Source organism: Spirosoma migulaei (assembly GCF_054776855.1).
This window is the reverse complement of the sequence record NZ_BAAHBG010000013.1, coordinates 436,125-493,795: the sequence shown is the minus strand read 5'-3', so window position 1 is coordinate 493,795 and position 57,671 is coordinate 436,125. Positions and strand designations below refer to the sequence as shown.

Below are 57,671 nucleotides of genomic sequence, written 5' to 3'. Positions count from 1 at the left end.
GTCGCGAAGAAATTCTTGAACGGGGTATCGTTCCGGAAAGCGAGTATGTTCAGTTGGAGAAGTACGCGCTGGCCCTATTTGCACGAGGCACCGAAATGGCTGCGAAACAAGGCCTGATTCTTGTAGATACGAAATATGAATTCGGCAACCTGGATGGCAAGGTCTATTTGATTGACGAGGTCCATACGCCTGACTCGTCGCGTTATTTCTACGCAGACACGTATGAGCAAAACCAACAGGCCGGTCAGCCACAAAAACAATTATCGAAGGAATTCGTTAGAGAATGGCTTATTGCCAACGGCTTTCAGGGTAAAACCGGCCAGACAGTACCCGTTATGTCTGACGAATGGGTAAATCAAATTTCGAAGCGTTATATTGAACTGTTTGAGACCGTTACGGGTCAGCCTTTTCAACCCGATGAGGCAACGGATCCGCTTACTCGGATCGAAATGAATATACTAAGAGCAATAAATTAATAATGTAAAATGCATAGTGAATAATGTAAAATGAGTTCAACCAAACTACATCAGAATTTGATCATTATTCAGTACACATTAAGCAGTCTATGAATTATACCATCGAGAAAAACGAACAGTACGCCCTTATCCGATTAGCCGAGAACACGTTTGGAGAGGAGGTGCCCGCCAATTTCGAAACCCTTAGCCGCGGTTTATTCCGCGAGGGATACAGTAATATTATTGTGGATATGGCACCCGTTCAACTGGTTGATCCGGCTGGCGTAATGGTTCTTCGGAAAGTCAGTCGGCAATGCACGAATGAAGAAGGGCTATTGGTTGCCGTTACCAAGAATGATGATCTGATTGAACTTTTGGACAGGTCTAACCTCACCGATCTAACGATTATGCCAACGGTGGAAGAAGCGGTAGACGCTGTGTTTATGAATGAGCTTGAAAATGATTTTCGGAGCGAAGAAGATGATGAGTACGATGTCGGAGGGAGTGTCGAAGCCTGACCTGGCCGGACCTAATGTGGCCACAATGACCCAACACGAATCGGAACATCATCGCCCTACTCATTTACCCTTCGCCCTCACAATTCTGGGGGCAGGCTCTGCTACACCCACACTTAGGCTCCACCAAACGGCCCAGTTGCTGGCGGTTGGGAATGACTATGTACTTATTGACTGTGGAGAAGGTACTCAGTTCCGGTTAATCGAACAACGCATTCGGCCGGGGCGACTACGGTATATTTTCATCAGTCACCTGCATGGTGATCATTACTTTGGCCTGGCTCCTCTCCTGTCGTCGCTGAATATGGCTGGCCGTACAGAAGATTTGTACCTGTTTGGCCCTCGCGGTCTGGATGAGGTTCTGACCACTATTTTTCGAGTGTCCGACTCTCGTTTAGGCTACAAACTGCATTTTCAGATCGTTGAGCCAGACCAACCGGCCTTCTTACTCGATCATCCGCTCATGACGGTACAGTCGATTCCGCTCCAGCACCGGATCGACTGTACAGGTTATCTTTTCCGGGAAAAACCAGCTAAACCTCATCTATTGCGGGAGAAGCTCCCTGCCGATGTCCCAATTGCGTATTTAAAACGGTTGAAAGAGGGGCTGGATATTCTGGACGCGGAGGGTCAACTCCTCTACGCAGCCGCCGAATACACCGAGCCAGGTCCTGCTCCCCGTTCCTACGCGTTCTGCTCCGACACTCGCTACGTGGAGGAGTTAATTCCGCAACTTCAGGGCGTCAATTTGCTCTACCATGAAGCAACGTTTTTGCGGGACAATAGCCAACGAGCTGCCGAAGTTTTTCATTCTACTGCCGAGCAAGCAGCTACCATTGCGGCCAAAGCCGGTGTTGGTCGTTTGTTAATTGGCCATTTCTCATCGCGATACAAACAGTTTGAGCCTTTTTTAGACGAAGCCCGGGCAGTTTTTCCGGAAACCTACCTCGCCATCGAAGGCCAAACGATTGAAATTTGAGAAATAAAAAATTAACCACAGAGGTTTAAATTGATAATTTTAATTTTTTAGACCTCTGTGTTCTCTACGGTCCGCCGTTGCGGTGCCTCTGTGGTTAAATAATATAACTTATCAATACCTAAACCCCAATGCGCCCCCTGATTGATATTGCAAATCAAGTGCACGCCCTCGAGAAAAAGGCAGAAAAAGACAAGCAAGCGGGTAGCGGGTATAATCGCCCTCTTCAACGGATTCGGCAGGCGCTCCTTGAGTTAGGGGTGAGTTATCATAGCCCCGATGGGGAACGTTATTCCGAAACCCGTACCGACGTTGAAGCCAGTGTAGCCGGGGAGTCAACGGATAATCTGACTATTACCCAGGTCATCAAACCCATCGTCACTATAAACGGACAAATCGTTCAGGCAGGCATCGTCATTGTCGAGAGCGTGTAAATTAACTCGTCATGCAAACGATCAATTTCGGGATAGATTTAGGAACAACGAATTCGCTTATTGCCCGTTTTATGGGGGCTCAGGTAGAGGTGTTCAAAAACCCAATTGGGTTGAAAGAGACGCTACCGAGTTGCGTTGCCTTTCGTAAAGAGCGCGTATTTGTGGGCGATAAAGCCCGTGAGTGGCTATTGAAGGACCCGCTCAACGTGTTTTCGAGTTTCAAACGTAAAATGGGCACGAGCGAGACCTATCAGATTCAATCGCGTGGCGAATCCATTAACCCCATTGACCTGTCCGCACTTGTCCTGAAAGAACTTAAGAATTTCATTCATTCGGGCGAAATCCCCCAAAGTATAGTCGTTACCATTCCCGCTAGTTTCGATACCGTTCAGAGCAACGCCACCAAACAGGCTGGTTTAGCAGCCGGTTTCCAGGAGGTGGTTTTGCTTCAGGAGCCCATTGCGGCATCCCTGGCCTATTTCAACAAGTACACGACCGAAAAGGAACGTGGGAAATGGCTGGTGTATGACCTGGGGGGTGGCACGTTCGATGTAGCCCTGATCGGTATAGAAGACAATGAAATGCGCGTTCTTGATCATCAGGGCGACAATTACCTTGGCGGCATGGACTTCGATCATAGTCTGGTAGTAGACATCCTGATACCGGAAATTAGTCGGCAAACTGGCCTGACCGACCTCGCCAGTCAGTTTCTCACGCGCGATGCCCGCTACGAAAAACTATACCACATACTTCTCCTTAAAGCGGAGGAAGCTAAGAAAGAGCTCAGCACCCGGCTGACAACGGAAATTGAAGTGACGTTCGATATGGACGACGGAGAGGAAGTCGATCTACTGATCACCCTAGGGCGGGAGCAATTTAATGCCCTTATCCGCGACCGTATCGACGCGACTATCGAGATGCTGGAAACGATTATGGTCCGCAATAATGTAAGCACCGACGCCCTCGCTGAAATCATCCTGATTGGTGGTAGCACCTATATTCCCTACGTTAGAACAACACTTGCCGAACGAACGGGGCTACCGATCAATACCGAAGCCGATCCCACTACGGCGGTGGCGGTTGGGGCAGCTTATTTTGCGGGTAATACACCCATCCGGCAACTGGTCAAGCCCACGACTCAGGCTGCCGAAGGAGTCAATTCAATACGCATTCAGACGGGTTACAGCAAAACGACAAAAGATCTGGAAGAATACATTTCGGCAAATGTGATCAATTTCCAGGAGGGTCTCTCCTATCGAATTACACGTAATGACGGTGGTTTCGATACAGCACTACGGCCGCTTACTGCCCGTTTCGGCGAGTTCGTTGGGCTGCTTCCGAACCGGGTCAATACGTTTACAATCAGCCTTTTCGATTCCTATAACAACCCAATAGCTGTTCAGGTCGATCCCGTTGACATTACCCACGGCTTGTTTAGTTTGTATGGCCAGCCATTACCCGAAGACATTTGTCTGGAAGTTGACGATCTGCACAACAATGCAACCCGTTGCGAACTGGTATTCAGCCGGAACAGTGTATTGCCGCTTACCAAAACAATTTACCGGGAAATTAGCCGAACGATTCGAAAAGGCTCCGACGAAAGTCTGATCATTAATCTGCTTGAAGGTGATGCAACCCAACATCCCAGCACGAATAAGAATATAGGGGTTATTGAGGTTCGGGCCGCAGATCTGCCCACGGATCTGGTGAAAGGGTCGGATGTGGAGATTAAACTAGACATGAGTGAATCCCGGGATGTGTCGGTTAGTATCCATCTGGGTATGACCGACCAGCAATTCGATGAGGTGTTTAGTCCTACCCAACGGTATGTGAGTCTAACCAAATTACGCGACGAGTTAACTGAATTACGCAGTCAGCTTGAACTGGATTTAGAGAAGGCGCTACAAACGGAAGACTACGAAGCAGCCACCCGAATTCAGGATTTGACCGATCGGGCCAGAACGTTACAGCATCAGGCGAAAACACTGCAACCGGCCGCCTTCACCGACGAGAAATATCAACTCGATGAAGCCAAACGAAAACTGGCTCGTCAGCTATACACGAATGGCCCCGTCAGCAATCGGGTTCTGCGTACAAAGGAGCGTTACTATACCCTCATGGAATCGCTACAGTATTGGGCAGATACACTCCAGGAACTCTCCCCAAAGGTACGCGCTGAAATTCAGCAGTTAAAAGCAGATGAACCCGAAGCCATGCGGGGGAATACGTACTTTCGGGTGGAGGCTCATCTGGCTAAATGCCGTCGGATCTACAACGACGCAGTCCTCTATACCCCCACGATATTGGTCCATTTCTTCCATTCATACGCCAGTCAGTCGCCAGATGACTATACGGACTACCAGCGGGCACAGGCTGAAATCAAACGGGGCGAAAAAGCCCTTGATCGTCAGAATTATGACGAGCTGCGGGGCGTTTTGCTCAATCTGCTCGGTCTGACTAAAAACAGTGACGTCATTGAAACTAAAATTAAAGGTACTGGACTCGGTTAATCGCTATTTTATACAATGCCCTACCAATCACCTTTACACTTGTTAGATAGCCTGCAAATCGAGCCCAGCCAGCTCAATCCAGCAGGCCTGGTTCAGGTGCGTAAAAAAATACTGGCCGAGTTTAACTTAACACCCGACATTACCATTGCCGTAGGAAACAAACAGTACACAAAAGATGAAGCGCTGAAAGCTATTGACCAGTTGAAAGAGCTGCAGCACCTGAACGATCACGCTGCCATTTTTCAGGATAAACCTTTACTGGCCTGGCTCGAAAATCCGACAGGTGCTGAGTTTCCCATACAGTCAATCAGCGATCAGCACTGGAGCGGCCAGCAGAGCCCTTTTTTTGATGAAATTCTGGCCGATGGACTTCAAGCGTATTGCTCTTATCTTCTGAAGCGCCGGCAATTTTCAACGATTATAGACCCGTTGGCCCTTGCTTTCTCATTACCCGATCCCTTACCGTATACGCTTCAGGAAACTATTTACGAATTTATACAAGACATCACAGCTCAACTGGAGGAAGCCCAGAAAGTACCGAACCATAGACGGGATCCAACAACCTTTGGCTATATTGTATACGATGACTGGGCTGATTTCTTAAACAGCCTCCCCAAAAGCGCTTTTTGGCATGTGGTTAATGACTACTGCGTAGCTGCGGTGAATTATACGGTGGCCGTTCAGCATTATCTGCGTGATTTTGTTTATGAAATCACCCACCAACTCGTTCGAACCAATTGTGATTCAGGACTTAAAACGACAATTCAAAGCAATTACCAGATCTACCGAGAAAACTATCATCATAAACCCGGCGCTACTGAAACCAAGTCCAGGAGCTATGGCTGGGTTATCTGGCTAGTCGTTATTCTTATTAAGCTAGTCATCGCCTGTAGTGGCTAATGCAATAGCGTGGGTAAACCAGTAAGTTCTGTTTATCTTTAGCCCCGAAACATTCTTCACGTATTCATGCTGGCATTTCGCCTGGGATTTTTAGACATAGGCTGGCTAGACCTGCTCGATATCGGGCTGGTGGCTATTCTGATTTATCAAATTTACAACCTCGTTCGGGGAAGCGTAGCCAGCCGGGTATTTGTGGGCTATCTGTTGGTCTATCTGGCCTACCTGCTTGTAAAAGCACTTGGCTTAAACCTGATGACGACCATTCTGGAGTATTTCATCAGTGTGGGTGCCCTGGCGTTGATTATTATTTTTCAGCATGAAATACGGCGTTTTTTACTGCTCATAGGTAAGTCAACGAACCTAACGAATAGTCGCCTGTTTCGTCGCTGGTTACTGCGAGATACCGACAACGTAGAAACGCAGACACCTCTGAAGCCTGTTCTGGATACCTGTAAAGCATTGAGTGGCGAATTTTCGGGCGGATTGCTCGTGCTTCAGAAAAACGATGATCTGGAGAAATTTGCGCAATCGGGCGAGGTTATCGACGCCGACATATCGAAACCACTACTACTCGCCATTTTCAGCCAATATAGCCCATTACACGACGGGGCTGTTATTATCAGTGAGGGACGGATACGAGCGGCCCGATGCATTCTGCCGGTTTCGGAAGATGATGAGTTACCGCCTTCTCTAGGGTTTCGCCACCGGGCCGCGCTGGGTATGAGCGAAGCCACAGATGCTGCCGTAATTGCGGTTTCGGAAGAGAGTGGGCGTTTGTCTCTGGCATTAAATGGCGAGCTATTCACCAACCTGAGCCAAACTGAGTTAGAAAGCCGTTTAGAAAATTATCTGCGGGAGCCAGGTGTGAAAGCCTAACTTTTAGCCTAAAAAAAGGGGGCGTATGTAACACCCCCTTTCTTAGTATTCCAGCATCCTGGGCAGGTTTTTTGCCTGCTCTACAAAATCACCAATTTGTTCTACCGAAGGCGGGCGTTGGGTAAACTGCCGAACACTGTTAATTTGAATCAGTTTTGCGTGCAGATTTTCAGCTGACCGTTGAGCAAGTTCTTTTACAGTATCAACACCAGCTTCTTCCATAAGGTCGCTATAGACCCGCCCAATGCCTTTGATACGGGCTAAGTCGGCCCGATTGGCCAGTTCCAGAATAGTGGTTCCGTCAACACCACTCATAGCAGCCAGATCTTTACGATCTTTAGGCGTTTTGGTTGCTTCCAGAAGTGAATCACCATCGCTAATGCCTTGTGCCTTCAGGGCATTCAGAACGGCATCTGTGATGCCACGTAGTTCTCCTAATGTAAGGCTCATGCAGAAAAAGTAGAGGATTAGAATAAAAAGGCAGTCTGACCTTCAGACCGCTTAATACACGTTCAACGAGCAAGGTACTTCCTTCGGGTATCATTCAAAAGAAATTTCTTTTGAGCGGTAAAGCTTTCCGGATGCATGTGACCGAACTCACGCTTCCATTCACTAAATCGCGCAAATTCGCCTTGCTGGAATAAATTCGCGTCGATTTTCTTTTGACTCAGATATTCTTCAAAGGTCATACGTTAGTGCTGCCATTTTAACCGAAATTGATACAAATAAAGGCATCTTTTAGCTTTCAACGAACTCACAGCGCCTTAAAAATGACAAAATGACTGATAAACAATTGGTTTACCAATAAAAGATTATGGTGGAACAGATCGTGATGTTTAATTCAGCCTAACTGAATCAACTTTACGAATGAACACGCATTTTGTAACATTTTCCGATACGGTTTCGCAGGCTGGCGAGCCATCTAATCAGGATGCAGCGCTGTTAGACGCCTATTCAACTACAGTAGTAAATGTAGCTAAAAAAGTGAGCCAGTCGGTCGTTCAAATTAAGGTCAGCGGCCGATCAACAACTGCAACTCCTGCCCAACGGCGCGCTCCCAATCGGGGTGATGCGGACGGTGGCTCGGGTTCTGGATTCATCATCTCAACCGATGGGTATATCATCACCAATAACCACGTTGTAGCCGGAGCCACGACGATTATGGTTTCGCTTCCCGACTCCCGAGATTATGAAGCAACACTCATTGGTCGGGATCCGGCTACGGATATTGCGGTGATAAAAATCTATGCAGATGGCCTTAAAGCCATTCGGTTTGCCGATTCGAAACAAGTACAGGTTGGGCAAATTGCCATTGCGGTAGGCAATCCGTACGGCTTCCAATACTCGCTAACAGCAGGTGTTGTAAGCGCCCTCGGCCGGACACTACGTTCAGAATCGGGCCGCTTGATTGACGACGTCATTCAGACCGATGCCTCATTGAATCCGGGCAACTCAGGGGGGCCATTAGTTAACTCGGCTGGTGATGTTATTGGCGTAAATACCGCCGTCATTCTGCCTGCCCAGGGAATTTGTTTCGCGGTATCCTCAAACCTAACCGCCTTAGTGGCCGGAAAACTTATTATGCACGGTCGTGTACGACGAGGCTACCTTGGCATTGCCGGTCAACTCATTAATCTTACAGAACGCATTAAACAGTATAACCAGCTTACAGCAAAAACGGGCGTAATGGTGGCCAGCGTAGAGCCAGACGGGGTTGCAGGCAATGGCGAATTGCTTCAGGGCGACATTATTGTTGGCTTCAATGGGCAACCTGTCACCAGTGTCGATGATCTGCACCTGCTATTAACCGATGATACCATTGGTCGCCAAATCCCGGTAAGTATACTTCGCCAAAACCGACTGAAAAGCATTGTGGTAACGCCAGGTGAAATAAAATAAAGCATGAGTATACCAATATAAAAAATAAAGTGACTAAATTAGATTGATTCGTCTAACTAACGTACGGTTCAAGTTGATTCGTACAGGACCATTTATTCACTTTTTATTATTTATGAGAGGTTATCTTTTTTCTTTATGCATGCTGGTAGCTCTGTCGGCAACCGCCCAGGAGTTTAAACCGTTTAAAGTAAACATGTCACTTGGATATGCTAAACCGTTATCTTCGGGTGTATCCGGTGGAGTATTATTCGCCATTGAACCTAAGTATGGTATCAGTGACAACCTTGATCTGGGTCTTCGCTTAGAATGGGCAGTGGTTGCCCGTGCTATAGTAAGCAATGGCAATTCCGTTTCGGGTGATATTGGTGCGTTTGGTTCTTATCTGATTACGGGCAATTATTTGTTCGGAACAGGCAATACCCGTCCATTTTTGGGAGCTGGCTTAGGACTATACAGCATTGCATCTGGAGGCACGGTTAAGGTAGTAGATGGCCAATCTACCCAACAGGTATCCCTGGTAGCCGATACTAAGTTTGGAGGTATGATCCGGGCGGGTCTTAAGACAGGGCATTTTGTAATTGGTGTTGAATACAACGCTGTACCCACAACTTCGAATAAGCTTTCAAGCACCACAATCGACAGCAAAAATGCCTATTTAGGCATTAAACTAGGCTTCGATATCGGCGGAGGACGCCAATAGTTTTCAAGTAAACACAGAGCCAGGGAGAACACAGAGTTAATTATTAACTCTGTGTTCTCCCTGGCTCTGTGTTTACTCTATTATTCTTTTGGTAAAATAAGTGGGTGAAATCGTACCCCTTTTACTCGATTGAACTCCAGAGACGGAGCCGGGATTTTGAAGAACTGCGCTGTGCCAATGAACCGCTGTAAGGATGGAGAGAACGTACCGATACGTGATAGATCAGCATCGGGCGAGATAAAGAACTGCCGGTAACGGGTAAATTTCACCTCGTTCCCATTCGTATCAAACGTTACGGGATTTTCGTGTCCACCAATCATACCACTGCCACTATAGCCCAGGTCCAGATTAAGCCAACGCGGAAAACCTGGCCCAACCGGCAACACCGACGCCAGGTTCACGGATAGCCAATATTGTTGTCCATTATAATCTTTGAGCATCTGTTGCCCTGTCGTTTTTCCCAGCAGATTCGGTCGATAGGGCGGAAATATTGTTTTCCGAAACCCATATTTCATACTCACCACTTGCTGTCCGGGTCCAAACTGCTGGCCCATAAAGAGAGCTGTTCCGGCAACATTGGCAAACATATCGCCCTTCGAAAAACCCCAGCCTTCGGCGTGTCCATCGTAGACTTCAAGAGTTGTCTGAAACAGCAAGGCCAGTAACCCACCTGTCAGGATACTGGCTCGCTCATCGACACCACTCCAACGCATTAGCTCATAGCCCCCCCGACTCATGCAGTAAGCCGTTGCGGCATGTCCCACCTTATCCATCTGGAGCCATTCGCCATTGTCATTAAAGGTATGAAAGGGTACTTTTTTCTTATACCACTGTTTACGTAGCATGAGCAGCGTAATGGTGTAAAAAGCGGCCGTACCAACCAGCACACCAATAAATCGCCCCTGATTAATACCTGACGGATCAGACATAGCGGGTGCGATGGGTACTGATTGTGCCTGAATGGACTGGCTGAGCAATAGGATACACAAGCAAAGCAATCCTATACGCCGAATCGGGTCTTTCATTCGTCAAAAGTACCCAACCTGTTTTATTTTTTGTCAGGCTTTACGGGATGAACAGGATTTTTAACGACAGGCAATCCTATTCATCCCATGTCGGCCCAGCTGTAATCCTGTCAAAAAGCCTTTTCCGCGTAACTTGCCATTAAATTACTGACAATCCCTATTCATGAATCTCGTCCCTTCTCCTCCCCTCACCCGCGCTCAGGAGTCGCGCGTTGCCATTGAACGATTATACATAACCATGCGGCATTTGTTCAACCGGGGATTTTACAAACCATCGGGCGTATCGGGTGAAGAAATTCGCCGTGCCCTGCTTACGCTTCAACCCGAAATTTATGGGCTGGTTGGCGACCCGCAACGCGTTGAACTGGATGGTCTCGTTTATGTAATGGACCGGCTTCCGAAAGGTATCGAAGCATGTCGGGTTATTTCGCTGGCCTCTCGCGAAGGCTTCGAGCATTCTCATTTCCCGGTTCTGGTACCGGCCAAACGCCGTCGAAACTGTTACCGTATCGACAGTGAACAGATGGTGATCGAGGTAACGAATGGCCGAAGTGAAATCTATGACATCCTAACGCACCTGACGTTTATGTTCATGGAGGCCGATAAAATTCGTCGAAATGCCTTTCAGGAGCGGGGCAGCCGAACGCGGGAATGGGAGAAACTGGAAGCCATCGTACAATCTGGGGGAACCGTCAATGACGACGAGCGCGAATTGGCACTTATGTACCTAAGTTCTATTCTAGGCCGAACCTTTGAAGAAACTCAGCAGGCCTATCGTCGGTTTGAGGAAACCGCGGGGACCAACAACGGACTATTTCAGATTGTATACGGCTTAGGCAGCGTGTCGATTAAGGAAATTGGTGAGCCAAAACTAGGCCGTGAAATCAATTTTACGCCGATGCTCCGTGAGCGCATTGGCCAGCACCTATATGGCGAACGCTGGGCCACACGCCTGAAGCAATACATCTGGGAACATAACTTACAGGATCGGCCGATTCATATTATCAGTGCTAACCCGCACAGTGTAATGAATTGCCTGTACGCACCTGCGGCCTTAGTAGACACCACCACCTGGGATAACCTCTACGACCTGGCCTTAAAACTAAGTCAACCTGCCCAACGGGAACTACGCCAACGGGTCACGGAGTACGCAACAGAACACGGCTTGCACGTACTGGAAGATCTGGCCGGCACCAGTCTGCTGGTACAATTGATTGACACCGCTCGCCTGGATACGACCCAGTTATCGGCCGAGATTGCTCATGACCCAGCCCATATTCAGGCGACTCAACCTCTGTTGCTGGTCATGGATTACGCCTTTGGCGAGCAGGCGTTTGAAACAATGGACGAGTTGCTGAAACCCTTCGAATACAATGAGCAAACGGTTCCACTGAACGTAGCGTCGATTTCAGTGATCGGGAAAGCAGGCATCCTGACTGGCGAGAAAGGCGACCTGATGATTCCAACAGCACACATCTTTGAAGGCACAGCCGACAATTATCCGCTCGACAACGATTTTACCAAAGCGGACTTTGAAGGACATGGCATTGATGTGTACGAAGGCGCTATGATTACGGTACTGGGCACCTCGCTGCAAAACAAAGATGTTCTTAACTACTTCTGTAAATCGTCCTGGAAAGCCATTGGCCTGGAAATGGAAGGCGCTCATTATCAGAAAGCAATTCAGGCACAGTCGAAAATACGGGGGAGTGTTCCGGCCAGTATTAAGGTTCGGTATGCTTATTATGCCTCTGACAACCCACTGCTTACGGGGGCTACGCTGGCATCGGGCAGCCTGGGCACATTGGGCGTAAAACCCACGTATTTGATCACTGTAAAATGTCTGGAAAAGATCTTTCAGGCAGATTAATTGTCATTAAATGGTCGTGCTTGATGTGTATTTCTCGATGTAGTCGATTACGCTAACGACAATAAATGCCTATAAATGGCAACCAAATGACAACGAATGACGTTTTTGATAGCTATATACGAATACATACCTGCCTATTTATATCATGGCGAAACGAAAAAAATCTACTGAAAAAGGCCCCGATGTCATCTTAATTGGCGCCGGTATTATGAGTGCAACGTTGGGCGTATTGCTGAAAGAACTGCAACCCGACCTGACAATTGAAATTTATGAACGGCTGGACAGCGCAGCCGCTGAGAGCTCTGATGCCTGGAACAATGCGGGTACTGGGCACTCGGCTTTCTGCGAACTCAACTACACGCCCGAAAAAGAGGATGGCTCTATCGACCCTTCGAAAGCGATTAAAATTGCGGAGTCATTCGAACAGTCAAAGCAATTCTGGGCCTATCTGATTCAACAGGGGTTTCTGCATGATGCCCCTAATTTCATTCGGTCTATTCCGCATATGAGTTTTGTGTGGGGTACTGACAATGTGGACTATCTCCGCAAACGGTACGACGCCCTCCAGCAAAATTACCTCTTCCACGGCATGCAGTATTCCGAAGATCCGGCCCAACTAGCCGATTGGATGCCGCTGGTGATGGAAGACCGCGATCCTGCACAACCTGTAGCCGCAACGCGTATGGATATTGGCACCGATGTGAACTTTGGTGCACTAACCCGCGCTATGTTCCGCCGGTTGTCTGACATGCCAGGCGTGCGTTTGTATTTCGCTCATGAAGTTCGCGATTTATGGCGATCAAAAAGCCTGGGTGGCTGGAAGCTAAGAGTTGAGAATGTAACAACAAATCAGGAGCGTGAAATCCAAACGGATTTTCTGTTTATTGGCGCAGGTGGAGGTTCACTCCGTTTACTCGAGAAGTCCGACATTCCCGAAAGTCGGGGATTTGGCGGGTTCCCGGTAAGCGGACAATGGCTCAAGTGCGTCAATCGGGAGGTTGTTGAACGGCATCAGGCAAAAGTGTATGGCAAAGCCTCTGTTGGTGCACCGCCCATGTCGGTACCGCACCTGGACACCCGTATGATTGATGGCAAACGCGAATTGCTGTTTGGCCCTTACGCTGGTTTTTCAACCAAATTCCTGAAAAGTGGGTCGTATATGGACTTGCCCAAGTCCATTCAGTTGAGCAACATGGCTCCCATGTTGATGGCGGGCTTGCACAACGTTCCGTTAACGCGTTACCTTATTCAGCAGGTTATGCAGTCGCCGGAAGATCGGTTGAATGCGTTGCGGGAATATTACCCTGATGCCAAGCTGGAAGACTGGGAATTGGAGATAGCCGGTCAGCGGGTTCAGGTCATCAAAAAAGATGAGCAGGAAGGGGGCGTGCTGGAATTTGGCACCGAAGTCGTAAGTGCGGCCGATGGTAGTATAGCGGCATTGTTGGGTGCATCGCCCGGTGCCTCAACCGCCGTTTCGATTATGCTTGACTTACTAAAACGTTGCTACCCGGAGAAACTGGAAACCGAAGCCTGGCAGCAAAAGCTCAAAGAAATGATTCCATCTTATGGGCAGGTATTAGCCAATTACCCTGAGCTTGGGCAGGAACTTAGAAAACAAACAAGTGAGGTGTTAGGACTGGGTTCCTATGAATTCACGCCCGCCGAAAACCACTAGGCTTATTAATAAAATGGACAATGAATAATGGGTAATGAATAATTCGCAATTACGTGGATAGTTATTCATTATTCATTATTCATTATTCATTATTCATTATTCATTATTCATTATTCATTATTCATTATTCATTATTCATTAATTTAATCAACGACTACTCTCCGGCAAATTGCTCCGCTACGTATCGCTTGTATACTTTCCCGATCCGTAACTCTTTAGTGCCAATCCAGATGGCATCTGCATCCTTCCGATCAATATGGGTTCTATTTATGATCGCTGATCGACTAATTCGAATAAACTGACGCTTTGGTAATCGTTCCTCTGCTTCTTTCAGGGTCAATCGGGTAATGTAGACTTTCTGATTTGTAAAAATCTTCAGGTAGTTTTCCAGGCTTTCTACGTACAGAATGTCCGCACAGGCAATTGTCTGGCGGGCACCATCAATCATACAGGAAAAATAGCCTGTCTCCTCAGGTATCGTAGGCGCAGAGGGAGGTAGACTTTGGCTGATCATAGTAGGTGCATTCAGGTAGCGATACGTGATATACACGCCCAACCCCGTTACGGTATACACCCAGAAATTGACAATAAAGGGTAGCGAACGGGTAATGTCGAATTGGGTATGCAACACAAAATTCATGTTGAATGACCCCAGCACCATTAGTACCAATAACCAGCCGAAGTAAACGGCTTTTTTGTCGTGCAGAAACAACCGCTCAAACAGAATCCGGTTATGAAATACGATCCAGCCATAGAGCAACAGCAGGTATAAATAAGGCGATACTTTTGAAAAGCCAGGGCGATAGTCAATGGCATTCCAGTCCGTAATGAAATGAACAGCCAGTAGCGCACCCAGCCCTACCAGGTTTCGAATAATGAAATGATCCAGAAGCCGTGGACGTTGCATACGGCAAGTTACGACCTGGAATTAGTACCACCATCCAGTACGTGACGAAAGGCGTTTGTCACAGCCAATAGGATCTGGTCACGTTTATCGGATCAGCATAAATTTCCCTACCCAATTTTGGAGACGCACCGGTCAGCACTAAAATCCGGGCGTTCTTCCCCATGCATACGCTTCATTCGGTTAACGTTGTTCTTCATGTACTTTTCGGGACTATTGGGCTAATCCTGGGCGTATTTGTCCTGTTTTATCAAAACCGCCCTCGTCAACATACGCGTTACGGGCGCTATTTTATGTATTGCCTGATCGTTGTTGTTGCCACGGCTTTTCTCGGTATTCTCTTCTTTCGGTCAAATCCATTCTTACTCATTTTAACGCTATTAGGCGGCTACGTAGGTTATTCCGGTTACCGCGCTGTCCGGCTCCGCGAACAACGAACGTCCAATTTCGACATGCTGCTAGCCATAAGTGTGCTCATGGCGGGTGGTCTGTATCTACGATCCATGCAGTTGGCAGGAGGTAACTGGTCGCCAGCGGTTGTTTATCCAACTCTATCGGCACTTGTTCTGGTAGCGGGGTATGACCTTCTCAAACATGTCTGGCTCTACCATCGACTCAGAACTTGGTGGCTTTACGAACACATTTATAAGATGATGTCGGCTTACAGCGCCCTTGCTTCAGCCTTTTCAGGTACTGTATTATCCCAGTTTAAACCCTATAGCCAGATTCTGCCGAGCGTTGTTTGCGTAAGCGCAATTGTGTATTTCATCTGGCGGCAAGCGCGAAAAAGAGCTTTTCTAACCGCAAAGGTCGCAAAGACATTCGCAAAGAACGCGGATAGTATCACCTAGCGCCTTTGCGTCTTACCCTTTGCGCTCTTTGCGGTTAGAAAATTTATGAGCATTTCGTTAACTTGTGCCACGGTGTAACAACTGTGGCACAACCATTTAGAACTTCATACAACCTCTTCATGAAAAAGCTCTTCCTCCTCCCCTGCCTTCTCACAAGCTTGCTCTCGCCAACATTTGCCCAGGATCGGCTAATGGGTAAATCTTTTGCAAACCGGTCTGTTGTGATGGCCCAACACGGCATGGCCTGCACCTCGCACCCTCTGTCGACGCAGGCAGCTATTGACGTGCTGCGCTCAGGTGGCAATGCCATCGATGCCGCTATTGCGGCCAATGCCATGGAAGGACTGGTGGAACCTCATGTAAACGGTATTGGGGGCGATCTGTTTGCCATTGTCTGGGATGCTAAAACAAAAAAGCTCTACGGCCTGAATGCATCCGGCCGCTCTCCCTACAGCCTCACGCTGGCCGAATTCAAAAAACGCGGTCTGACACATATTCCGGCTGACGGCCCGTTGCCCGTTTCGACGCCGGGCTGCGTAGATGGCTGGTTTGAGTTACACAAACGGTTTGGCAAAACACCCATGCCCAAAATCCTATCGCATGCCATTCGCTACGCACGGGAAGGATATCCGGTTCACGACGAAGCGTCTTTTTACTGGACATCTATGGTTAGCCGATTTGGCAAGTATCCAAATGTAAAAGAAACCTACGCACCCAATGGGGCAGCACCGAAACGGGGGGAAATCTTTAAAAATCCAGCCCTGGCCAATACACTGGAAAAAATTGCGAAGGGTGGGCGCGATGCGTTTTATAAAGGCGAGATTGCCCAAACCATCGATGCCTTCATGAAAAAAGTAGGTGGCTACCTCAGCGCAAAAGATTTAGCGGATCATACCTCCGAATGGGTTGAACCCGTATCAACCAACTACCGGGGATACGACGTTTGGGAATTGCCGCCCAACAGCCAGGGAATTGCTACGTTACAAATACTGAATCTGCTGGAACCCTACGATTTCTCGAAAGTAGCCTGGGGCAGCCCTGAACATATCCATCAATTTGTTGAAGCCAAAAAACTGGCGTTTGAAGATCGGGCCAAATATTACGCCGATCCAGCGTTTGCCAAAATCCCCGTCAATGAGCTAATCAGCAAATCCTATGCAGCCGAACGGCGCAAACTCATCGATGCCAATCGGGCAGCCAGCCGTGTGGAAGCAGGCAATCCGGCCCTCCGGCAGGGCGACACCATTTACCTAACCGTAGCCGATGAAGAAGGCAACATGGTTTCGCTGATTCAAAGCAACTATCGCGGTTTTGGCTCCGGTATGGTGGCTGATGGCCTCGGCTTTATGTTTCAGGATCGGGGTGAACTCTATAGCCTGATCGAAGGGCAAAATAATACCTATGAGCCGCATAAACGCCCGTTTCAGACAATCATCCCCGCTTTTGTGACAAAGGATGGCCAACCCTTTATGAGTTTCGGGGTCATGGGTGGAAGTTTTCAGCCGCTGGGCCACGTTCAGATCATCATGAATATGATCGACTTCGGCATGAACCCCCAGGAAGCGGGCGACGCTCCCCGAATTGACCATCAGGGTTCTTCGGAGCCAACGGGCGAGAAAATGGTCGACGCTGGACAAATTACACTGGAGTCGGGTTACCCCTACGAAACCATCCGGGACCTGATGCGCAAAGGGCATAAAATAGGCTACGGACTGGGGGGCTATGGCGGCTATCAGGCTATTATGTACGACGCCAAAAACAAAGTCTACCACGGCGCTACCGAATCCCGGAAAGATGGGCAGGCTGCCGGATTTTAATCTTTGTTTTTCTGTAATTCCCATGTCGATGTGTTGGCGGTTACTTCTAATATAGGTTTTGAGAAACCTATCATGTCAGCTTCTTAAAGCTGACATCACAAAGACGCTATAATGCTTTTCGCAACGAAGATTTTCGCACCATTAAGCTGGTTTTCAATACATTACTAATTGGTGCCGAGTAATTTCCTGGATTTTTGATCAGATTGATCAATAACTCCGCGGCTGATCGTCCCATCTCGAAGGCAGGTTGCGCTACTGAACTTAAGGGTGGATTTAACAAAGCGGAGATCGGCAGGTCCGAAAAACCGATTAGCGCAATGTCGTCTGGCATCGACAAGCCTGCTTCAATGATTGCTGCATGACAGCCAATGGCAATATTATCACTGGAGGCAAAAATACCATCGGGCAGTTCAGGATTTGCCAATAACCTACGGGTAACCTCCAGCGAACTAGTCCCGTTATAGACTGATGAAACGACCCACTCATCTTTAATAGGTCTGCCATAATCCAGCAAGGCGGCACGATAACCATGTAAACGTCGACGGCTAATCAGCAGATGTTCGGGGCCCGATACGTGCGCAATTCGTTCACAACCTTGCTTGATAAGGTGCTCAGTAGCGGTATAGGCACCTTCAAAATCATCGACTAAGACCTTGTGCGTGTCGATCTCTTCACAAATCCGATCAAAAAACACAATGGGAAATCCTCGATCATGCAGGTTTCTGAAATGCGAATAGTCGGTTGTTGACGTGGCAATTGATACTAAAAGCCCATCTTTCCGACGGTTGGCTATGTGTTTTACGTTTAAGACTTCCCGTTCGTAATCTTCGTGACTTTGATAGATGACAACATGGTAACCCTGTGCAAAGGCTACATCTTCAATTCCGGCAATCACAATCGCGAAAAATGGGTTAGCAATTTCCGGCACGATAACGCCAATGTCGTGACTCAGACTGCTCAGTAAGCTGAGCGCTACCGGATTTGGATTATAATCAAGCTGCTGAGCCAGGTCGAGCACACGCTTTTTCGTGTCAACCCCAATCTCTGAACTATCTCGTAAGGCTCTCGATACTGTAGATGTCGAGAGATTCAATTCGCGCGCAAGATCTTTTATAGTAATCGTCTTCATAAGCCAGAAATAGCAAAATAATTATATTTTAACCAGTACTTATCTATTGAATTATAACTACTCAAATTCATGGTCATTAGCCTTACACTTATATTTTCCATAGAAAAATATAAAATTTTGCCAGTTTACGCAAAGGTTCCCGAAAGCGATTGCGTAAACTTTCTCTAATTTTCCCGAGAAAAATGTTGGAATCCCGAATGGATGAGGCTAAACTTAGTCAATCATTACCGTAGCAGCGACAATATGGTAAAGGGCTATATCTTGATTTTTTACTATAAAGGATAAAGCCGAACACATTACAATAGAAGCCTTTCCCCTTAACCAACTTAACCTACTGTATCTTATGAATTTTAGTAGACCATCGTTTACTTTTACGCTCCTTGCCCTAGTGCTATTGCGTACTGCCACAAGTGTGCTTGCCCAGAAACTAACCCAGCCTCAGCTAGGCTATCGGTCTGTCAAGACGTTAACAAATAAGGGGTTATCCTTTAAAGACCTGAATAAAAACGGAAAACTTGATACTTATGAAGACTGGCGTTTACCAGTCGAACAACGAGTCCAGGACTTGATTAGCCAGATGACCCTTGAGGAAAAAGTAGGCTTCATGCTCATCAGCACAACCCGGCTGGCAGGCGATGCATCGTTTCAACAAGGTGCGCCAAAATCAGAGATTACCAGCGGTTTTAATGAAGAAGATCTGGTACAGAACACGAATATGTTCACCCGAAAGCCACTGCCCTACCCCATGATGATGGCCGCCGGAACCACCAAAGGCGTGATGCAGAACCAACTGCGCCATTTCATTTTACGGGCAAATACATCCGCTAAGATCATGGCCGACTGGAGCAACAACTTACAGGCTCTGTGCGAAAGCTCCCGGCTAGGCATTCCAGCAATTGTGGCCTCTAATCCACGCAACCATATTACAGCCGATGCCTCCATCGGCCTCAGCGTAGGCACAACGGTTTTCTCAAAATGGCCCGGTGAACTTGGCTTGTCTGCCATGCATGACCTGAAACTCACCCGTGAGTTTGCCGATATTGCCCGGCAGGAATGGGCGGCCGTTGGACTACGGAAAGGCTATCAGTATATGGCTGATTTAGCGACTGAACCTCGTTGGCAACGTATTGAAGGTACGTTTGGTGAAGACGCCGATTGGGTTGCCAGCATGACCCGCGAAGTTGTACTAGGTTTTCAGGGACCTAAACTGGGCATCCATTCGGTGGGCTTAACGACCAAGCATTTTCCCGGGGGTGGACCACAGGTTGAAGGGCAGGACCCACATTTCGATTGGGGGAAGGATCAGCATTATCCCGGTAACCGATTCGATTATCACCTAAAACCCTTCCAGGCGGCCATTGACGCGGGTACATCGGCTATTATGCCCTATTATGCCAAGCCCATCGGTACGAAGTATGAAGAGATTGCCTTTATCTATAACAAAGCGATTATCAAGGACTTACTTCGTGACAAAATGGGCTTTCAGGGCATTATCAATTCCGACACCGGCCCTATTGAAATGATGCCATGGGGTGTTGAACAGCTCTCTATTCTGGAACGCTATCAGAAAGCCATCGACTGCGGAGTGGATCTATTCTCCGGTTCGGGCGACCCATCACTTTTGCTCGAAACGGTAAAAAAAGGGCTCGTAACCGAGAAGCGAATCAATGAATCCATTGCCCGTTTGCTACGGGAAAAATTTAGTTTGGGCCTGTTTGAAAATCCTTACGTTGATCCTGAGTTAGCGGAGAAAACCGTTGGTAAAGCCGCCTTTCAAGAGCGGGCTGATTTGGCCATGCGCAAATCCATTGTGCTGTTACGCAACTCCGCAAAGCTCCTTCCGCTGGCCCCTAAGACGAAAGTCTATATGGAGTCTTACTTTGATAATGGTCGGACAAAAGAGCCTGTTACAGTGATTAAACCAACTACGAACACCGGTACGCTTCAGTTTGTAGCAACTAAAGAAGAAGCCGACGTTGTTGTTCTTTGGCTTATGCCGAACGGAGGTAGTTTGTTTAGTTCTGCCGGCGCACCGATTGAACTTCAGTTATCAAAAAACAAGGTCGATGTAGGACATGTAAACGGCCTGACGAGCCAAAAGCCAACTGTAGTACTCATCAATTACACCAGTCCATGGATAATTGATGAGATTGATAATCCAAATGTAAAAACCGTACTTGCTACCTTTGGCACCACAACCGATGCCGTACTGGACGTATTGAGTGGCAAGTTTAACCCAACCGGGAAAATGCCATTTACAACACCCGTATCCCGACAGGCTGTCCTGGATAATCAATCCGATGTACCAGGACACTTAAAACCAAAGGGTTATGCGCTTTTCACCTTCGGCGACGGATTGAGTTACCCTTAATTAATTTTGCAATATGGCATTAGAACAAACATGGCGGTGGTTCGGCCCGAATGACCCCGTCAGCCTGGCCGATGTACGGCAGGCAGGTGCAACCGGAATCGTATCGGCCCTGCATCACATTCCCAATGGGAAAGTCTGGACAGTTGACGAAATACAAACCCGTAAATCCATTATCGAACAGGCTGGCCTAAGCTGGTCGGTAGTAGAGAGTGTACCCGTACATGAGGACATCAAAAAACGGTCGGGTAATTACAAACAGTACATCGACACGTACAAGGAGTGTCTGGTCAACCTGGCAACAGTCGGCATTGATACGGTCTGCTATAATTTCATGCCCGTGCTGGACTGGACGCGCACCGACCTCGACTTCCCACTTCCGGATGGTTCAACCGCTCTCCGCTTCGATACAACTGAGTTCTGCGCCTTTGAGGTGTACATTTTAAAGCGTCCGGGTGCCCAAAAAAGCTACTCGCAAACTCAGTTAACGCAGGCCAAAGGTTGGCTGGATAGGGCAACAGACGCCGATATTCAACGACTAACCCGCAACATCATTGCCGGATTACCGGGTAGCGAAGAGAGCTTTACACTGGAGGCCTTTGCCGATGTTTTGGCAACCTATGACCAGGTTGACGACACGGCCCTGCGCAATAACCTGTATCATTTTTTGCAGGAAATTACACCCGTGGCCGAAGACGCAGGTATCCGGCTAGCCATCCACCCCGATGATCCGCCCTTCCCGATTCTGGGTTTACCCCGCGTTGTCAGTACAGAAGCCGATGCTCGTCAACTGTTGGACGCTTACCAAAGTGAGTATAACGGACTGTGTTTCTGCACGGGTAGCTATGGTGTTCGGGCAGATAATGATCTGGTTGGTATGGTTGAGCGACTGGGCCATCGAATTAACTTCGTACATCTACGGGCCACGCAACGTGACGCCGAAGGCAATTTCCATGAAGCTGACCATCTGGCTGGCGATGTCGATATGTATGGTGTCATGAAAGCGCTACTGGTTGAACAGAATCAGCGAAAAGCATCGGGTCGACTGGATTACCGCCTACCCTTCCGGCCTGATCATGGTCACCGAATGCTGGATGATCTAATGCCTGGCAAACGAACCAATCCCGGCTATACTGCCATTGGCCGACTACGCGGTTTAGCTGAATTAAGGGGCCTGGAAATGGGCATTGAGCGAAGTCTTTTCTAGGTAGAGGAAACACAGATAAATGGTTCCGATCCGTCATGTTCGACACAATGGATCGGAACCATTTGCTATTTTCTGCCTAATTTGTTTCGGCACCCGTTCCTTTATCAAATTCAGGCCGTTAGCAACGTATCGATGCAACCTCTCATCACCAATGATGCCATCATTCTGGGTATTTTCCTCGTACTACTTACCCTGATCTTCAAAACGTCGCAGTCGGCTCACCCATTCTGGGTACGGGCCTACACCTACATTCCGGCCTTATTGCTCTGTTATATTTTTCCGGCCACGATGAATAGCCTCGGCCTTATTTCGGGCGAGCAATCGAGTCTGTACAAAGTCTCCACGAATTACCTACTGCCAGCGGCTCTGGTTCTCCTAACCTCCACCGCCGATCTGCGATCGATTATGCGTTTGGGCAAAAAAGCGTTGATTACGTTTTTGTCTGGCACGGTGGGCATTATCGTTGGTGCACCAATTGCGTTTTTTGCGGTTATGTGGCTGATCCCCGGATTCCGAGAGCAGGCCATCGCCAATGAATACTGGAAAGGGTTGGTCACTATTTCGGGAAGCTGGATTGGGGGTAGCAGCAGCCAGTTAGCGTTGAAAGAAATTTATGGGTGTAGTGAAGAACTCTTTGCCATAATTCTCGTGGTTGATGCGGTTGTTTCCACAAGCTGGACGGCCTGTCTTATTTACGGAGCTGCTTACAAAGACAAAATCGATGGTTGGCTCCACGCCGACACGAGCTCAATTGAAGAAGTAAAGCAGCGAATACTGGCGTACAAAGAAGAACCCGACAGGCCTGCTAACTTACTGGATTTGAGCACCATTTTAGCCCTTGGTTTTGGGGGCGGTGCGCTGGCCCATGCGCTGGCGTATGTCCTCTCAAGTAATCTTCAGCCTTACAAAGCTTCCTTGGCGGCTTATGGTCTGGACCCGTTCACCTCTAACTTTCTGTGGGTGGTTATCCTGTCTACTTCGCTCGGCATTGGGTTGTCGTTTACGGGATTACGGAAACTGGAAAAACTTGGGACCACCGATCTGGCTACGTTATTCGTTTATTTTCTCATCATGACCATCGGTATGCGGCTCGACCTCTCCAATCTGGGAGGCAATATGGGGTTGTTTCTGGTGGCTGTTATCTGGATGCTCATTCACATTCTGTTTATGCTGGTTACGGCCCGCATCATTAAAGCACCTTACTTTTTTGTGGCCGTTGGTAGTCAGGCCAATATTGGCGGGGTGTCAACGGCCCCGGCAGTAGCGTCCATTTTTCATCCGGCGCTCGCGCCTGTTGGGGTATTACTGGCCGTATTGAGTCACGTGTTAGGCGTCTACGGTGGGTTAATTACCGCCTGGTTAATGCAGTTAATTTCCCACTAGTACTTCTCCAATTTAGTTTCTATAGATTCTGTGGATTCTATTGATCCTATTGTACTGATAATCAAGGTGAATAGAGTCAATAGGTTCTATAGAATCCTCTAGAATCTATTTTGGCAAAGCACTAGTCTGAAGCATTTATTCACTACTGATCAACAACTTATAGAAACAACAAGAAACCATAGCAATGACTATCTACCTAAAAAAGGGGATGCTTTATGTAGCTTACGCCTTAATTCTGATCGTGGCCTTGTACGCCCTGACTTATTTTATTCCAAATCGCCCATCGCCTTTTCTAGAGCACAAGCCACTCCAGAATATCCTCTGGCGCATTGCCTTCTGGACGCACGTCGGTTTAGGCGCTGTAGCCCTGGCCCTGGGCCCTTTTCAATTATCGGTTAAACGCCGACAACGTAATCTATCGCTACACAGGCAATTGGGCAAACTGTATGTAGTCAGTATTTTGCTGGCCAGTCTGGGCGCATTTTACGCTTCCTTTTTTGCCGATACGGGCTTAATAGCGAGTTTAGGTTTTGGCACATTGGCCGTCGTCTGGTTTTATACAACCTTGCGGGCTTATCAGACCATTCGGCAAAAGAAAGTTAATGAGCATCGGGCCTGGATGTATCGAAGCTATGCCGTTACGCTGGCAGCCGTTACGTTAAGGATCATTCTTCCGGTTGAATTAGCCTTATTTCATCTGCCATTTACAGTGGCCTACCCGATCGTTGCCTGGCTATGCTGGGTACCTAATCTGCTGGTTGTTGAATGGTGGTTAAGCCGACGGTTTATTACCAGACCTGCCTGAAACGCAAAAAGACCGGAAGAATATCTCCCGGTCTTTAACTATGCGAACCAAATAAAAACAATCAATGCTACCTTATTCCATCACCATTTCAGTATGGGCGGGTGCTTCAATTTTCTTACCGATAAACAGCAATAGCAAGGGTACACAAATCAGGAAGAACGCACCGATCACGAGGAAAGTATCGGCATAGGTCATTACTAATGCCTGCCTCATTACGGTACCCTGCATCATACCATAGGCTTTGCTGGTAGCGGCCATCAGGGCATCTCCTTTCGAGAGGAACAGGTTCGTAAATTGCTTGATCCGTTCGACCGACAGTGGGTTATACATCGAGACATTATCGCCCAGTCTCGACGCATGAAACATGGTACGCGTTGAGATGTAGGTTGTCATAATAGCCGTTCCGAACGTACCGCCCAACTGCCGAATCATACCCGTGAGGGCCGATCCCTGAGGAATATCGATATTTTTCAGATCAGCTAACGTAATGGTTGTCAATGGAATGAAAATCAGTCCCATACCAACACCCCGAATAATAAGCGGCCAGAAGAAATAATCGGGACCAGCCGCCAGATTGATGGCCGACAAATCGAAACAGAAGCCGAAGAACATCAAAAAGCCAATGGCTGCATACCAGATCGGTGAGATGAAATTCTTACCCATCAGTCCACCCACAATTGGCATCATGATACCCGTCATAATCGAACCGGGCATCAGCAGTAATCCTGTCTGGCTGGCCGTAAACCCTAGAATGGTCTGACAGAAAACCGGAATAATGAAGACCGAGGCAAACAGCCCGAAACCCAGAATAAAATTGAACAGGGTTCCTACGGCAAACCGACGCTGGAGCAATAATCTGAGATTCAGAATGGGTATTTTAACCGACAACTGCCGCCAGATAAAACCAATCAGCCCAACGGCAGCCGCAATAGACATACCGACAATGAACGTCGAATCGAACCAGTCTTTTTCTTCGCCTTTTTCCAGGATGATCTGCAACCCACCAATGCCCATCGTCAATAGGATCAATGCCAGCCAGTCCATCTTACCGGCGGCAATTTTCTCGGCAGGTTCCTTAATGTAGGTGTATGTCAGGAACGTAGCGAGAATACCGAAGGGAATGTTGATGTAAAATACCCAGTTCCAGGAGAGGTTATCGGTGATATACCCACCAAGGGTTGGCCCAATCGATGGACCAATAATTACGCCCATCCCGAAGATGGCGTTGGCAATACCTAAATCTTCTTTCGGAAACGTCTGAATCAGAATAGACTGGGCAGTCGTTAACAGTCCTCCCCCACCGATACCCTGTACGACCCGGAAGAAAACCAGTTCCCATACGTTAGTCGACGTACCACAGAACACCGACGCGATGGTGAACATAATAATGGACGCGGCAAAATAATTTCGTCGCCCCAGCTTGGCTGTCAGCCAGCCCGACATGGTAATCATAACGGCACTGGCGGCTGCGTAACCCGTAACGACCCAGCTAATATCACCCAGTGATGCGCCAAGGTTACCCATCATCTGGTTTAACGTAACGTTTACGATCGACGAGTCGATGGTTTGCAGCAGGGCGGCCGTCGTTACGGTTATTACGACGATCCATTTATCAAAACCTAGCTTGTTCATAATATTATTAATGAATGTAGAATGAATAATGTAGAATGCACAATGTAAGCGATCAGCAACAACGTCACTTTCTGCCTTGGACAACCGTTATACATTGTCCATTTTACATTATTCATTTTAATCACTTGCCTTGCAAATCCACCGCCACCGTCGCACTCATACCGGGGCGCAGTTTGGCGTATAGGGGGCTGTTCTTATCCAGGTCGATCCGAACCGGAATCCGTTGCACTACTTTTACATAGTTACCCGTTGCATTATCGGGAGGAAGCAGGGTGAATTTGGCACCCGTTGCACCGGCAAATGAACCGACATGGCCAACCAGCTTTTCGCCTTCAAACGCATCGACATCAATGTCTACTGTCTGACCAGGCTGCATTTGCTTTAGCTGCGTTTCTTTGAAGTTCGCCGTAACCCACAACGAAGAGTTACCCACAATCGAACAAAGGGCCTGTCCTGCCTGAACTAGCTGGCCTACCTGTACCGAACGCTTCGACACAACGCCCGAGGCCGGGGCCAGCACAACCGTGTACGATAGTTGCAACTTAGCCAGGTCCAGGTCCGTCTGACGCTGTTTGATAGCGGCTTGTGCCACCGTAATCTGTCCTTCGGTTGCCTTCCGTTGTGAGCTCGTAACACCCGTTTGCGTACCAGCCGCATTCACCTGCGACTGTGCCGTTTGTAACTGAGCCTGAGCCGCCTGCACTTGTGCCTGAGCCGCATCGCGTTCGGCCTGAATGGCGTCAAATTGTTGCTGTGGAACGGTTTTCTCCGCCAGCAGTCGGCTGTAGCGGTCAAAATCCAGACTAGCTTTGCGGGCACGAACCTGAGCCGCCACTACATTAGCCTGGGCAGTAGCCACCTGATTACGAGCCGTTTGAACACTTGCCTGCGAGCTTTGCACACTTGCCGACGCGACACCTACCTGCGAACGCGACACGCGGTCGGCAGCCATCGCACTTTGTATAGCGGCTTCGGCCTGTGCTACCCGGATGCGGTAATCAGCATCATCTAGTACGATAAGCGTATCACCCTCTTTAACAAACTGATTGTCTTTGAAGCGAATGGCCTTTACATACCCACTTGCTTTCGGAATCACTGGGTTTACGTCGCCGTCAATCTGGGCGTCGTCGGTTGTTTCATGACGTTGGAGGTAGCGGAATTCGCTGTACCCAAAAAAGAGAGCAACTGCCAGAATTACTATGCCCCCTACGCGGAATAAAGTTTTCTTATTCATGATTTTAATTTAAAAAGGAATGGATAATGAGAAATGTAAAATGAACAATGATGGCACTATGTATTATTCATTATCCATTATCCATTATTCATTTAAAGATTTGTACCCGTAGCTTTCAGCAGGCGCTGATAGGCCAGCTGCGCATCTACGGTTGCGTTTATGACATTAAGTTGAGCTTGAAGCAAAAAGCTGTTGGCCTCTAGTAGATCGGTCGAGCCAACCAGTCCGTTCCGGAAGCGGGACTCTGTTAGGCGGTAGTTTTCCTGTGCCTGGCCAACGGCGGTTCGGATTACGTTTTGCTGTTCTAAAGCCAGTTGGTAATTGTTATACGCCGTAACAACTTCAGAGCGAATCTGGTCGGTTTGTTGCTGACCTTGCAGACTTGCCTGATCAATGGTGGTTTGGGCAGTATGCAGTTTGCCTTTCATATTGTAAAGCGATCCGATATTATAGGTCAGCCCTAAACCGATATTCCAGGCACTCACAAACGAACTTCCTTCAGGAATAAGTCGGGCTGTTGGGTTGATGTAATTATACCCAACCGATGCGCCGAGGTGCGGATACATAACACTTTTGGTGTTTCGTAGCATAGCCTCAGCCGATTGCACACGCAACGCGTTTGCCTGTACTTCAGGGCGAACCTGCACCGCCTGAGTCAGGAAACTAGTCAACGGTTCGGCTGTAGCTACCGGATTCAACAAAGTTGTATCGACAGTGATGGTTTGGTCTTCAGGTAGCCCAACGAGCAGGTTGAAATTATAAAGCGCTGTTTGACGTGCTTTATCGACCTGTAATCGGCTCAATTGCAGGTTGTTTTTCTGCAACTGGATTTTCAATACTTCGTTGGCCGTAACAACACCTTCTTTTTGCAGATTCTGCGCTTCCCGTTCTTTTTCGTCGAACTGTTTGATACTCTGCTCGATCACACTAACTGAGCGAATCAGCTTCACGATATTGTAATAGGCATCGGAGACCGTATAAACCAGTTCCGACCGATTGCGCTTGGCATCCAGGTGACTAGCTTTCGCCAGTAAATCAGCCGATAGTTCGGCTGATTTCTCGGCAAAGCCCCCAAATATTTCCTTGGCGACCGTAACGCCACCAATAGTCGCATTGAAAGCCCCCGCCGGTATGGTTACCAGCGCTTTCCCATCCGCATCCTGTCCGAACGAAAAGGGCCCGGTCAGGCTATAGCGAGAGTAGGCAAGCGACGCATTGGCCGTTGGCAAACTCCGATCTTTATTTTCCTGCAAACGGGCTTCGGCAGCCTGCGTCCGCGTATCGGCTAATTTAATCCCTTTGTTATTCTGTAAGGCCAGTTGAATAGCCTTGTCCAGTGGCATGGCCGATGGCGCTGACTGGGCAGTTGCCCAACCCAGACTGAGTACCCACAGGCCTGCTCCTATTATGTACTTTTTCATTTTACTGATTGATTTCTGATTTTTTCCAGGAGTGTGTTCATGATGCTTACTTCCTCGTCGGTCAGGTGGCTAACGATCGATTCGAAATTCTTGAAATTGGTCGCTACGGTTTCTACAAACTGGTAAGACTCTTCGGTTAGCCGAAGGTTGACCCGACGACGATTTTGCGGATCCACTTCGCGAACAATCAGATTTTTCGCCACTAACCGGTCTGTCAACCGCGTCATATCTGAATTGATATCGTTCATTTTTTCCTTCAACTCACCCGCCGTCAAACTATTAGGATACACCTCCGACAGACGACGCAAGGTGATATACTGTTGAACCGACAGATCAAACGGAGCTAGCTTTTGTCCAAAATAGTTGAAGATGTAGCTATCCGTTTGATGCAGGTTCTTAATGAGCCGGTGGTACTCGTTAACTAATTGCTCTTTCATGTCTTATTGGCCGTGTCAAAGGTATAACCAATATTCGTTTAAACAAATTTCGTTTAAACAAGGTAAATTTGATGGTAATTGAGTGGCTTTATTCCTAGAAAGTAGATTAACTTTCTTTAATCCAATAAATTCTCCCTATCAAAATAATACAATACGAATACCTGTACTTATAGCAATATGTCAGCTAGTTTAGGCACGTCTTATCAGCCTAATTTTTAATGAGAATTTAATCAACTACCTCTGCCAGCCTACAGGGTTTTGTACCGAAAGGCGAGCAGATGAATCGCTCTAAGCTATCCGGGTACGTATAGCGAGTCTTTATCCTAGACAAGGAGTTCATTTACACTTCTTTGTCAGCTATCTACTAAGGATCTTAAGGCAAAGCAGGTATTTTACTGTAAAAAAGAAGTTGCTTTCTTTACGGGATAATTAACTGATTTATAGGAGTCAATCGATATGGAAAAAGCGTTTACAGATACAGTGCCCCAGCCAGTCAGCCAACTCCCCAACGTGAGTGTAAAAGCCCTGCGCTGGTCTAGCATTTTACTCGTTATCACTGTTTGGGTAAGTGCTGGACTATTCGGTTTATACATTTTGGCCTTCTATGCATCTGCACTTTATGAGGGCCAGGCAGAACGTTGGAACAAGATGCTTCCCCGATTATATGAATCAGGTACCGCTACAGCAACTACCGGAATAGGTGTACATTTTGCTGCGGGTGGCATTATTCTTATTCTCGGCAGTATTCAGTTAATTGATTCGGTCAGAACCCGTTTTCCGGCTTTACACCGCTGGCTTGGCCGCCTATATGTTCTCTCATGCCTCCTTGCTGCCGTTGGCGGGTTGGCCTTTATCATCGCCAAAGGAACCATTGGGGGGCCTGTTATGAGCATCGGCTTCGGACTTTACGGCGTCCTGATGTTTATCGCGGCCATAGCAACCTATAGGTATGCAGTTGCCAGAGATCTGGACAAACACCGGGCGTGGGCACTCCGGCTCTATGCTCTAGCCATAGGTTCCTGGCTATACCGAATGGATTATGGATTCTGGCTATTGTTGACAGACGGGCTTGGCCACACCCGAACCTTTAGTGGTCCTTTTGATCAGGTGATGGCCTTTTTCTTTTACATTCCTAACCTACTGGTCGTAGAAGCATTTGTCCGGGCAAGCAATTTTAAAGCCTCGCCTTTACTGCGGCTATCGTCCTCGTTTATTTTGGTATTGGCAACAGGCTTTTTATTATTAGGCACCTATTTTTTCACGGTATATTATTGGGGGCCAGCCATTATGAGCTGGCTATCAGGTTTGTAGTGTATGCTATTCACCAAAGTAATCATTATCCATTCGCTTAATTTCATACACTTGTTGCATAGTAACACCTAGATTATAGTCAATCATTAACTGAGCTAACTGCTCGCCATCAATCAGAACAATCTTTGTTTCATTGCGCGGGATGTACTCAGTTGCTTCTTTGGTGAAACTTGATGTTGTAATAAATACGCCTTTTTTAGCTCCTTGGCCCGCTAATGCACCAACGAATTTGTGTAATTCAGGGCGACCTACCACATTACCCGGAGCCCATTTCTTTGCTTGAATATAAATAATATCAAGACCTAATTTGTCTTCTTTGATTGTCCCGTCTATACCTTCGTCACCGCTTTTCCCAATCGCTTTCCCGGCATCTTTGATTGAACCGCCGTATCCCATTTTGACCAATAATTCCACTACAAGACGTTCAAAAAATGCTGGCGTTAGGGCAACTACTTTATTAAGTAAATCCTGAGCCAGGGTTTTTCGAATACGTTGGTATGAAATTTCAAGAGTTTCTTCAGGGTCAGTTTGTTGTATGCTATCATCGTTGACTGCTATTCCCTCTGAGATACTTTCATTACGCTTGGGTGTCTGGAATTCCACAAACTCAGGAAATTGCTTTAAGTACTTAACATTAATTTGAGAAAGCTTCTGCTGTAGAACATCTTTGCCTCGTTCTGTAATAACTACCATGGTCCTTTTGGGAGAATCCAGTAAACCAGCTTTTTTCAAATAAGTCCTCGCCCAACCTACCCTGTTACCAAATAAAAAAGTTTGCCCACTTGGGAGTAACTCACTTTTTTCTTCTTCTGTCAAGTTGAATTGTTCACTTAATGTCTCAACTAAATCATTGAATTTGTATTCTCGGCCGTCAGCAACTAGCTTCAAGAGCGGCAACATAGCACTTTGGTAATCAGGTATAGGCATGGTATATGTATAAAAAAAGTGTCGGAAGGAAACTTCCGACACCAAATCTATTACAAACTTGACTCAAAAGTAATAAGCTACTTAATCTCCCCAACCATATCCTCAGGCTTCACCCACTCGTTAAACTCTTCTTCTGTTAGGTAGCCGAGCTTTAAGGCAGTCTCTTTCAAAGTCGAGCCGTTTTTGTGGGCGGTTTGTGCGATTTCGGCGGCTTTGTAATAGCCGATTTTCGTGTTCAGCGCCGTTACCAGCATCAGCGACGAATCGACGTGTTTTTTGATGTTGGCTTCGATGGGTTCGATACCTTCGGCACACTTGTCGTTGAACGATACGCAAACATCGCCGATAAGCCGGGCCGAGTGAAGGAAGTTAAAGATCATGACCGGCTTGAACACGTTCAGTTCAAAATGGCCGCTCATACCACCAATGTTGATGGCTACGTCGTTGCCCATTACCTGCGCGGCTACCATGGTCATGGCTTCGCACTGGGTTGGGTTTACCTTACCCGGCATGATGGATGAACCCGGCTCGTTATCAGGAATGTGTAACTCGCCAATACCCGCACGCGGGCCGCTCGACAGCATCCGAATGTCGTTGCCGATTTTCATCAGGCTAGCCGCTACGGTTTTCAAGGCACCGTGGGCTTCTACAATGGCATCGTGAGCAGCCAGGGCTTCAAACTTATTTTCGGCCGTAATGAACGGCAGGCCTGTTACGTTCGCGATGTGTTTGGCTACGTTTTCCGAATAGTTTGGGGGTGTATTAATGCCCGTACCAACGGCTGTTCCACCCAAAGCCAATTCGCTCAGGTGAGCTAATGAGTTGTTGATGGCCCGCAGGCCGTGGTCGAGTTGCGACACATAGCCCGAAAACTCCTGGCCAACCGTCAACGGGGTAGCATCCATGAAGTGCGTCCGGCCAATTTTAACGATGTGCATGAACTGCTTCGACTTGGCAGCCAGCGTGTCGCGCAGTTTGGTGATGCCTGGAATTGTTACGTCGAGAAGGATTTTATAGGCCGCAATGTGCATAGCCGTCGGAAACGTATCGTTTGATGACTGCGACTTGTTTACATCATCATTTGGGTGCAGAAACTTCTTTTCGTCCGTAAGCTGACCACCGTGCAGTACGTGCCCACGGTAGGCCACCACTTCATTAATGTTCATGTTTGATTGCGTACCCGAACCGGTTTGCCAAACGACTAACGGAAATTGATCGTCCAGTTTGCCTTCCAGAATTTCGTCACAAGCCTGACCGATCAGATCACTTTTTTCCTGTGGTAATACGCCCGCATCGAGATTGGTTAACGCAGCCGCTTTTTTGAGGTACGCAAATGCCCGGATGATTTCGCGGGGCATTTTATTGATGTCCTGAGCAATTTTGAAGTTCTCGATGGAGCGTTGGGTCTGAGCACCCCAATAAACGTTGGCCGGTACCTGCACCTGGCCCATCGTGTCTTTTTCGATACGGTATTCCATGAATAAATGAGCGAATTAGTGAATGAGTGATTGCGTGAATGAAAAAGGAAGCCTATTCGCTCAATCACTCATTCACCCATTAGATTTTCTGCAAAGGTAGGTGGGTGCTTGTGTTTTACCATACGGTTTGACAGTTTTAGACAAATTGCGGTTCTCTATGCTGAAAAACCCACCCAACTAATAACACCAGCCGTTAAAGACCGGCACATACTGAATGGAAGTTAATCTTACCCAGCCGCACCGCCCACTTAGTAATAAATGATAACAATTTGTTGAGTAAGGGTTTATGTATCAGTAGCCTCATCTGCTTCTGTGTACATGATGGCTTCTGACGAATGAAAACCGTTTAATCGACTCAACGCATGAAACGTGAAATCACCGAAAAACCGTTAACGAGTTTAAGTATGGCGCTTGGGGCTGGTGTTCTGGCCGGAATAGCTGGTACAGCAGCCATCACGATCTCTCAACTGGTCGAAATGAGCATTACGAAACGCTCGCCCAGCACTACACCTGTCAAAGCAGTGTCTAAAGTGCTAAATGTTAAGCCAACCAGAAAAGACAAAAACGAGAAGGTCTCGCAGGAGATCCACTGGACATATGGTACAGCCTGGGGCATTCCAAGAGGTATTCTTGGCCTTACCGGTTTAATAGGATGGCCAGCAACGTTGCTTCATTTTGCCGCCATCTGGGCCACTGAATTAACAATGCTGCCTTCACTCGATGTAGCCCCACCAATTACAGAAGAAGAACCAAAAGATGTAGCCATTGATGCCCTCCATCATGCGGTGTACGCGGTAGCTGCCGGGTTGGTCTACGACGCCATTGCTAACGAAGTGTAAAATTAACCAATAGCCTCGTAAGGGGACATTTAAGAGATAGTATACCCATGCAATTCGAGAATTAGTTAAAAATCTTCGGCCAGATTTGAAATTTATAGAAGAACATGGGTTACTTTTCTTATTTATGCGAATTAACAACTAAACAATCTGACTAACTCAAATTCATTACTATCATGGTAAAATCTGCTTTCTTCGTTCTCTCAATGATGGCTTTAGCTACAGCTTGCTCGAGCACCAAAACTGAAACCACTGAAACATCGACAACGGTAACGGATTCGACTTCGATGATGAGTGACTCTACCAAAACAGACTCGACATCAACGATGATGAGCGATACCACCAAGAAAGATTCGATCAAATAATCGACTTGCTTTCTTTAACAGAAAAGGCCCTCAATCAGGAGGGCCTTTTCTGTTAATAAGAGATAGATTTATAAATCAGGAATAGCTTTTCGTTAGGTCAGCCGCTGCTTTCTCGTCCACCAGCCAAATCAATTCCCCATCCGTAGGCTTAATCACCTGCGATGGGTACTTATCAGGATTATAGTCACCTTCCAGCACTTCTTTCAGCGGTTCCGCTTTTTTCGGGCCAGCCACCAGAAAGGCTATACAGGACGCCCGATTTACAATAGGCGCTGTCAGGGTTAGCCGATACATGTTTTGTTGGGTCAGAAAATACGCTTTCGTCCAGGCAGTTTGCTCATGAACCACTTCGGTACCCGGAAATAGCGAAAGCGTATGCCCATCATCGCCCATGCCTAGCAGTACCAGATCAAACGAAGGGCCGGGCGACGCTTCGCCGGAGTCACCAAAGTATTCGTGTAAAATCCGGTTATAATCAGCAGCAGCCGCATCGGGTTCGAGGTTGGTACGCCAAACATGAATCTGCTCTTCGGGTGTATATACGTGTCCGAGCAACGTGTCATAGGCCATGCCCGCATTGCTCTGCTCATCATCAATGGGCACGTAGCGTTCATCACCCCAAAATACATGTAGTTGTAACCAGGGGATTTCGTTAACGTACGGCGATTTGGCCAGGAGTTCGTGCAGAGCTTTAGGCGTGCTACCTCCCGACAAGGCAATCGTAAACCGATCCTGTTTTTTCAGAACCTCTTTAATACGTTTCGCAATAAAATCAGCCGCAGCTTTGGCTAATTCAGCCGGGTTCTTTTTGATAATGAGTTGCACGTAGATAATTACGGTTTACGATGTAAGATTTAAATCTCAACTGGCGATACCGATCACACAAAATCTTCGCGCATGGGCGTAAACATATCAACCAGTACACCGGCCTCCTCACAAACGGCACCATGCCATACATTCGGCGGAATATAATACGCATCCCCCCCTCGAACGACTCGGGTTTCGTCCCCAATCATAATCGAGAATGCACCACTTGCTACGTAACTCATTTGCGTATGCCTATGGCTATGAGCCGCTCCGATTCCGCCTGTTTCAAAGGCTACTTTTACCATCATCAGATTGGCATCGTAGGTCATGATTTTGCGCTTCACACCTTCGGCTACCTGTTCCCAGGGTAGGCTATCATCAGCTACAAAAAGAGCAGCAAGTTGGGTTGTCATATTTTTTGGTTTAGAGTTTGTAGTTTGATGTTTGAAGTTGTTGACGCCTGAGTGTTGCGTCAGCAACTTCAAACATCAAACTACAAACGTCAAACTCTATTTAGCCATCCACTGAAATCCGTCTTTCTCAACGAGTTCCATAGCGGCTTCCGGACCCCATGAACCGGGGGTATAGTTCGGGAAGTCGGGGGTTTCATTCTCCCAGGCTTCTAAAATGGGCGTCACTACTTTCCAGGCCGCTTCCACCTGATCTGCCCGCATGAACAGTGTAGCATCGCCGGTCATAACATCAAGCAGTAAGGTTTCGTAGGCTTCAGGCTCTTGGCCTTCATACGCATCTTTATAGCTAAACACCATCTCGACGGGGTCAATGGCCAGCGTTTGGCCGGGTCGTTTAGCCTGAAATCGCAAGCGGATGTCCATAGCGGGTTGAATCCCAATCGTGAGCCGGTTCGAGTGCCAGCTATGCGTAGCTTCATCCGGGAATGCGTAATAGGGCGCAGGCTTAAACTGAATCGTGATGATCGTTGCCTTTTCGGGTAGCGATTTACCGGTACGAAGATAGAACGGTACATCTTCCCACCGCCAGTTGTCGACAAACAGCTTGATGGCGGCAAAGGTCTCTGTAGCGGAGTCTGGCTTTACACCTTCCTCTTCCCGATAACCTGGTACGTCTTTTCCGTCTTTCTTACCTGGCGTGGATTCACCTGGTCCATACTGCCCCCGAACAGCTACATTTTTTACCTCTTCAGGCTTAATTCGGCGAATGGCATTGAGCACATCTACTTTTTTATTGCGCACCTCATTGGCGTCAAACGAAATGGGCGCTTCTGTAGCAACCATGCACAACATCTGAAGCAGGTGATTCTGAATCATGTCGCGCAGGGCACCCGAGCCTTCATAATAGCCACCTCGCCCTTCAAGGCCAACGGTTTCGGCGGCAGTGATCTGCACATATTCCACATAACGCCGGTTCCAGATGGGCTCAAACAGGGAATTGGCAAACCGAAGCGCCAGAATATTTTGCACCGTTTCTTTCCCGAGATAATGGTCGATTCGGTAAATCTGTTCTTCGGCAAACAGCCCACCGAGGAGCGTATTCAGTTCCTGAGCCGTTTTAAGATCGCGTCCAAATGGCTTCTCAACCACAATCCGAACCCGCGATTTATCACCACAAAGCGCCAGTTTACCCAGGTTTGTGGCAATACCAGGCACTAATTGCGGAGCAACGGCCAGATAGAAAACGACGTTGGCCGATACGCCCCATTCCCCTTCTTTTTCCGAAACAAAATCAGACAGTTTCGAATAGGCTGCGTTGTCGCCAGCATCCATCTGTAGGTAAGATACAGAAGGCGCAAAAGCCTTCCACAGGTCCTCAGGGCCATTTTTTCGCCGGGAAAACGACTGCACACCTTCCAATAATCGCTCCCGAAAGGACTCATCGGTATAAGGGCTTCGGCCTAAGCCAACCACCGCAAAGCGGTCAGATAAATACTTATCGATATACAGATTGAAAAGCGCAGGAGTCAGTTTGCGAAGGTTCAGGTCACCACTACCACCAAAGATGAATAAAATAGTAGCGGCTGGACGCTGATTAGTTGCTGGAATCATAAGTCGATTATATTGACGGGCCGAAATTACCTACGCGACCCATACTGAACAAATTTATCAAGAGTAAGGATTTCTAAAACGCATCTCCATCCAGACTGTCACTCCTTACTTTCCGGGAAAACCATTCCTACGAACTTTTTTGTTCAGTTTCCCCAATTTTATTTCGTTCGGGCAATTATCTTTATCAGTTTAACTAAATCGCTTTTGCGCTCATAACCACCTTTCTAATCCGCCATTATGGAACAGTTAATTGAGTTTTTCAGTCGTCTTACAGATTCGGGTGACTGGCCGCCACGCTGGTTTTGTGGACGATGGACCGATTTTCATGGATGGCTTTATATTGCTTCGGATCTAATGATTTGGTTGGCGTATATGGTCATTCCGCTCATTCTAATCCGTTATCTATTCGTAAAAAAAGGGGTACCCCTGCCAGGAGTTTTCTGGCTTTTTGGGGCATTTATTTTACTGTGTGGCCTTACACACCTCATTGATGTTGTCATATTCTGGATACCGGTTTACCGGATTAGTGCGTTGGTGCGCTTCCTTACAGGTATTGTTTCCATTGCTACGGTTGTGGCTTTGTTTCGGTATTTCGATGAAGCCGTTGGCTTGCGTACCTCCCGGGAATACGAACATGAACTACTATTCCGACAGCAGGCGGTTACGGAGCTGACGCGCTCCAATGAAGAACTACAACAGTTTGCCTATGTAGCCTCGCACGATCTTCAGTCGCCCCTGAAAACCATTTCCAATTACCTGAAACTGCTTAACACCAAATATGGAGAACAACTTCCCCAAGACGCACATAAGCTTATTGAGACCTCCACAAATGCAGCCGAGCGAATGCGGAGCCTCATTAGCGACCTCCTTGATTTCTCGCGCGTGGGTAGTGAGGTTGCTTTTACTCGAGTTGATCTAAACAATTTGGTTGCCGAAGTGATTGAAGAACAACAGGCCGAAATCAGGGCAAGTGGAGCCACTGTTGATGTGGGCCCACTCCCCACCATGACCGCCCACTATACCGACTTTAAACAAGTTTTCCAGAACCTGATTTCCAATGGGTTAAAGTATCGAAAATCGGGCGTTGCACCGCATATCGTTATTCAGGCGGTTGACGAGAAGGAGCAGTTCTGTTTCTCTGTTCGAGATAATGGCATAGGAATTGAGCGACAGTATTTTGAGCGGGTGTTCCAGATTTTCCAACGACTGCACGGCCGTAATGAATTTTCGGGGACGGGCATCGGATTAGCAACCTGCAAGAAAGTTGTTGATATTTACGGCGGTCAAATCTGGATCGAGAGTACAGTTGGCGTTGGTACAACCTTTTATTTTACGATTCCAAAAATTATTAAAACTATTCATCATTATGCCCAGGCCGATACACTGCATTCTGCTAGTTGACGACGACCCAGATGATAATTTTCTCCATCAGGTTGTTATCGAAGATTCAGAATTGTGCGATCACGTTCGGGTAGCTGAAACGGGTACAGAGGCACTCCGCTACTTACAGGAAACCAGTCATACCGATTATATTCGTCCTGATTTGATTCTGACGGATGTTAATTTACCGGGCATGAATGGGTTCGAGTTTCTGGAGCAGTACCATCGTCTGGATGACCAGCTGAAGAGTCGGCTGGCGGTGCTGGTGCTAACTACATCACTTGCCCCCAGAGATACACAGCGTGCCGCCACACTCCCGCATGTGAAAGGATATTATACCAAACCGCTTACCATCAATATGCTTAGGGCCATTGTTGATCAGTATCCCTCTACGTTAACGAACGACACGTTACCGGGTTGATTCAAGAGTACAAAATAGATTCTGTGGATTCTACCCGTTCTGGGAGTAGCATCAATCTGACATACCTATACTACTGAAAACCAATAAATTAATAAAAGAAGAATCCAAAAAATATATAGAATCCATCACATCCAGAGCATCAATCGTATCCAGAGCGTCTAAATTTGCCGAACTAATTTCTATTTCTGACTAATTCACGTTTACCATGAAAATTGCCATTGGCTCCGACCACGCTGGTTTTCAGTACAAAGAAGCCATCAAAAAACTGCTTATCGACCTCGGCCATGACGTTATCGACAAAGGCACCTATGCCGCTACGCCTTCGGTGGATTATCCACTCTTTATTCGGCCTGTTGCCGAGGCTGTAGCCGCTGGCGAAGTAGAACGTGGCGTTGTACTGGGCGGATCAGGCAACGGGGAAGCCATTGCTGCCAATCGGGTAAAGGGTGTTCGGTGTGGTTTATGCTGGAATGAAGAGTCGGCCCGCTTGTGTCGGCAACATAACGACGCCAATGTTATCTCACTGGGAGAACGTATGATGAGTGAAGAAACAGCCCTGAAACTGGTCCAGATCTGGCTTGATACACCGTTTGAAGGAGGCCGGCATCTGGCACGAATCCAGGAATTGGATAGGTATTAATGAACAATGTAAAATGGATAATGTATACTACCCTACCAGTCCATACATTATCCATTTTACATTGTTCATGATCCATTATCCCCTATGCAGATTCTCTGGAAATACCTTAAGCCTTATCGCTGGCTGGCTGTGCTGGCATTAGTACTCGCTGGTATCGCCCAGATTCTCGCACTAGTCGATCCTATTATCTTCGGGAAACTTATTGACCAATATGCAACCCATCCCGGTGCCAAAACGGAAACCGAAAAAGTTAGAGGGGTACTTCACCTGTTGGCTATTGCTGTCGGAGTAGCCGTTTTATCGAATATAACCAAGGCCTTTCAGGAGTATGTGACACGACTGGTGGTTCAGAAATTTGGTACCGATATTTTCAATGACGGGTTGAAACAAACCCTGCGTCTATCCTATCAGGAGTTTGGCGATCAGAGCAGCGGGGCAACTCTATCTATCCTACAAAAGGTACGAACCGATACCGAGAAGTTTATCAACTCCTTCGTCAACGTTCTGTTTTCGTCCATTGTGGGCATGGGCTTCCTCATCTGGTACGCCATTACAAAACACTGGGCACTGGTTCCGGTATTCCTGATTGGAGTTTTATTGCTGGGTGGCTTAACCGGATTGCTCAGTAAACAGATCAAAACAACCCAACGCTCGATCAATCGCGAGACGGCCTTACTGTCGGGCGTTATCACCGAATCACTTCGAAACATTGAGCTGATTAAAAGTCTGGGTTTGACATTCCCCGAGATCCGGCGACTAAAAACCCAAACGGGCCGCATTTTCGAGCTGGAAATGTTTAAGGTACGCAGGGTACGGCTACTCTCCTTCTGGCAAAGTACCACGTTGAATGTGCTGAAGCAATCTGTACTTTTCACCTTGCTGTGGCTCATTTTCAGAAACGTTCTAAGTACAGGTGAGTTGATTTCGATGCAGTTTATTTCTGTGTCTATCTTCAACCCGTTGCAGGAATTGGGCAATATCATTCTGGCTTATCGGGAAGCCGAAGCAGGGCTAACCAGCTTCGAAAAATTGATGGAAAAGCCGATTGAACGAAATCCAGAGTCCCCAATTGAAGTTGGCCCTATTGAGCGGCTCCGGTTTGCTGATGTTGTTTTCCGGCATATCGGTGCCAATCAGAATGCCATTGATGGCGTTTCGTTTGAGGCTTCTCTTGGCGACACGATAGCTTTCGTTGGGCCATCGGGCTCAGGGAAATCAACGATGGTCAAGTTACTGGTTGGTCTGTATCGACCCGTAGGTGGTGAAATTTATTACAACGATATCTCGACAAACGATATTCGGTTTAACCCGATGCGCCGTCAAATTGGCTTTGTCACGCAGGATACACACCTGTTTGCCGGCACCATTCGCGAAAATCTATTATTCGTTAAACCCGACGCTACTGAAGCAGAGATGTTGGACGCCCTGGACAAAGCTGCCTGTGACCATCTGTTGGCCCGTTCTGAAAAAGGACTCGATACGCAAATTGGCGAGGGGGGGCTGAAAATGTCTGGAGGTGAAAAGCAACGGCTCTCCATCGCCCGTGCCTTGGTGCGTAATCCCCGACTACTGATTTTCGATGAGGCTACATCAGCCCTTGATTCTCTTACTGAAGAAGAAATTACGGATACCGTCCGGAGTGTTTCCGCCCTGAATTCACAGATTACCATTTTAATCGCGCACCGCCTGTCAACAATTTTACATGCGAATACCATTTTTGTGCTTGAAAAAGGTAAAATTGTCGAAACTGGTAGTCATGAAGAACTTGTCGCCCAAAAAGGGCTTTATTATGCCATGTGGCGTCAGCAAATCGGCGAACGGAGAGCTATTTAAATTTATTTTTTTAAACCACAGAGCGGTGCGCCGTTGCGACACAGAGAACACAGAGTTTGGTTTTAAGACGTTTTTAGTGATGTCGGTTACTTATAACCGACATTTTAGGTTTCTCAAAACCTAAAATAGCTCATTCGGTTTTAAGAAACCTCACAATGTCAGATGTAAGCATCTGACATCACGCTAACAACTAAACCAGAATGAATAAGCGGAGTCGGCAAGTCAGTTATTTTCTATCCAGTCAGTATTTTTCTGATGGACTGCGAATAACGTTGTCCATTTTGCTGCCTTCTCTTGTATTAGCCCAGTTCGACCAGCTTCAGGCCGGTATGGCCATGTCGCTGGGTGCACTAAATGTAAGCCTGAGTGATGCACCGGGCCCGGTGTCGCACCGACGTAACGGCATGGTATCCAGTGCGCTCATCAGCTTTTCAGTAACGTTCATAACGGGGTTTGCCCGAATGAGTCCGTATACATTGGGAATTGAGATTCTGCTGTTCAGCTTTTTCTTCTCCATGTTCGCCATTTACGGCAACCGGGCTACATCTGTTGGTACAGCGGCTTTGCTGATCATGATCCTGATGCTCGACCGCCCGATGGATGCCACTGGTGTTATACACGAGAGCTTTCTGGTGCTGGCCGGGAGTATTTGGTATAGTACCATCAGTTTGTTGGTTTCCCGGCTTCAGCCCTACCGATTGGCCCAGCAAGCCCTGGGCCAGTGCATCCATGAGATTGCCAAACTCATGGCCATCAAAGCCGATTTCTACGACGTATCGACCCAACTAGACGACAATTACCGTCGACTGATTGCCCAACAGGTGGATGTCAGTGAAAAACAGGATGCCGTACGGGAAGTCCTGTTCAAAAGTCGGCGCATCGTAACCGAGTCGACGCGTACCGGGCGGTTGCTGCTGCTCACATTTGTGGATGTAGTTGATCTGTATGAGCAGATCATTGCCATGTATTACGACTATTCCGATATCCGCGAACGGTTTGGCAAGTCTACTGTGTTGACTGAGATTTCCCGCACCATTCGTCGGTTATCCGTTGAGTTGGATCACATCGGCTTAGCCATTCAGTTGCCCGTTCCGTTTCACAAACCCATTGATATTAGCCCGGTTCTGGAGGAGCTAAAGCGCCACATCGACGCCCTTAACGAGCAGGAAGGCAGCACGCTGGTCCTTAAGAAAGTATTGGTCAGTTTACGAACAATCAGCCAGCGATTAAGTGGTCTGCAAAAGAATCTTGTGCTACCTACCATTAGTCCGGTTGATAATGAGGCCATGGAATTCGGGCGGTTTGTTTCTCATCAGGAGATTGATCTGAAATCGTTTCTGGATAACCTAACCCTTAATTCGTCGGTATTCCGGCATTCGGTACGGGTAGCCATTGCCATGTTGCTCGGCTTCGTTATTACCAAACTCCTCCCCTACGGGCATCATAGTTACTGGGTATTGCTAACGATCTCGGTCATTCTGAAACCAGCATTCAGTCTCACCAAACAACGAAATATTGAACGGATCATTGGCACTCTGGCGGGTGGTATCATCGGTGTACTTATTTTAACCTTTCTACCCAATAAAACCGTTCAGTTCAGCTTTATGGTGCTGTTGATGTTGGGTACGTATAGTGCCCAGCGTATCAACTACATCGTAATGGTCATTTGCGTGACCCCCTTCATTCTGATCCTCTTCAATTTCCTTGGTGTCAGCTATTTAGGTGCCGCTGAAGAGCGCTTCTTCGACACCTTGCTTGGGGGAGTTATTGCCTTCATGGCGAGTTATTTACTGTTTCCGCAATGGGAATCGGAGCAGTTACGGAAGCCCATGCAAACCGTACTGAAAGCCAATGTCAGGTATGTTCAACTTTTACTGGATAGCCTGTCAGGGCGACTGATCAGTCTGGTTGAGTACAAACTGGCACGGAAGGAAATTTATGTTTCATCAGCTAACCTTTCCGCAGCATTTGACCGAATGCTGTCGGAGCCCAAGCACAAGCAGCGCAACGAAAAACTCATCTACGAGTTCGTAGTGCTCAATCACGTTTTATCGGCCAACATTGCCACCATCACCTCGGCCCAACTAACGGGAGAGCCTAAAGCTTACCCGGCTCCGTTACTACGTCCAGTCAAACGTGCCCTGTTCACACTGTCCGAAAGTCTACACCGGCTCAACTCCACTACGGAGAAATCGACTCTGGACACAGCAGTGCCAGACGTAAGTCTTCCAACGGCTCCTTCGGACCCATCGTTACTGGAACAATTGAATTTTATACAACAGGTCAGCAGCGACATCAGTAAAATCATCGACCGTTTGGAAACACGGGAACAGATCATTAAAACACGCTTCCACACTGCGTAATGGAAACTGCTGGCAATCCTGCCTAAACTGCCCTATATTAGAGGTTTATACAACCAGACACTTCCTCGCATGAAATCTATTTACTTCCTCTACCTGCTACCCTTTCTGGTTAGCTTCACGCCTGCATGGGCTCAGGCACCGAGTATTGTTCAGTCGATTGACATGAAAAGTGTATCGAATCCACAACTTTCGCCCGATGGCAAATGGGTTGCCTACACGGTTACAAAAACGAACTGGGATGAGAACGCCTATGATACCGACATCTGGCTGGCTAATACCACAACGGGTGATCAGTTTCAGCTAACGAACTCGAAAAAATCGAACAGCAGCCCTGCCTGGTCGCCGGATGGTAAATGGCTGGCCTTTTTGTCCACGCGTGACGACAAGTCTCAGTTGTATGTGATCAGCCCAACGGGTGGTGAAGCAAGGCCATTATCTAAATTTGAAACCGGTGTAACCACGTTTAAATGGTCACCAACGGGGAAGCAGATTGTCTTTTCGGCCACAGTGCCCGATGGAAAACTCGACAAAGAGCGTAAAGAAAAATACAGCGACTATGAAGTTGTTCGGGATGATTACAAAATGGTTCATTTGTATCTACTCGACAGTCTTACAAATGAGAAGCCCGCTCAGGCTAAGGCTTTAACCAAAGGAATTGGATTTTCGGTAGGCAGCTTCGTGGTATCGCCCGATGGGAAGAAAATCGCATTTGATGCTTCAAAGAACCCCGATCTGATCAACGGTCATACCTCCGATCTATATGTTCTAACCCTTGGCGATACCGTTACGACTAAGATCGTCTCGCTCAAAGGCCCCGATCAAAACCCAGTTTGGTCGCCCGATGGCAAGCAAATTGCCTTTACAACGGCCAATGAGAATGAGTTCTATTTCTACACGAATCGGCTCATTGCCACGGTGCCCGCTACGGGCGGCACGCCTAAAATACTATCTAATACGTTTGACGAAAATGCGAACCTACTGGAATGGACGGCTGATGGCATTTTGTTCAGCGGATTTCAGAAGACAGCCGCCCACTTGTTCCGGCTTGACCCGGCCACGCTGAAAACGGAACGATTAACAAAACCAGATAATCTGATTGCCAACCAATTTTCGTTCAGTAAAGATGGGCAGCAGATGGCGTTTGTTGGGGCGCTTCCAAATCAATATTCCGAAATTCAAACCTCTTCGGTACGTCATTTTGCCCCAAAAACGATCACAACAATGGGCAAGCAATTGGCTCCATTCAGTATATCGAGCCGGGAGGTTATTAGTTGGAAATCGGTGGATGGAAATATGATTGAAGGCATTTTGATTAAACCCGCCAATTTCGACCCTACCCGCAAATATCCACTGCTGGTTGTTATTCACGGTGGGCCAACGGGTATCGACTTACCTTCTGTAACGGCCGACCGATACTACCCGATCGAACAATTTACGGCAAAAGGCGCGCTTGTATTACGACCAAACTACCGCGGATCGGCCGGTTATGGCAGCAAATTCCGCTCGCTGAATGTGAAGAATCTGGGGCTGGGCGATTACGATGACGTGATTTCGGGCGTCGATTATTTGATTACTAAAGGGATCGTCGATAAAGATAAAGTGGGTGCCATGGGCTGGAGTCAGGGGGGCTATATTTCGGCCTTTATCACCACCTACAGCGATCGATTCAAAGCCACATCCGTTGGAGCAGGTATTTCAAACTGGGCAACCTACTATCAGAATACGGATATCACACCCTTTACGCGTCAGTATTTGCAGGGAACTCCCTGGGATAACGCCGACATTTATCAGAAAACCTCCCCAATCACTTACGTGAGTCGAGCCAAAACACCTACACTCATTCAGCATGGTGAGTTGGATAGACGCGTTCCAATTGCTAACGCCTATGAACTCAGGCTGGCCCTGGAAGATAAAGGAATACCGGTAAAAATGGTCGTTTACAAAGGGTTTGGGCATGGCATTACAAAGCCCAAACCAATGCGGCAGGTTATGGAAGAAAACTACCGCTGGTTCAGCAAATACATCTGGGGAGAAAATCTGTAAGCCACGAAAATTCTGACTTCTATTCTGCAATTTACCAGCACGAAAAAGCCCCGGCAGATAGACTGTCGGGGCTTTGTTAGCGTGTATGTAGTTAAAACAGCAGAAGGGTCAGAAATGTTGTCCACTTGAAAAATTAGCATATTATTTTTCACTTTACTTCTCAATAACAAAGTCGTTACCATTTACCCGCTTTTAATAAACATTATTAACATATGTCGTTTTTAGTACTTGACCTTGAAATGACCGGTCCTGAACCGGATTATAACGAAATTATCCAGATTGGAGCCGTGCTGTTTGACGACAACTGGGTTGAAAAAGGTCGCTATCTCACCAATGTTTATCCGGAGAATAAAGATGCGTTTTCGTCCTCATCGGAGAAAATTCATAATCTCTCGCTGGCCGATCTGGAAGATGCCCCGATGATCTATGATGTATTACCCGAACTGGAAGAATGGATTTGTAAGGAACTCGGCCTGCGCGTTCCGAAAGGTCAGTTAGACCGAACACCCTTTCTACGCGATGTGATCATTTGCGGACAGAGCGTAATAAACGATATCAACTTTCTGAAGGAAGCGTATCGGTATGAGAAACTAAAGTGGCCTTATTCCAGGGTGTTGCTTGATTTGCATACGCTGGCCTATTTTACCTTCCGAGTGTTAAAAGCTAACGGTCGCAAAGTTCCAGACCGATTAAGCCTGACCGCCATTGCAAATTATTTCGGTTTTGCCAGGGAAGACGGCTTTCATAACGCGCTTGAGGATGCGATACTTACCGCACAATGCCTCAAAAAGGTATTTGAATTGAGCGAGCAACTGAAACTGCCGAGTTGAAACATTCAAACACAGAGTAACAGAGGTATAAAAAGAGAACACTGAGATATAACATATTAAGTAGTCACCCTTTGTGCTCTCTGTTTATACCTCCGTTACTCTGTGTTTAATAATTTAATGTAATAACGTCGTTTCCCTATATCAATGTCCCCAATCCACTGATTCTTTGGGGAATACGGCTACGAAATCAGGAAGGGACGCGGGCTAAAACACAAGACAAAAACAATCAGGGCAATCCAGCCCAGCACTTGTCGTTTCAGGTCAAGTGGCTCTTCTACTTCTGTTACTGGATGATAAATACCTAAAAATCGCCCGACGACAAACACAAATACGAGGAAGTTTGAATAGCCTACAACGTCTGGTTTCATCCAGGAAACGGCCAACTGAGCCGATACAACACACAGTGTGATCATCAACGAGGTCATCTTATTCTCGCTGATCCGCGAAAAGGCTAAGTACAGGAAAACCACATACAGCGCAAAATAGCCCAGTACTTCAAAAAACGCTTCATCGGTAGGCACTGCAAAGTCGGTAGGTTTATACAAGCCTAACCCTGCATAAAACGCAAATACAATGAACAAAGCAGGGGCTACCCATTGAAATCGTTTACGCCCGATGAGCGCGTACAAAATATGACCACCATCTAGCTGCCCAATGGGAATCAGGTTGAGTGATGTAAAAAACAGGGCCAGGTAACCCGCCAGCACATACGGATAGTGAACCATTTCGTACGCATGAGGCACGCGAGCCGGGTCCGCAACGTAGGTTTTAAAGAAGTGGAACAGTAAGTTATCGCCCAATCCAACAGCTCCGCCTTCTGGCAGATGTTGATACGCATACTTCCCATAATCAAGCCCCCATTTAGCATATTCGGGGTGAATGGTGAAGATAAATTCCGGTGGTGGCAGGTGCGAAAAGGCGTACCATAACACGACCAACGCCAGCACAAAACCCGCTAACGGGCCAGCAATACCAATATCGAAATACTTCTGACGGCTATTAATGTAATCCTTGATCCGAATAAATGCCCCCAGGGTGCCAATGCTTTGTCCAATTCCCAGCCAGAGTGGAATGTAGAAGGGTAAGGTTACACGTACCTTATTGGCCTTCGCGGTGAAATAATGCCCAAATTCATGGACTGTTAGAATGGCCAGAAAGGGGACTGAAAACTGAAATCCATCCACAAACTCCGACCAGCCCAATGGTTTTGTTACGCCTTCAAATGGAATAAAGAGACTCCCGAACATCCATTCGGCACCGGCCATTGTGGTGGTGATGAGGGTAATTAAAAAAAGACCTCCGTGCAGGAGGTAAGTCTTGGTGCGTTGGTTCATAGATGTAATGAACAATGGATAATGTAAAATGAATAATGTTCATCAGAACTGAGCTATTCATTTTACATTATCCATTATACATTCGTTAAGTAATCAAGAATTGTCATCGGGGGCTGCACATGTACGGCCTGAATACCTAACTGGGCAGCCGACCGGATGTTTGCTGCATTATCATCGAAAAAAGCGGTTTCTGAGGCAACCAATCCCGCTTCGGCCAAAACGTGCTCGTAAATTTCAGGCGACGGCTTCGCTAGTTTTACTTCGTAGGAATAAAATACGCGCTCAAAGAGTTCTTCCAGCGTCGGCTGATTCAGACTGGTAAGCATTTTGTTCACCAGTCGAATGTGAATAGGGCTGGTATTGCTAAGCAGGAATAGCCGATACGTTTGTTGTAGCTCTTTAATGCGTTCAACCCGCTCAACGGGTAAGTCAAGCAAAATAGTGTTCCAGGCTGTATCAATCACTTCATCAGCCCAGCTGTCATTTTTCAACACCCGCCGAACATGATCACGGAAGGCCGTGTCGTCAATCAGGCCGGTTTCATATTGACCAATGATGTCGAATTGCGTCCAGATCGACCTTACTTCCTCTTCGGGTAGGTTCGCCAGCATGGCAAAGTTTCGAATAGGGGCGGTCAAATCAATCGGGATAATCACATCACCGAGGTCGAAAATCAGGTTTTTGAGCGTTGTGGTGTTATGTGCGGATTCCATTCGCAACCGGTGGTAGAAGGTTAGACAAACCGGAGGCCAAAGATAACGCTAGATTTGCTCACAAACAGCTAGACAACGAAGGCAAAGTAATTTGTCAGTATCAATTTAATTAACTGGCTATCTCCGTCAAATCACGCAAACAGGCATTGAGTTCATCCAGATACCGACCGTACAATCGCTGAATATACCAGGTAAGCATAAAATAAGTGCCGATTGCCGAGGCAACAGCGAGTACCAGCGAGCCTAGTAGAAAGACGAGACCAGGATTCTCGGGCAAAGCCGCCAAAGCAGGGTCGGTCGTATTACCGGTAACGCCAGCATACCCGCCCAGTAAGCCCCCAACCACCATTCCTACGGGGATTAGACGCATACAATATCGGTAATAGAGTCGCACAAACCGGCTAACAATCCCCACGGTGTCCTGTAAGTGGTGACGTACCGATCCGGTTGCCCGACTAAGCTGGGCCTTCAGTTGTTGGTATTGCCAGCTAAAGGCTACCATCTGAACAAGGCTAAGTATCACCAAATCTAAACCCACCCACCGAACGATGTTCGACGACCAGGTAGCCATGACAAATGCTAACCCAAGCACAATTACGAATGCCGCGCCGACTTCCCAGAGCAGGTTGCGTAAAATTCGCTCCACAGCGGAAGATGATCGTCTTCGAAGAATGTCTTCCAGATATGCACCCGATTTGTCAGGAATCTCTTCAAACCGAGACTGATAGAGGGCTTTAAACTCATCAAGTTCCATCCTTTAGTTTTGTTGTACGGCTTGCTTAAGCTGTTGCCTGATTCGATTCATTTTGACAGCGACATAATTGGGACTGATACCCAGTAACTGGCCGATTGTTGTATAATCATACTCATCGAGATAGAGCATCACCACCGCTTTATCAATCTTGTCAAGTTGTGCAATAGCCTGATATAGGGCCAAAAATTGTTGTTCTGTAGCATCATCAGTCAGGTCAGGAAGGTGCAGTACATCATCCAGCCCATCCTGCGTCGGCTTTCGTTTTGTTTTCCGGAAATAGGAGATTGCGGTATTCAGTCCAATTTGATAAAGCCAGGTCGTAAACTTGGCATCCCGCCGAAAATTGCGATTGGCTTTCCAGGCATTTAGCAGAATTTCCTGAAATAGGTCCTCGCGATCTTCCGGTTTGTCCGCATAGAGGTGACAAACTTTATGAATGATTTTCTGATGTTGGCGAATTTGTTGAACAAATTCCTGCTCTGACAACATAAGGAGCGGTAACGAAGGACAATTAAGACGCAGAAAGCACTATCTTTTGTTTAGTCAAACTGTTCAATAACTTATGTCGAAGCCGATCCTCGCTACGCGTCAGGGTGTTGGGTAAGGCGGCTAGCCCTTTGGCAACCCACGCATGAATCTGCTCTACAGACTCGCCCTGGGCACGGGAAAGCGATGCCCAGAACAAATACACAAAAGCCGACGGAAAACTTTCAGGAGAGGGCTTAATCTTACCCCAATTGGCCAGAGCCTCCTTCACATCCCACTCAATATAGGCGTAGGCAAACGCCAACTCCTTCCAAATTTCAATTTTCGTCATTTCCGGCTGGTCTTCGAGCAACGTTTCCGCCAGCTTAAGTTGCTTAAACGCATCCATCATTTCCTGCCGATCCAGATGCCGGTAATAGGCCATTATACAGGCAAATAACCGAAGCGACGATTCCGGTTCGTTGAGCAACAGATCGATTTGTTCGGGGTTACTACTTGCATACGATTGTCCTGATTGGCTATGCACCAGTAGTTCGAGCGTAGCCTGTTCAATAGCTGCGGCATGCCCACCACCCATAAGCCGAAAAAAGCGAGCACGATCCGTGAAAAAAGGCCCTGTTCGAGATGGAACGGTTGTTGCCAGAAATAACATGCAGGAAAACACCCCGAAGGTCAGACTGAAACAAACGGCAATCCGCGTCAGTGCCAGTGAGTTGATAGTCAGTGTGTAAGCGTTCATGTACCCGAGCCAGAGTGCAACTACGCCCATAAAAAGGCTGACAATAGGTCCAGCCGCCACTATAGCCGCAAATTTAGACCGCAGATGTGGCCCTTTTTCTAGTGGTACAGTTCCTGCAATGCCTCCGTACAACCGGGCATCCCGGTTCAGGTAGCCTTCCACCCGGTCTGTATCCGGATTCCGGCGAATACCTAATGGACCGACTACTACGATGTGAAAGCGAAACTTAAGCGCTAAGCCCGTTACCAAATGGCCTAATTCATGGACCAGCAGCGCGGCCCACATAGCCACCAGAACACCTGCCAATTTGACCGCATCTTCCGAGCCCGTGCTGGAATGAAGCATATTTTTCAGCACAGCAATCGGGAAGGAATACTCGATTAACCGAATACTTCCGAAACTAAGAACAGCACCGGCTAGCATGGCCAGCAACATGGATAGAACCTGCTTCTTTTTCATGCTCGACTTAGGCACCGAAGGTTCGCCAATAGACCACCCCAATTCCTACCATAATCAGCAGATGAACAATCAGCCAGACACGTTGCCAACGCGGCCGATTGTCCCAGCGTACGGTCTGGTCGAAGGGATCAACTATGAGCGCGATGCCCAGGTTAACGGCAGAATCTTCGTATGAGCCGGTCAGACCGAAGTAGAGGCTCAACAGAACAAAGGTCCCGTATAAAATCCGGTTGACCTTGATGGATAGTGGGTTGGCACTGGCGGATTGATGGGTAGAACGCATTGCTTTATGCTGTTTTACCCTATTAGTCTCCAAACAGCGCTAATTATTACAAGGGGGTGCGTTTTTTTTACTGTTGGTTGATAAGGTGTTTACTTGAGCTAGGTAGCTAGCTATAAAAAAGCCGCTTGGTGAATCACCCAGCGGCTTTTTTATCGTTTGATGCGGGCCAAGCTCCAGCTTAACCCAGACAATTATTCCAACACCACACCCATATCGCAGAACTTCTCAATTCGCTGATTGATCCGCTCCTGTGGGTCAATAGCGCTGAGTTCCGCTAGCGCTTTCAGAATGACGTCTTTCAGGTGGTTCGCCATTTCCTGATGGTCGTTATGCGCACCACCCAGGGGTTCTTCTACGATTTCATCCACCAGTTTATTCAGTTTCATGTCGCGGGCCGTTAGCTTCATCGCTTCTGCCGCCTGCTCCTTGAAGTTCCAGCTCCGCCAGAGGATAGTCGAGCAGTTTTCGGGCGAGATGACTGAGTACCAGGTATTTTCCAGCATAAATACTTTATCGCCAATGGCAATACCCAGGGCACCACCCGATGCTCCTTCGCCAATGACGATACAGATAACCGGAACCGTCAGCATGAACATCTCTTTCAGGTTGCGGGCAATGGCTTCACCCTGACCCCGTTCTTCAGCTTCCAGACCCGGATAGGCACCCGGCGTATCGATCAGTGTAATTATGGGTTTGTTGAATTTTTCTGCCAGCTTCATCAGGCGCAGCGCTTTACGATAGCCTTCGGGATTTGGCATACCGAAGTTCCGATATTGCCGCTGCTTGGTATTACGGCCTTTTTGCTGCCCAATAATCATTACCGTCTGGTCACCCAGTTCGCAGAAGCCACCCACCATCGCCGGATCATCACGAACGGTACGGTCGCCGTGCAGTTCAATGAACTGATCACACATCAGCGAAATGTAATCCAGGGTGTACGGGCGATCAGGATGACGCGATAACTGAACACGCTGCCAACGCGTCAGATTCTGAAAAATTTCCTGCCGCAGCTTATCAATGCTCTGTTCCAGAATAGCAACCGCTCCGCTCACGTCGACGTTGCTGGTCTGGGCTAATTTTTTCGTCTCTTCCAATCGCGCTTCGAGATCGGCAATTGGCTTTTCAAAATCGAGGTATGTTCTCATAAAAAGAGGGAGAAAGGAGGAAGGGGAGGAAAAGGACGAAGGCAAAAACCATTCTCCCTTTCCTCCCGCTCTTCCTTTTACTCCTTATAGGTCAAAACTTTCGCCTTTTTTCGGAATAATCACCTGTGGATAGCCTTCTTCGGCCAGGGTAGTCTTGAAAGACTCCATGCTCTCGTATTCACCATGAACCAGAAAAATAGACTTGAGTGTCTCGGGCGACTGCATTTGCACAAAATTAACCAGGTCGTTCCGATCTCCATGTCCACTAAACACATCTATTTTCTCAACATTTGCCAGTACCTGATGATCTTTACCTTTAATACTGAGCGTTTGCTGGCCATTCAATAGCCGCCAGCCCAGTGTACCTTCAGCACAGTACCCAATAATCAGGATGGTAGCATAGGGGTTGCTAATGTTTTCGGCGACGTGGTATTCAACCCGCCCCCCTTGCACCATCCCTGAGGAGGAAATGATGATACAGGGCTCGGCATAATCGGAAACAGATTTACTGGCTTTCGATGATTCCAGAAACTGAAAATTCTCAAAGTCAAATAAGGTTTCGTTTTCCTTATAAAACTCTTTGGCTTCACTATTCAGCATTTTTACATGCTGCATGTAAATTTTAGTACTCTCGTACCCCATTGGGCTATCCGAAAAAACCCGGATGGGCGGAAAATTCCGTTCTGTGTAGAGCCTGTTCAGTGTATAAAGCAACGCCTGAGTTCGGCCAACGCTGAAAGATGGGATAATCAGTCGGCCTGGAATATCGATGCAGGTTCGCTGAATAATATCAGCCAGCGCATCTTCGGGCGACATGGTATGCTCATGAAGCCGGTTACCATAGGTACTCTCACAGATTAAATAATCGACCGGTGGTACGGGAGCAGGATCAACTAAAAGCGGGTAATTTTTGCGGCCAATATCGCCCGAGAAACAGATGCTTTTACGTTCACCATGTTCGAGCACATTAATCACGATGTGAGCCGCCCCCAGCAGGTGCCCCGCCGGAATAAACGTAACGTCGACTCCATCGGCTACTTTAAAGCGTCGGTTAAAGGCTATGGGGACAACATTCTCCATAGTCTCGCGAACTTGCAGCCCCAAAAACAGATCTTTCTGCATCTGCGACTGACGATCCCGTACCCGCTGTTTCTTACTGGCGTTCAGTTCGTTAATTCGCTTTTGATTAAGCGAGGCCGCATCATTAAGCAGAACATTGGTCAGCGCAAAGGTAGGTTCAGTGCAAAGAATCTGGCCTTCATAACCTTCGCGAAACAGGTTAGGCAAATTGCCTGAGTGGTCTACATGGGCATGTGTCAGTAGAACCAGATTTATACTCGAAGCCTCAAAGGGGAAAAATCCCGGATGAGTAACGGCGGGGGCCGTCTGACCAGTCGAACTGGATCGCTCCATGTCCGAGCCACAGTCAATCAGGATGCGGTAATCATCCTCCAGTTCCAGCAGGTACATACTACCTGTTACTTGCCGGGCTGCCCCCAGAAATGATAATTTCATGCGTACAACTTTAACTAATCAATTTCGTATGTTCGATGACTTGTGAAGGATGGCTTAAGGCAAGTAAGGTGGTGTGAATTCCGTAAGTTTGCAAAAGTACAAAATACCCATCGAATCGCCTAACTGTTCCCAAATGCACAGTATTCCCCGTTTTACGGCTTATTTGTTATTTAATTTCCTAGTCTGTTTACTTGTTCATTACACTACTCCGACTGCCTTCGCGCAAGCCACTCGCCCTGCCGATTCGCTGGCTACACAGAACCTGATGAAGCAGGTCGAAGCTTTCCAGGCTGGACCCGCCACCCGTTTCGGAACAGTGGCCCTCTCGGTTCGGCGTGTGCGTGATGGTCAGGAGCTGATCGGGTATAATGCCCGAATGAGTTTACCCTCTGCTTCAACCCTGAAGCTCATTACAACGGCTACGGCACTGGCCGTACTGGGTAGTAATTACACCTATACCACTACCCTCGAATACGATAGTGCAATCAAAGACAGCGTGTTAACCGGCAATCTATACATCCACGGGACTGGCGACCCTTCTCTGGGGAGTTGGCGGTTTGCCACGTATTCCGACTTAACAGCTTTACTAAAAAGCTGGTCGGATGCCGTAAAAGCAGCCGGCATTCGGCGGATTCAGGGTATGGTTGTGGGTGATGCCAGTCTTTATGATGATCTGACAACGCCCGACACCTGGCCTTTCGGCGATCTGGGCAACTATTACGGAGCCAGTTTGAGCGCGTTAAATATCAATGAAAATCTGTTTCGTGTATTTTTCAGACCAGGCAAAACGGTAGGTGCACCCACTAGTGTGCTACGCACCGACCCGCCCCTTCCCTACCTCGCCTTCCGTAACACGGTTACAACCGATGCCGCCAACACGGGCGATCAGGTGAATATTTACGGGGTACCCTTTATGAACCAACAGTGGCTAACCGGCAAGGTACCCCTGGGCGAACCCGCCAACGAATTTAGTGTAAAAGGAGCCTTGCCCGACCCGGCTTTTTTTGCGGCTTACGCACTCCAGAATCAGTTAATTCAGGATAATATTACGATCAGTAGCCAACCCGTTTCAATAGGTGGTGGTTTACCAACAAGCCTTCCAACAGCGGGCAAACGAATCGTTCTTAATCAGCATAAATCTCCAACCTTAACTGAGTTGGTTCAACAAACTAACTTTCAGAGTATCAACCTCTACGCCGAAGCACTATTGCGTACAACTGCTTTAACCCTCAACAAAAATGTAAAGACAACAAGCGGTAGCCTGGAAGCTTTGACATCATTCTGGAAAAACAAAGGTGTGAATGTAGATGGATTTCGGATTCGGGATGGCAGTGGCCTTTCAACTGTAGGTGCCTTAACCGCCGATAATATGACGGGTATTCTGAGTGCCATGGGTCGCGAAAAAACCTTTCCACAATTTTATGAAACGATACCGGTGGTAGGGCAAACCGGAACGGTACGCAGTCTGGCACGAGGTACGGCTGCAGCCGGTAATATCCGGGCCAAAAGTGGTTCCATTGAAGGCGTCAGGGCCTATGCGGGTTATTTTACGGCAGCAGATGGCGAGCCAATGAGTTTCTGCGTATTAGTCAACAAATTCACACCTGGTCAAAGCCGTCTTGTGACTAATGAGTTGGAAAAGATCTTTGTGGGCCTGGTCGGATTGAAAGGAAGGGATTAGTGAAGTAGGTAAATTAGTGAAGTGGGTGGAGTAAGTGCAGTAAGTTGTGATACTTACTGCACTTACTCCACCCACTTCACTAATTCCCCCCTTCGTGTTCGCAGATGGTGACGACGTTGAACCAATACTGGCCAATGGCTTTCGTTACTTCGCTCAGTCGTTGGAAGGTAGGTGGCTTGGTAATAAAGCTATTCGCGCCATTGAAATAGGACGTTTCCACATCGTCCTTTGCATCTGAGGTGGTCAGTACAACAATAGGAATATGCCGAAACTGTTCATCAGCTTTAATCTCACGCAAGGCTTCACGTCCATCTTTACGCGGCATATTTAAATCCAATAGAATCAACTCGGGCAGTGTATGATCTGCCTGTGCGTAACGCCCTTTGTAATTCAGAAAATCCATCAAGTCTTCTCCGTCTTCAGCAAACGAAATACGACTGGCCGGATAATGCTGATGAAATGCCTCTCGTGTAAGATAACGATCATCTTCGTCATCGTCAACGAGCAGGATATGAATAAGTTTCGGTTGAGGTTGGTCTGTCATAATGTTGTAGCGATTGGCTTTCCGGTAGAACGACTACGAAAGTAGCACCCTGGGTGGGCTGGCTTCGGGCCGTAATAAATCCGTGGTGATACATAACAACCCGTTTACAAATGGCCAGGCCAATGCCAGTCCCTTCAAAAGCTGTTTTGCCATGTAACCGTTGAAAAACCTTAAAGATGTGGTCTAAATATTTCTCCTCAAAACCGATACCATTGTCCTCAATCGTAATTTCGACATAAGGCCGGTCGGGAGTCAAGCCAGCATAGTCGTCTCCATTGATGGACCTTGCCTGAATACGTAGTGAAGGCCGAATACCAGGCCGCGTGAATTTAAGTGCATTCGAAATGAGATTAGTAAAGAGATGATCCATCTGGCTGGCAACAGCCTGAATAACAGGCATCTCCCCTACTTCGACCGCAACATCAAGGCCTTTAATACGTAGTTCCTGATCATCAAGAATACGCTGGATGATATCACCTAAAGGGACAGATTTAAAATTCTCCTGGTGGTTCGATATCCGCGAGAAGTTTAATAAATCTTTAATTAGCTTGGACATCCGTTCGGCAGAATGCGAAATTTTGCTCATAAAGAGCATACTATCCTCATCGAACAGATTACCGTATCGATCCGTAATCAAATTAGAAAACGACTGAATCTTTCTCAGGGGTTCCTGCAAATCATGGCTGGCTACAAAGGCAAATCGTTCCAGTTCTTCATTAGACGTCTCTAATTGCCGAATCTGTCCCTTGAGTTGGCCTTCATATTCCCGTAGCTGGTCTTCAGTGGTCTGACGATAGATGAGTTCCTGCTCCAATAATCGGTACGAAATAGCCAGAGCCATAAATGTCAGCAACGATAGCCCAAAAATAATAATGAGTGTATTTCGAAATGAACGGGCAGCCTGCCGATTACGGGAATCCATGATTATCCGTTCAGTTTCTACCATGAGCGCCACATGCCGCCGTAGGGCATCCATGCTCCGCTTACTTTCTGCACTAATTGCCTGGCTTCGTTTATCCGAGACCCCAATCCCAATCCGAGTTTTGGTAACCGCTAATTTATCCCTGACTAGTTTTTCGAGTGTAATCCGTCGCTGAATTTGGATTCGATTGTCGTTACCTAATAGTCGTAACTGATTAATCTGTTCAGGTAGCAGCGTCAGTGCTGTTCGATAGGGTGCCAGATAGGACGCGTCGTTCGTCAGGATATACCCCCTCGATCCAGTCTCTACATCTTTAACCAGAGACAGAATTTTTTCAAGCGTGCCCGTTACTTCATACGTGTGCCTAACCCGCTTAGTATCCTCACTGTACTGATTGTAGCTGTAGAATGATATAATAAACCCCGACGCAATCAGCACCATTGCTACAATGAACCCCAACGCAATGCGACGGTTCATGAGCTTTGGAGCAAATGGAGCGGCAATTTTCATAACGGAGAGCAATCTATCGGCAACAAATGTAACTAATCGTAGACTAAGTGCAGTAGGTTGAGGGAGTAAAAAGAGTGGAGGGATTCATCCCACTTACTACACTCACTCCACTATAACGTTTCAACCACTAAATTATGGTTTGTGTAAATACATACATCGGCGGCTATGTGTAGACTTTCCCGAACCATTTCTTCTGCCGAAAGCGATGACGCATGTTTTTTCAACGCAATTGCCGCAGACTGGGCATACATACCACCAGAGCCAATAGCAGCAATATCATGATCGGGTTCAATAACATCGCC

Annotated in this window: 53 protein-coding genes (1 of these 53 only partly in view); 28 read left to right on the top strand and 25 right to left on the bottom strand. The window is 47.5% G+C overall.

Annotated features, from left to right (window positions below; translation table 11 throughout):
- The 7 genes from ACYVGO_RS17885 to cdaA form a co-directional block, all read left to right on the top strand.
- A protein-coding gene (locus ACYVGO_RS17885; protein ID WP_460970419.1) for a phosphoribosylaminoimidazolesuccinocarboxamide synthase crosses the window boundary here: on the top strand, nt 1–476 show its 3' portion. 460 nt of this gene lie to the left of the window's left edge; the window shows 476 of its 936 coding nt (coding positions 461–936); the start codon falls outside the window, past its left edge; it ends in the stop codon at nt 474–476.
- A gap of 89 nt (nt 477–565) precedes the next feature.
- Nucleotides 566–973, top strand: a complete 408-nt coding sequence (locus ACYVGO_RS17880; protein WP_142772568.1) for an STAS domain-containing protein — start codon at nt 566–568, stop codon at nt 971–973.
- A gap of 25 nt (nt 974–998) precedes the next feature.
- Complete coding sequence (locus ACYVGO_RS17875) at nt 999–1,949, top strand: ribonuclease Z (RefSeq protein WP_460970431.1); 951 nt, start codon at nt 999–1,001, stop codon at nt 1,947–1,949.
- 128 nt (nt 1,950–2,077) lie between these two features.
- Entirely contained in the window at nt 2,078–2,380 is a 303-nt protein-coding gene (locus tag ACYVGO_RS17870; RefSeq protein WP_460970418.1) for a hypothetical protein, read from the top strand.
- A gap of 11 nt (nt 2,381–2,391) precedes the next feature.
- The gene (locus ACYVGO_RS17865) at nt 2,392–4,890 is read left to right on the top strand and encodes an Hsp70 family protein (RefSeq protein WP_460970417.1); all 2,499 of its coding nucleotides are present in this window, start codon (nt 2,392–2,394) and stop codon (nt 4,888–4,890) included.
- A 15-nt stretch (nt 4,891–4,905) separates the two neighbouring features.
- Nucleotides 4,906–5,790, top strand: a complete 885-nt coding sequence (locus ACYVGO_RS17860) for a hypothetical protein (protein WP_460970416.1) — start codon at nt 4,906–4,908, stop codon at nt 5,788–5,790.
- 66 nt (nt 5,791–5,856) lie between these two features.
- Nucleotides 5,857–6,666, top strand: a complete 810-nt coding sequence (cdaA, locus tag ACYVGO_RS17855) for a diadenylate cyclase CdaA (RefSeq protein ID WP_142772564.1) — start codon at nt 5,857–5,859, stop codon at nt 6,664–6,666.
- 42 nt (nt 6,667–6,708) lie between these two features.
- Here cdaA and ACYVGO_RS17850 read toward each other — a convergent pair whose 3' ends face one another.
- Both ACYVGO_RS17850 and ACYVGO_RS17845 read right to left on the bottom strand, forming a co-directional pair.
- Nucleotides 6,709–7,116: a DUF4332 domain-containing protein gene (locus tag ACYVGO_RS17850; protein ID WP_142772563.1), complete on the bottom strand. Its 408-nt coding sequence runs from the start codon at nt 7,114–7,116 to the stop codon at nt 6,709–6,711.
- Between the two features lie 62 nt (nt 7,117–7,178).
- Nucleotides 7,179–7,355: a hypothetical protein gene (locus ACYVGO_RS17845; RefSeq protein ID WP_168207786.1), complete on the bottom strand. Its 177-nt coding sequence runs from the start codon at nt 7,353–7,355 to the stop codon at nt 7,179–7,181.
- Between the two features lie 178 nt (nt 7,356–7,533).
- Between ACYVGO_RS17845 and ACYVGO_RS17840 the strand changes: the two genes are divergently transcribed.
- Together ACYVGO_RS17840 and ACYVGO_RS17835 are read left to right on the top strand one after the other, a co-directional pair.
- The gene (locus ACYVGO_RS17840; RefSeq protein WP_460970415.1) at nt 7,534–8,565 is read left to right on the top strand and encodes a S1C family serine protease; all 1,032 of its coding nucleotides are present in this window, start codon (nt 7,534–7,536) and stop codon (nt 8,563–8,565) included.
- A 112-nt stretch (nt 8,566–8,677) separates the two neighbouring features.
- The gene (locus ACYVGO_RS17835) at nt 8,678–9,265 is read left to right on the top strand and encodes a hypothetical protein (RefSeq protein ID WP_460970414.1); all 588 of its coding nucleotides are present in this window, start codon (nt 8,678–8,680) and stop codon (nt 9,263–9,265) included.
- An 80-nt stretch (nt 9,266–9,345) separates the two neighbouring features.
- Here ACYVGO_RS17835 and ACYVGO_RS17830 read toward each other — a convergent pair whose 3' ends face one another.
- On the bottom strand, nt 9,346–10,290 hold the full coding sequence (locus ACYVGO_RS17830; protein WP_460970413.1) for a DUF2279 domain-containing protein: 945 nt from the start codon (nt 10,288–10,290) through the stop codon (nt 9,346–9,348).
- 163 nt (nt 10,291–10,453) lie between these two features.
- On the opposite strand from ACYVGO_RS17830, the gene ACYVGO_RS17825 reads away from it, so the two are divergent.
- Complete coding sequence (locus ACYVGO_RS17825; protein ID WP_142772559.1) at nt 10,454–12,160, top strand: DUF6909 family protein; 1,707 nt, start codon at nt 10,454–10,456, stop codon at nt 12,158–12,160.
- 145 nt (nt 12,161–12,305) lie between these two features.
- The gene (locus ACYVGO_RS17820; RefSeq protein WP_460970412.1) at nt 12,306–13,838 is read left to right on the top strand and encodes a malate:quinone oxidoreductase; all 1,533 of its coding nucleotides are present in this window, start codon (nt 12,306–12,308) and stop codon (nt 13,836–13,838) included.
- A gap of 154 nt (nt 13,839–13,992) precedes the next feature.
- Here the strand turns inward: ACYVGO_RS17820 and ACYVGO_RS17815 are convergent, their stop codons facing one another.
- Complete coding sequence (locus ACYVGO_RS17815) at nt 13,993–14,745, bottom strand: LytR/AlgR family response regulator transcription factor (RefSeq protein ID WP_460970411.1); 753 nt, start codon at nt 14,743–14,745, stop codon at nt 13,993–13,995.
- Nucleotides 14,746–14,906: 161 nt separating this feature from the next.
- Between ACYVGO_RS17815 and ACYVGO_RS17810 the strand changes: the two genes are divergently transcribed.
- Nucleotides 14,907–15,593, top strand: coding sequence for a hypothetical protein (locus ACYVGO_RS17810; RefSeq protein ID WP_460970410.1), 687 nt, complete (start codon nt 14,907–14,909; stop codon nt 15,591–15,593).
- A 119-nt stretch (nt 15,594–15,712) separates the two neighbouring features.
- Complete coding sequence (ggt, locus tag ACYVGO_RS17805; protein WP_460970409.1) at nt 15,713–17,410, top strand: gamma-glutamyltransferase; 1,698 nt, start codon at nt 15,713–15,715, stop codon at nt 17,408–17,410.
- A gap of 106 nt (nt 17,411–17,516) precedes the next feature.
- Here the strand turns inward: ggt and ACYVGO_RS17800 are convergent, their stop codons facing one another.
- Nucleotides 17,517–18,539 (bottom strand): LacI family DNA-binding transcriptional regulator, encoded by a 1,023-nt coding sequence (locus ACYVGO_RS17800; RefSeq protein WP_460970408.1) that lies wholly within the window; start codon nt 18,537–18,539, stop codon nt 17,517–17,519.
- Between the two features lie 343 nt (nt 18,540–18,882).
- Between ACYVGO_RS17800 and ACYVGO_RS17795 the strand changes: the two genes are divergently transcribed.
- From ACYVGO_RS17795 to ACYVGO_RS17780, 4 genes are all read left to right on the top strand, one after another.
- Complete coding sequence (locus ACYVGO_RS17795) at nt 18,883–20,910, top strand: glycoside hydrolase family 3 protein (RefSeq protein WP_460970407.1); 2,028 nt, start codon at nt 18,883–18,885, stop codon at nt 20,908–20,910.
- Between the two features lie 13 nt (nt 20,911–20,923).
- On the top strand, nt 20,924–22,114 hold the full coding sequence (gene uxuA, locus ACYVGO_RS17790) for a mannonate dehydratase (protein ID WP_460970406.1): 1,191 nt from the start codon (nt 20,924–20,926) through the stop codon (nt 22,112–22,114).
- 132 nt (nt 22,115–22,246) lie between these two features.
- Nucleotides 22,247–23,497 carry a DUF819 family protein gene (locus tag ACYVGO_RS17785; protein ID WP_460970405.1) on the top strand — a complete coding sequence of 417 codons (1,251 nt, stop codon included), beginning with the start codon at nt 22,247–22,249 and terminating at the stop codon, nt 23,495–23,497.
- A 184-nt stretch (nt 23,498–23,681) separates the two neighbouring features.
- Entirely contained in the window at nt 23,682–24,302 is a 621-nt protein-coding gene (locus ACYVGO_RS17780; RefSeq protein WP_460970404.1) for a DUF2306 domain-containing protein, read from the top strand.
- Nucleotides 24,303–24,374: 72 nt separating this feature from the next.
- Here the strand turns inward: ACYVGO_RS17780 and ACYVGO_RS17775 are convergent, their stop codons facing one another.
- From ACYVGO_RS17775 to ACYVGO_RS17760, 4 genes are all read right to left on the bottom strand, one after another.
- Nucleotides 24,375–25,934, bottom strand: a complete 1,560-nt coding sequence (locus ACYVGO_RS17775) for a DHA2 family efflux MFS transporter permease subunit (protein ID WP_142772549.1) — start codon at nt 25,932–25,934, stop codon at nt 24,375–24,377.
- Nucleotides 25,935–26,055: 121 nt separating this feature from the next.
- Complete coding sequence (locus tag ACYVGO_RS17770; RefSeq protein ID WP_460970403.1) at nt 26,056–27,168, bottom strand: HlyD family secretion protein; 1,113 nt, start codon at nt 27,166–27,168, stop codon at nt 26,056–26,058.
- Nucleotides 27,169–27,260: 92 nt separating this feature from the next.
- The gene (locus tag ACYVGO_RS17765) at nt 27,261–28,589 is read right to left on the bottom strand and encodes a TolC family protein (protein ID WP_460970402.1); all 1,329 of its coding nucleotides are present in this window, start codon (nt 28,587–28,589) and stop codon (nt 27,261–27,263) included.
- Entirely contained in the window at nt 28,586–29,026 is a 441-nt protein-coding gene (locus tag ACYVGO_RS17760) for a MarR family winged helix-turn-helix transcriptional regulator (protein WP_460970401.1), read from the bottom strand. Before ACYVGO_RS17760 ends, ACYVGO_RS17765 begins: the two co-directional genes overlap by 4 nt.
- A gap of 456 nt (nt 29,027–29,482) precedes the next feature.
- Here ACYVGO_RS17760 and ACYVGO_RS17755 point away from each other — a divergent pair, with 456 nt between their 5' ends.
- Nucleotides 29,483–30,337: a DUF2306 domain-containing protein gene (locus ACYVGO_RS17755; protein WP_460970400.1), complete on the top strand. Its 855-nt coding sequence runs from the start codon at nt 29,483–29,485 to the stop codon at nt 30,335–30,337.
- A 6-nt stretch (nt 30,338–30,343) separates the two neighbouring features.
- Here the strand turns inward: ACYVGO_RS17755 and ACYVGO_RS17750 are convergent, their stop codons facing one another.
- The gene (locus ACYVGO_RS17750) at nt 30,344–31,264 is read right to left on the bottom strand and encodes a restriction endonuclease (RefSeq protein ID WP_460970399.1); all 921 of its coding nucleotides are present in this window, start codon (nt 31,262–31,264) and stop codon (nt 30,344–30,346) included.
- Between the two features lie 77 nt (nt 31,265–31,341).
- Entirely contained in the window at nt 31,342–32,742 is a 1,401-nt protein-coding gene (gene fumC / locus ACYVGO_RS17745) for a class II fumarate hydratase (RefSeq protein WP_460970398.1), read from the bottom strand.
- Between the two features lie 362 nt (nt 32,743–33,104).
- Here fumC and ACYVGO_RS17740 point away from each other — a divergent pair, with 362 nt between their 5' ends.
- Nucleotides 33,105–33,581 (top strand): hypothetical protein, encoded by a 477-nt coding sequence (locus ACYVGO_RS17740; protein WP_460970397.1) that lies wholly within the window; start codon nt 33,105–33,107, stop codon nt 33,579–33,581.
- 173 nt (nt 33,582–33,754) lie between these two features.
- Nucleotides 33,755–33,943 (top strand): hypothetical protein, encoded by a 189-nt coding sequence (locus ACYVGO_RS17735; RefSeq protein WP_168207785.1) that lies wholly within the window; start codon nt 33,755–33,757, stop codon nt 33,941–33,943.
- Nucleotides 33,944–34,018: 75 nt separating this feature from the next.
- On the opposite strand, the gene pgl is transcribed toward ACYVGO_RS17735, so the two are convergent.
- From pgl to zwf, 3 genes are all read right to left on the bottom strand, one after another.
- Nucleotides 34,019–34,768 carry a 6-phosphogluconolactonase gene (gene pgl / locus ACYVGO_RS17730; protein WP_460970396.1) on the bottom strand — a complete coding sequence of 250 codons (750 nt, stop codon included), beginning with the start codon at nt 34,766–34,768 and terminating at the stop codon, nt 34,019–34,021.
- Between the two features lie 53 nt (nt 34,769–34,821).
- Nucleotides 34,822–35,163, bottom strand: a complete 342-nt coding sequence (locus tag ACYVGO_RS17725) for a cupin domain-containing protein (RefSeq protein ID WP_460970395.1) — start codon at nt 35,161–35,163, stop codon at nt 34,822–34,824.
- Between the two features lie 96 nt (nt 35,164–35,259).
- The gene (gene zwf, locus ACYVGO_RS17720) at nt 35,260–36,774 is read right to left on the bottom strand and encodes a glucose-6-phosphate dehydrogenase (RefSeq protein WP_460970394.1); all 1,515 of its coding nucleotides are present in this window, start codon (nt 36,772–36,774) and stop codon (nt 35,260–35,262) included.
- Between the two features lie 237 nt (nt 36,775–37,011).
- Here zwf and ACYVGO_RS17715 point away from each other — a divergent pair, with 237 nt between their 5' ends.
- From ACYVGO_RS17715 to ACYVGO_RS17685, 7 genes are all read left to right on the top strand, one after another.
- Nucleotides 37,012–38,175, top strand: coding sequence for a sensor histidine kinase (locus tag ACYVGO_RS17715; protein WP_460970393.1), 1,164 nt, complete (start codon nt 37,012–37,014; stop codon nt 38,173–38,175).
- Nucleotides 38,141–38,575 carry a response regulator gene (locus ACYVGO_RS17710; protein WP_460970392.1) on the top strand — a complete coding sequence of 145 codons (435 nt, stop codon included), beginning with the start codon at nt 38,141–38,143 and terminating at the stop codon, nt 38,573–38,575. The genes ACYVGO_RS17715 and ACYVGO_RS17710 overlap by 35 nt, the downstream gene beginning before the upstream one ends.
- A 205-nt stretch (nt 38,576–38,780) precedes the next feature.
- Complete coding sequence (gene rpiB, locus ACYVGO_RS17705; RefSeq protein WP_142772538.1) at nt 38,781–39,215, top strand: ribose 5-phosphate isomerase B; 435 nt, start codon at nt 38,781–38,783, stop codon at nt 39,213–39,215.
- Between the two features lie 84 nt (nt 39,216–39,299).
- Nucleotides 39,300–41,048: an ABC transporter ATP-binding protein gene (locus ACYVGO_RS17700; RefSeq protein WP_142772537.1), complete on the top strand. Its 1,749-nt coding sequence runs from the start codon at nt 39,300–39,302 to the stop codon at nt 41,046–41,048.
- Between the two features lie 200 nt (nt 41,049–41,248).
- Nucleotides 41,249–43,411: an FUSC family protein gene (locus ACYVGO_RS17695; protein WP_460970391.1), complete on the top strand. Its 2,163-nt coding sequence runs from the start codon at nt 41,249–41,251 to the stop codon at nt 43,409–43,411.
- 69 nt (nt 43,412–43,480) lie between these two features.
- Nucleotides 43,481–45,454, top strand: a complete 1,974-nt coding sequence (locus ACYVGO_RS17690; protein ID WP_460970390.1) for a S9 family peptidase — start codon at nt 43,481–43,483, stop codon at nt 45,452–45,454.
- A gap of 212 nt (nt 45,455–45,666) precedes the next feature.
- Nucleotides 45,667–46,284 carry a 3'-5' exonuclease gene (locus tag ACYVGO_RS17685; protein ID WP_142772534.1) on the top strand — a complete coding sequence of 206 codons (618 nt, stop codon included), beginning with the start codon at nt 45,667–45,669 and terminating at the stop codon, nt 46,282–46,284.
- Nucleotides 46,285–46,463: 179 nt separating this feature from the next.
- On the opposite strand, the gene ACYVGO_RS17680 is transcribed toward ACYVGO_RS17685, so the two are convergent.
- From ACYVGO_RS17680 to ACYVGO_RS17645, 8 genes are all read right to left on the bottom strand, one after another.
- Entirely contained in the window at nt 46,464–47,618 is a 1,155-nt protein-coding gene (locus tag ACYVGO_RS17680) for a site-2 protease family protein (protein WP_460970389.1), read from the bottom strand.
- Between the two features lie 74 nt (nt 47,619–47,692).
- Entirely contained in the window at nt 47,693–48,331 is a 639-nt protein-coding gene (locus ACYVGO_RS17675) for an HAD family hydrolase (protein WP_142772532.1), read from the bottom strand.
- Between the two features lie 109 nt (nt 48,332–48,440).
- Nucleotides 48,441–49,085 (bottom strand): hypothetical protein, encoded by a 645-nt coding sequence (locus ACYVGO_RS17670; protein ID WP_460970388.1) that lies wholly within the window; start codon nt 49,083–49,085, stop codon nt 48,441–48,443.
- A 3-nt stretch (nt 49,086–49,088) separates the two neighbouring features.
- Nucleotides 49,089–49,574: an RNA polymerase sigma factor gene (locus ACYVGO_RS17665; protein WP_460970387.1), complete on the bottom strand. Its 486-nt coding sequence runs from the start codon at nt 49,572–49,574 to the stop codon at nt 49,089–49,091.
- A gap of 22 nt (nt 49,575–49,596) precedes the next feature.
- Nucleotides 49,597–50,769, bottom strand: coding sequence for a zinc metalloprotease (locus ACYVGO_RS17660; RefSeq protein ID WP_460970386.1), 1,173 nt, complete (start codon nt 50,767–50,769; stop codon nt 49,597–49,599).
- A gap of 7 nt (nt 50,770–50,776) precedes the next feature.
- The gene (locus ACYVGO_RS17655) at nt 50,777–51,052 is read right to left on the bottom strand and encodes a hypothetical protein (RefSeq protein ID WP_460970385.1); all 276 of its coding nucleotides are present in this window, start codon (nt 51,050–51,052) and stop codon (nt 50,777–50,779) included.
- A gap of 191 nt (nt 51,053–51,243) precedes the next feature.
- Nucleotides 51,244–52,197, bottom strand: a complete 954-nt coding sequence (locus ACYVGO_RS17650) for an acetyl-CoA carboxylase carboxyltransferase subunit alpha (RefSeq protein ID WP_460970384.1) — start codon at nt 52,195–52,197, stop codon at nt 51,244–51,246.
- Nucleotides 52,198–52,281: 84 nt separating this feature from the next.
- Nucleotides 52,282–53,712 (bottom strand): MBL fold metallo-hydrolase RNA specificity domain-containing protein, encoded by a 1,431-nt coding sequence (locus ACYVGO_RS17645; RefSeq protein ID WP_142772526.1) that lies wholly within the window; start codon nt 53,710–53,712, stop codon nt 52,282–52,284.
- Nucleotides 53,713–53,845: 133 nt separating this feature from the next.
- Between ACYVGO_RS17645 and dacB the strand changes: the two genes are divergently transcribed.
- Nucleotides 53,846–55,393 carry a D-alanyl-D-alanine carboxypeptidase/D-alanyl-D-alanine endopeptidase gene (gene dacB / locus ACYVGO_RS17640; RefSeq protein WP_460970383.1) on the top strand — a complete coding sequence of 516 codons (1,548 nt, stop codon included), beginning with the start codon at nt 53,846–53,848 and terminating at the stop codon, nt 55,391–55,393.
- A gap of 79 nt (nt 55,394–55,472) precedes the next feature.
- Here dacB and ACYVGO_RS17635 read toward each other — a convergent pair whose 3' ends face one another.
- The 3 genes from ACYVGO_RS17635 to ACYVGO_RS17625 form a co-directional block, all read right to left on the bottom strand.
- The gene (locus tag ACYVGO_RS17635) at nt 55,473–55,937 is read right to left on the bottom strand and encodes a response regulator (RefSeq protein ID WP_142772524.1); all 465 of its coding nucleotides are present in this window, start codon (nt 55,935–55,937) and stop codon (nt 55,473–55,475) included.
- Nucleotides 55,891–57,336 carry a sensor histidine kinase gene (locus ACYVGO_RS17630; RefSeq protein WP_142772523.1) on the bottom strand — a complete coding sequence of 482 codons (1,446 nt, stop codon included), beginning with the start codon at nt 57,334–57,336 and terminating at the stop codon, nt 55,891–55,893. The genes ACYVGO_RS17635 and ACYVGO_RS17630 overlap by 47 nt, the downstream gene beginning before the upstream one ends.
- A 143-nt stretch (nt 57,337–57,479) precedes the next feature.
- The coding region (locus ACYVGO_RS17625) for an Ntn hydrolase family protein (RefSeq protein WP_460970382.1) at nt 57,480–57,671 on the bottom strand (192 nt) is incomplete at its 5' end.

Coding starts and splice junctions, on each gene's coding strand:
- ACYVGO_RS17880 (WP_142772568.1), top strand. CDS start 566: ATGAATTATACCATCGAGAAAAACGAACAGTACGCCCTTATCCGATTA.
- ACYVGO_RS17875 (WP_460970431.1), top strand. CDS start 999: ATGACCCAACACGAATCGGAACATCATCGCCCTACTCATTTACCCTTC.
- ACYVGO_RS17870 (WP_460970418.1), top strand. CDS start 2,078: ATGCGCCCCCTGATTGATATTGCAAATCAAGTGCACGCCCTCGAGAAA.
- ACYVGO_RS17865 (WP_460970417.1), top strand. CDS start 2,392: ATGCAAACGATCAATTTCGGGATAGATTTAGGAACAACGAATTCGCTT.
- ACYVGO_RS17860 (WP_460970416.1), top strand. CDS start 4,906: ATGCCCTACCAATCACCTTTACACTTGTTAGATAGCCTGCAAATCGAG.
- cdaA (WP_142772564.1), top strand. CDS start 5,857: ATGCTGGCATTTCGCCTGGGATTTTTAGACATAGGCTGGCTAGACCTG.
- ACYVGO_RS17850 (WP_142772563.1), bottom strand. CDS start 7,116: ATGAGCCTTACATTAGGAGAACTACGTGGCATCACAGATGCCGTTCTG.
- ACYVGO_RS17845 (WP_168207786.1), bottom strand. CDS start 7,355: ATGACCTTTGAAGAATATCTGAGTCAAAAGAAAATCGACGCGAATTTA.
- ACYVGO_RS17840 (WP_460970415.1), top strand. CDS start 7,534: ATGAACACGCATTTTGTAACATTTTCCGATACGGTTTCGCAGGCTGGC.
- ACYVGO_RS17835 (WP_460970414.1), top strand. CDS start 8,678: ATGAGAGGTTATCTTTTTTCTTTATGCATGCTGGTAGCTCTGTCGGCA.
- ACYVGO_RS17830 (WP_460970413.1), bottom strand. CDS start 10,290: ATGAAAGACCCGATTCGGCGTATAGGATTGCTTTGCTTGTGTATCCTA.
- ACYVGO_RS17825 (WP_142772559.1), top strand. CDS start 10,454: ATGAATCTCGTCCCTTCTCCTCCCCTCACCCGCGCTCAGGAGTCGCGC.
- ACYVGO_RS17820 (WP_460970412.1), top strand. CDS start 12,306: ATGGCGAAACGAAAAAAATCTACTGAAAAAGGCCCCGATGTCATCTTA.
- ACYVGO_RS17815 (WP_460970411.1), bottom strand. CDS start 14,745: ATGCAACGTCCACGGCTTCTGGATCATTTCATTATTCGAAACCTGGTA.
- ACYVGO_RS17810 (WP_460970410.1), top strand. CDS start 14,907: ATGCATACGCTTCATTCGGTTAACGTTGTTCTTCATGTACTTTTCGGG.
- ggt (WP_460970409.1), top strand. CDS start 15,713: ATGAAAAAGCTCTTCCTCCTCCCCTGCCTTCTCACAAGCTTGCTCTCG.
- ACYVGO_RS17800 (WP_460970408.1), bottom strand. CDS start 18,539: ATGAAGACGATTACTATAAAAGATCTTGCGCGCGAATTGAATCTCTCG.
- ACYVGO_RS17795 (WP_460970407.1), top strand. CDS start 18,883: ATGAATTTTAGTAGACCATCGTTTACTTTTACGCTCCTTGCCCTAGTG.
- uxuA (WP_460970406.1), top strand. CDS start 20,924: ATGGCATTAGAACAAACATGGCGGTGGTTCGGCCCGAATGACCCCGTC.
- ACYVGO_RS17785 (WP_460970405.1), top strand. CDS start 22,247: ATGCAACCTCTCATCACCAATGATGCCATCATTCTGGGTATTTTCCTC.
- ACYVGO_RS17780 (WP_460970404.1), top strand. CDS start 23,682: ATGACTATCTACCTAAAAAAGGGGATGCTTTATGTAGCTTACGCCTTA.
- ACYVGO_RS17775 (WP_142772549.1), bottom strand. CDS start 25,934: ATGAACAAGCTAGGTTTTGATAAATGGATCGTCGTAATAACCGTAACG.
- ACYVGO_RS17770 (WP_460970403.1), bottom strand. CDS start 27,168: ATGAATAAGAAAACTTTATTCCGCGTAGGGGGCATAGTAATTCTGGCA.
- ACYVGO_RS17765 (WP_460970402.1), bottom strand. CDS start 28,589: ATGAAAAAGTACATAATAGGAGCAGGCCTGTGGGTACTCAGTCTGGGT.
- ACYVGO_RS17760 (WP_460970401.1), bottom strand. CDS start 29,026: ATGAAAGAGCAATTAGTTAACGAGTACCACCGGCTCATTAAGAACCTG.
- ACYVGO_RS17755 (WP_460970400.1), top strand. CDS start 29,483: ATGGAAAAAGCGTTTACAGATACAGTGCCCCAGCCAGTCAGCCAACTC.
- ACYVGO_RS17750 (WP_460970399.1), bottom strand. CDS start 31,264: ATGCCTATACCTGATTACCAAAGTGCTATGTTGCCGCTCTTGAAGCTA.
- fumC (WP_460970398.1), bottom strand. CDS start 32,742: ATGGAATACCGTATCGAAAAAGACACGATGGGCCAGGTGCAGGTACCG.
- ACYVGO_RS17740 (WP_460970397.1), top strand. CDS start 33,105: ATGAAACGTGAAATCACCGAAAAACCGTTAACGAGTTTAAGTATGGCG.
- ACYVGO_RS17735 (WP_168207785.1), top strand. CDS start 33,755: ATGGTAAAATCTGCTTTCTTCGTTCTCTCAATGATGGCTTTAGCTACA.
- ACYVGO_RS17725 (WP_460970395.1), bottom strand. CDS start 35,163: ATGACAACCCAACTTGCTGCTCTTTTTGTAGCTGATGATAGCCTACCC.
- zwf (WP_460970394.1), bottom strand. CDS start 36,774: ATGATTCCAGCAACTAATCAGCGTCCAGCCGCTACTATTTTATTCATC.
- ACYVGO_RS17715 (WP_460970393.1), top strand. CDS start 37,012: ATGGAACAGTTAATTGAGTTTTTCAGTCGTCTTACAGATTCGGGTGAC.
- ACYVGO_RS17710 (WP_460970392.1), top strand. CDS start 38,141: ATGCCCAGGCCGATACACTGCATTCTGCTAGTTGACGACGACCCAGAT.
- rpiB (WP_142772538.1), top strand. CDS start 38,781: ATGAAAATTGCCATTGGCTCCGACCACGCTGGTTTTCAGTACAAAGAA.
- ACYVGO_RS17700 (WP_142772537.1), top strand. CDS start 39,300: ATGCAGATTCTCTGGAAATACCTTAAGCCTTATCGCTGGCTGGCTGTG.
- ACYVGO_RS17695 (WP_460970391.1), top strand. CDS start 41,249: ATGAATAAGCGGAGTCGGCAAGTCAGTTATTTTCTATCCAGTCAGTAT.
- ACYVGO_RS17690 (WP_460970390.1), top strand. CDS start 43,481: ATGAAATCTATTTACTTCCTCTACCTGCTACCCTTTCTGGTTAGCTTC.
- ACYVGO_RS17685 (WP_142772534.1), top strand. CDS start 45,667: ATGTCGTTTTTAGTACTTGACCTTGAAATGACCGGTCCTGAACCGGAT.
- ACYVGO_RS17680 (WP_460970389.1), bottom strand. CDS start 47,618: ATGAACCAACGCACCAAGACTTACCTCCTGCACGGAGGTCTTTTTTTA.
- ACYVGO_RS17675 (WP_142772532.1), bottom strand. CDS start 48,331: ATGGAATCCGCACATAACACCACAACGCTCAAAAACCTGATTTTCGAC.
- ACYVGO_RS17670 (WP_460970388.1), bottom strand. CDS start 49,085: ATGGAACTTGATGAGTTTAAAGCCCTCTATCAGTCTCGGTTTGAAGAG.
- ACYVGO_RS17665 (WP_460970387.1), bottom strand. CDS start 49,574: ATGTTGTCAGAGCAGGAATTTGTTCAACAAATTCGCCAACATCAGAAA.
- ACYVGO_RS17660 (WP_460970386.1), bottom strand. CDS start 50,769: ATGAAAAAGAAGCAGGTTCTATCCATGTTGCTGGCCATGCTAGCCGGT.
- ACYVGO_RS17655 (WP_460970385.1), bottom strand. CDS start 51,052: ATGCGTTCTACCCATCAATCCGCCAGTGCCAACCCACTATCCATCAAG.
- ACYVGO_RS17650 (WP_460970384.1), bottom strand. CDS start 52,197: ATGAGAACATACCTCGATTTTGAAAAGCCAATTGCCGATCTCGAAGCG.
- ACYVGO_RS17645 (WP_142772526.1), bottom strand. CDS start 53,712: ATGAAATTATCATTTCTGGGGGCAGCCCGGCAAGTAACAGGTAGTATG.
- dacB (WP_460970383.1), top strand. CDS start 53,846: ATGCACAGTATTCCCCGTTTTACGGCTTATTTGTTATTTAATTTCCTA.
- ACYVGO_RS17635 (WP_142772524.1), bottom strand. CDS start 55,937: ATGACAGACCAACCTCAACCGAAACTTATTCATATCCTGCTCGTTGAC.
- ACYVGO_RS17630 (WP_142772523.1), bottom strand. CDS start 57,336: ATGAACCGTCGCATTGCGTTGGGGTTCATTGTAGCAATGGTGCTGATT.